This is a genomic window from Caballeronia sp. INML3B, from assembly GCF_023631305.1.
Taxonomy (GTDB): domain Bacteria; phylum Pseudomonadota; class Gammaproteobacteria; order Burkholderiales; family Burkholderiaceae; genus Caballeronia; species Caballeronia turbans.
Genome location: NZ_JALQDI010000081.1, coordinates 114935 through 172605, shown reverse-complemented (window position 1 = coordinate 172605; position 57671 = coordinate 114935). Strand labels below are relative to the sequence as shown.

Genomic DNA, 57671 nt, shown 5'->3' with positions numbered 1-57671 from the left:
GAGCCGGTGCTCCACGGGCACGCGACAGTTTTCGAGCGCGATCTGCGCCGTGTGGGCGGTATGCTGGCCGAGCTTCTCCTCGACGCGCGTCGTGGCGTAGCCAGGCTGCGACGGATCGACGATGAACGTCGTTGCGCCGCGCTTGCCCGCTGCCTTGTCGGTGATGGCGAATGCCACGCCGACGCCGGCCTCGCTCCCGTTCGAGATGAACTGCTTCGAGCCGTTGAGAACGTAGTGATCGCCGTCGCGCACCGCGCTCGTGCGCAGTGCCGCCGTGTCCGAGCCGGCATGCGCTTCGGAGAGCAGGAAGGCGCCGATCGACTCGCCGCTCGCCATCGCGGGCAGGAAGCGCTGCTTCTGCGCCTCGGTGCCGTGCTCCGCGATGCACATCGCCGTGAAGTTGTGGACGTGCAGGATCGTGGCGAGGCCCGCGTCGTGAGCGGCGAACTCGTGCTGCGCGAGGCAAAAGTCCAGCACGCCCGCGCCCGTGCCGCCATAGGCCTCGGGCACCAGCATGCCGAGAAATCCGAGTTCGGCGAGCGCCTCGATTTCGGCGCGCGGCCACGCGGACTCGCGATCGCGCCGGGCAGCCGTCGGCGCGATGATGTCGTGAGCGACGCGGCGCGCCGAGTCGCGAATCATGATCTGCTGCTCGCTGAGGAACAGGCTGGAAAGGTCTTTACTCATGGATCGTCGTCCTCATGTGGGGGCGGGGGCGGACCGGGCGAGCGGCGCAGAGCGCCCGTCCCAGTCGCGCAGGATGTCCTGCGTGTGTTCGCCGCGCCGCGGGATCGGGCGGGGTCCGGGCAGCGGCCCGAGCGAGAAGCGCGGCGCAGGGTTAGCCTGCAGGACGCCGTTCGCGCGCGTGTACACGCCGCGCGCCTGCATATGCGGATGCAGCGCGGCTTCTTCGGGACTCAGTACGGGCGCGAAACAGGCATCGCTGCCTTCGAGCAATGCGCACCATTCATCGCGGGTGCGTGTGGCGAAGAGATCGGCGAAGCGCTGGCGCAGATCGGGCCATGCGCTCGCGTCGTAGGCGTGGTCGAAAGCGGGGTCGTCCGCGAAACCGAGCTTGTCGCGCAGCAGGCGATAGAACTTCGGTTCGAGCGAGCCGACCGAGATCATCCCGCCGTCCGCGCAGCGATACGTGTTGTACCAATGCGGGCCGTCGAGCAGGCTCCGGCCGCGCTCGGCCGTGAACTGTCCGGACGCCTGCAGCGCATGCAGCAAGGTCATCATGTGCGCGCTGCCGTCGACGATGGCGACATCCACCACTTGCCCCTTGCCGCTCGCGCGCGCGTGCATGATGCCCGCGAGCAGCCCCACGGCGAGATAGAGCGCGCCGCCGCCGATGTCGCCCACGAGGCTCGGCGGCGTAATGGGCGGTTCGCCCGGCTGGCCCGAATACCACAGCGCGCCGGACAAGGCGATGTAGTTGAGGTCGTGCCCCGCGGCATGGGCGAGCGGGCCGGTTTGCCCCCAGCCGGTCATCCGGCCGTAAACGAGCCGCGGGTTATGTTGCAGGCACACGTCCGGCCCGAGGCCGAGGCGCTCCATCACGCCGGGCCGCATGCCTTCGATCAGCGCGTCGCATCGTTTCGCCAGTTGCAGCACGGTCCCGACGCCCTCGGGCGTTTTCAGATCGACAGCCACCGAGCGCTTGCCGCGATTCGGGATGTCGTGATTGCCGAGATCGATCCGGTCGGTGTCGGGATCGACGCGATCGACCACGACCACGTCCGCGCCCAGATCCGCGAGCAGCATGCCGCAAAACGGCCCCGGTCCGATGCCTGCGATCTCCAGCACGCGCACACCGCTGAGCGGGCCTTGCCAGTCTGGCGCCATGGTCTGCCTCATCATCGTTGGATGCGGCCAATGATAGAGAGCGCGCCGCGCGCAGACACCCCCTCGGAAGGAATGGGTGGGGTGCCGAGCGGCGCATCGCGGAGGCGCGCCGCGCCCCCTATTTGGACAGGGGCGCGGAGGGCGGCGGCTTACGTTGCGCCCGATACGCTCATTTGATGAAGCCGTGCTCGCGCGCCCACGTCATGGCGTCATAGCGCGAGGAAACGCCGAGCTTGGTGAGGATGTTGCGCACGTTCCATTTCGTGGTCCCGACGGCGATGTTCAGGGTCAGGGCGATGCGCTTGTTGGACATGGCCTGCGAGATCAGCAGCAGGATTTCCCGTTCGCGCGGCGTGAGATTGACGCCTTCTCGCGCGAGCGCCTGCGCGTCCTGTTTGCCGGCGCGCGCCGGCGGCGGCGTGTGTGCGGCGTCGCCGGGCTTCAGCAGCGTGTCGAGCAGCGCCGCGGCCTGCGGCGAGAGCGCCGCCGTGTTGCGCAGCGTTGCGAAACGCCGCGTGACCGGCTCGCCGTCGTCGATGAAGGTGCGCACGAGTCCGAGCGCCGCGCCCGTGTTCAAGGCATCGACGAGACACTGCCGGGCTGCCGGCGTCTGTTCGATGTCCTCATAGGCGGCCGCCGCCAGCAGGTTCACGCGCACGAGCAGGCGTTCGCGGCCGGCGGCGAGCGCGAAGGCCCGCGCCTGCTGGAGGGCGTTGAGCGCCTCGGATGCGTTGCAGTTCACGAGGGCGAGGCGGGCACGCGAGAGCGCCGCGATCGCCCGTGTCTCGTCGGCCGAGGCGGGGTCGGCTGTGCCTTCGCTGGCGGTGGCGAGCGCGTCGAGTTGCGTCATGACGCCCTGCGCGCGGATGTGATCGCCGTCGCCGAGGAGGATCTTCACGGCCTCGCCCAGCATGAACGCGGCGGGCCGCGGCAGGCCGAGCGCCTGCAGATGCGCGGCCTGCCGCTGAAGGAAGGCGAGGGCCGCTGCCGGGCCCTGATCGAGCCGGTCGAGCCGGGCGTGGACGAGTGATGCCTGCACCATGACGTCGGGCCACGAGGCGCGCAGCAAGCTGGTCCGGTTGGCGAGGACGTCGCGCGCCTCGGCGATGCGGTCGAGCTCGTAGTACGCATCGCCCAGCATCGCTGCGCAAAGGCCCGCGCAGACCGAGTGCCGCCCATAAGTCGTCTCGGCCTGCTCGAGCAGCGCCTCGCCGAGGCGGGCCGTTTCGCGCACCTGGCCTTGCTTCAGATACGTCGCGGGCAGCGTGGCCTCGAACATCAGCGCGATTTCGCTGCCCTGATCGTCGCTCTGCACGGCGTGCTCGTCATGCAGACGCAGGGCTTCGCGAATACGGCCCACGTGCGCGAAGGCGGTCACGAGCGCACCGACGTAGACGTATTTCAAGGTGCGGTTCGAGGGCCACGACTCTTGCGGGCGCTCGAGCAGGCGGGTGACGTGCCGGCCATCGTCGCGCTGCATCGCGATGGTCGCCTCCGCCAGCGCGAGCTGGACCTCCATGCCGGGCAGGCGGGCCGCGTCGGTGCGCCGCAACTGGTCGAGCCAGCGCTGTGCCTGCGCCGGCCGCGCGGTCAGGGCGTAGGTCAGGCAGCCAAGAAACGAAAGACGCGGATGCTCGACGAGCATGTCCTCCGGTAAATGATCGAGCAGCTGGACCATCGCGCCGACGGCGCTGAAACGCCAGTCGGGCGGCATGGCGCTTTCGACGGTCCGCACCGCGAGCCCGAGGTCGCCGGTGAGCTTCGCATGACGCACGGCGGCGACGAGCATCTGCTGGCTGGCGAACCACGCGCTCGCGCGCCGGTGCAGCGTCTGCACGATCCCGCCGCCGCGCGCGGCCAGCCTGCTGCCGAGAAACTCGCCGAGCAGCGGATGAAAGCGGTACCACGGCGTGCGATCCTCAGTTTCGACGCGCTGGATCAGCAGGAACTCCTCTTCGGCGCGCTTCAGGAGATCGGCGGCTTGCGTCCGCGCGGTGACGTGCGCGGCGAGCGCCGCGTTGAAGCGCCGCAGCGGCGCGAGCATTTCGAGGAACGCGATCATCTCGGCGGGCACCTGCGCGATCACGTCCTCGGCAAGGTAGTTCTGCAGGTCGCCCGAGCGCCGCAGGAACACCGGCAACTGGCCGCGCGTGGCCGGGCGATTGCGCAGCATGATCGCGATGAGTTGCAGGCTCGCCGGCCAGCCGCGCGTCACTTCCTGGATCAACTGGAGCTCGTGGGCCGTCAGCTTGATCGTCGGAAGATTCTGCTCGAAGAAAGCCTGGGTTTCGTCGACGCTGAACGGCAGGTCTTCGAAACCCGCCTCGGCGAGCTGGCCGTACACGCGCAGACGGCTGAGCGAGAGCGGCGGCGTGGTGCGCGAGGCGATCACGATGTGCAGATTGGCGGGGCTGTGCGTGACGAGCTTACGCATCAGCTCGTGCGCCCACGGGTCGTCGACGTGATGGTAGTCGTCGATGAACAGATAGATATCCTTCGCAACCCGCTGCGCGAGCGCGATGATCGCCGCCGCGACGGGCTCGACCGGCCACGCTTCGTCCGCGTCGGCGTCGGCGCCCTCGAAGGCCGGCATGTCTTGCGGCGCGATGCCCAAGCGCGCGAGCGCGCCGCGCAGGTCATGACAGAACACGGCCCGGTGCCGATCGTCCGCCGCGAGCGCGAGCCATGCGACTTCCGCGCCGTTCTTCATCAGTTCCTGCCGCCATTGCACGAGCAGGATCGTCTTGCCGAAGCCCGCGCTGCCGGTGACGACGGTGAGCGCGCAATGCTGCGCTTCGCGCAGCCGCTCGATGAGCCGCTTGCGCGCGATATGGCGGGGCCGACGCGCGGCGGCGAGAATTTCGCCGGCTGATTGGGCTCGTCGGACTTGGGTGTCTGGAACGTCATGGCGGCTTCCGAATCAGGGGGATGGGCGGGAAAACCCCGGGTTTGGCTCCTCGGATTGTCCGCCGTCGTGCGCGTGTGCGGCCCCCCCGCAAATAGAGGGGATTCAGCACTTTCGAATCTCTATCGTTGCAAAGCAGGTACGGCGCGCATCGCTGCGCCGGGCAGCGGCGTGCTGGCCGTACGCCTGTTTCCAGCCTTCCGCCGCGCCGTGCGCACGATTCGCAGCAGACGATTTTCGCCAGGACTGGCATGGATTGGGGAGCAATAGATGAGCGTCACGTTTGAACTGAAGGGCCCGGTGGGCTGGATCACGCTTGCGCGTCCGGAAGCCATGAACGCGCTGTCGCGCGAGATGGTGGAAGGCATCACGGCGAAGCTCGTGGAGTGGAAAGACGACCCGCAGGTTCGCGTCGTCGCCGTGACGGGAACGGGGCGCGCGTTCAGCGCCGGCGCCGACCTGAAGACGGCCGGTGCGCCCGCGCAGCCGGGCGAGAAGGACTTCCTCGACAAGATCGTCGATCTGTTCGACACGATGCGTGCGTTTCCTCGCCCGGTCATCGCCGCCGTCAACGGTCTTGCGCTCGCGGGCGGCCTCGAGGCCGTGATGACCTGCGACTTCGTGATCGCGGCGGAAAGCGCGCGCTTCGGCGACGCGCATTCGAACTTCGGCGTGTTCCCGGGCGGCGGCGGCGCAGCGGTGCTGCCGCGCAAGATCCCCGTGAACATCGCGAAATACCTGCTGTTTACGGGCGATTCCGTGTCGGCGCAGGAGATGAAGCAATACGGTCTCGTGGCCGAAGTGGTCGCCGATGCGGAGTTGCTCGACCGCGTGCAGGCGATCGGCGAGAAGCTCGCGGCGAAGAGCCCGCTCGTGCTCTCGAAGATGAAGCGCGTCGCCGACGAATCGGCGGACAAGCCGGTTGCGGACGCGCTGCGCCACGAAGTGCTGGAACTGCGCAATCACCAGCGCTCCTACGACATCCAGGAAGGGCTGCGCGCGTTCGTCGAAAAGCGCAAGCCGGAATTCAAGGGTTATTGACGCCGGCGCGCTCGCGCGGGTTCATTCGATTTTTGGGGAAACCATGGAAAACATCTATATCGTCGGCGTGAGCATGACGCCGTTTGGCCGCCACATGGACAAGAGCGTCAAGCAACTCACCGCGTGGGCGGTCGAGGACGCGCTCAAGGACGCCGGCTGCGAGCGCAAGTGGGTCCAGGCTGCGTTCTTCGGCAACACGGCGCAAGGTCACTTCGACGGCCAGCACATGATTCGCGGCCAGGTGGCGCTCTTGCCGATCGGCCTCGGCGGGATTCCGATCTACAACGTCGAGGGCGCGTGCGCGTCGTCGAGCGCGGCGTTCAATCTCGCGGTGATGCAGTTGCGCGCGGGCGCGGCCGACGTCGTGCTGGCCGTGGGCGCGGAAAAGATGTATTCGGACGACAAGGCCAAGATGTTCTCGTGCTTCGAATCGGCATGGGATATCGAAACGCTCGATGAAAACAAGAGCTGCCTCGCCGACATGGGCAAGGACATCGTGCCGCCGCCCGGCTCGCAGTCCGACAAGCCGTACAGCCCGTTCATGGACGTCTATAGCCCGCTTCGACTGCGAACCGCACGAAGGAATTGCGTGGCTGAAGATCGAGGATATAGAACTTGTTCACGCACGGCGGCACGATCAGCAGCGGCCGCCGCGCGACCTTCGCGGTGAGCGGCGCGTACTGGATCAGTTGCATCAACTCGCATTCGAAGACGACGGTGCCCGCCGAGGTCGCCACGTTGCGGCCCACTCCGAAGGCGCTTTCGTCGGTGATGGCGATCTGGCCGCGTTGCGCATCGGTGAGCCAGTTTGCAAGCCCGGTCCGCAGGCTTTCGCCGCCCGTTTCGAGTGCGAGGCGCAAGGCCTCGGGATTGGTCAGCGCGAAGTTGGCGGGGCTCGCGGCATCGATGAATTGACGCGTCGCGAAACGCAGTTGATGGCGCGTTTTCGTATCGGCGGCGATTGCTTCTGTCATGGCCGCGAGCAGGTCGGCGTTCAGCCGGTACGACTGCATGAGCGCGGCGTACCACGGATGCGCTCGCCACTCCGGCGCGGCGAAGCGGCTATCGTGCAACGCGGTGCCGCCGCTCGCTGTCGCGGGCGTGGCCGCGTTTTGCACGGCGCCCGTCAGCGTTTGCCACACCGTCCACTGTCCGTCCCAGTACTGCTGCGCGAGCGCGGCAAGAGAGCTTGTCGAAGTGGGGCCGTCATGTCTCGTGACGGTATTGGGATTGTCCGCGCGGTTTCCGTTCACGTTGTCTCTCTCAGGCGATGGAGTGATCTTTACTTGTTCAGGAGCCGCCTGTCCGGTCTCGATCTCCGGAGCGATGCGCTCAGGCGGGCTCAGGCGGCAGGGGCGAGCCTCGAAGGGTAGGAGCGGCGCGCAGGGACGTCCCCCTCATCTTCGAGGGGGCGCGCAAGGCTCGCGAAACGGCCGAAATGAAGAAAGCGAGCCGTCGGCGGACCCCCAAAAAAGGAAGGGGCATGCGCCTGAAAGTCGCTCATATGATGAAGCGTAACCAGTTCGCCATGACGGCGTAGACCAAGGAAAAGGAGCAAATATGACGCGCAAAGTAGTTGTGGCCGGCGTAGGCAGCCGCTCGTCAACTCGTGGATCAGCTTCAGCGCGTCCGCGTCGAGCTTGCCCGTGCCCAGATTCCCTTCGATGAACGCGCGCGTTTCAGCCAGGCTGAAGGGCAGCTCGGCGCTGTCGAGTTCCACGAGCTGGTTCATCATGCGCAGCCGGCTCAGACTCAACGTCGGGGCCACGCGTGAGGCGATCGCGACATGGAGATTGCCGGGCGCGTGATCGATCAGCTTCTGGATGAAGCGGTGCGCGAGCGGCGACTCCACGTAGTGGTAGTCGTCGATGAAGACGAATAGATCTTTCTGCAGGTCGAGTGTGCTTTCGACGATGGTGGCAATGACTGCCTCCATCGCGCGGGGGTTGGCATCGTCGATGCGCAAGTCGGCGTCCGCGCACAGGCCGATGCGCTGCAACGCGGCCACGAGCGCGGCGCAGAAGTCGGCGTATTGCTTCTCGTCGGCGGTGAGCGTGATCCACGCCACTTCGCCGCCGCCCTCGACGCATGCCTGGCGCCACTGAGCGAGCAGCGTGGTCTTGCCATAGCCGGCGCTGCCCGTGACAAGAGCGAGCGTCGCGTGCTGCATCCGTTGCAACTGAGTAAGCAGCTTCGTGCGAGGCACGTGCTTCGAACCGATGCGAGGCGGTGCGAAACGCGTGGCAGCCACGTGTTTGATGAAAGGCGTTGTCAAGTCGTCACCTGGTCGATGGCGTTGGCGCGCGGAGCCTTTTCGCCCCCTCAGAACGAGGGGTGAAAAAAGAACTCGCGGAAACTAACTTAACACGAACGCAACGTCAAGAAAGCGTGCGAGCCATGTGACGGCGCGCTTGCCAGGCACCAGCCGACGTTTCGCAGCACGGGCGCCGTTCAGGGTAATCCCCGAGCGTAACGGCCCCGGGGCGGCACGAAAGCAACGGTGTTGAACACCCTATCGAACCGCGGCGACGCGCAAGTGTGACCCATGACCTATCGCATCCCCACCGAAGAGCAAACGCTGGCGGTCGAGAGTTTCCGCAAGTTTCTGCTGACGGAGGTCAGGCCTGTCGCCCGGTCGTACCGGGACCGCTTCATCCCGAAGACGACGATGCGCGAACTGACCCAGCGCATCGCGGAATTTGGCCTGCCGGGTTGCACGGTGCCCGTCGAGCATGGCGGCATGGGCTGGTCATATACGACGCAGGGCATGTTGTTCGAAGAGCTCGCCGTCTGTTCGCGCGACATCGCGCTGTGCGTGATGCTGAACACGGCACTCGCGGCGGCATTGCTCGACGCGGCGCCGGCGGTGCGAGAGCGGTATTTGCCCGAGACCCTCGCGGGCCGGCTCTTCGGTGCCCTCGGCATATCGCATCCGGAAGCGGGCCCGAACGTCGATGAAGACGCTACGAGCGCCGTGCGCGACGGCGACTGCTTCATCGTGAACGGGACGAAAGCCTGGGTCGCCAACGGCCTCTATTCCGACGTGCTCGTCTGCGCCGCGCGGACCGGGCGGGGTTCGTCGCACCTGTTGATCGATCGTGAAGAGCACGGCTACGAAGCGCGCAGCCTCGACCGAAACGCGTTCGGTTCGCAGGCGACCGCGCAGATCCTGTTCGCCGACACGCGCGTTCCCGTCACGCATCTGATCGACGAAGCAGGTGACGGTGGACGTTACTCGCAAAAGCGCCGCGAACAGGCGAGCGCCCACGTCGGGGTGCTGCTGGTCGGCCTCATGCGCGCCGTGCTCGACGAATCGGTTGCTTACGCAGCGAAGCGCATCGGGCCCGCCGAGGCGATGGCCGCGCATCAGTCGATTGCCGAAAAGATTGCGGAGATGGCGATCGCGACGGATGCGGCGCGGCTCTTGTACCAACGTGTATTCGGCTTGATGGATGCGGGCATGCACAGCGACATGCAGGCGTCGATGGCCGTGATGTTCGCGGCGCAAGCCGCGGCGCAGGTATGCCGTGAGGCAGGCCGGTTACATGGCGCACACAGCGTGACGCGCGCATCGGACATCGAGCGCATGGTTCGCGAAGCCATCGTCTTGCCGATGGTCGACAGGACGTGGGAGACCCACACGCTCGCTATCGCGCAGGCATCGATGGCCTGATGTCAGAGCGCGCTTTTCTGCGATTGAAACAACGATAAATCATCGGTCGCCGTTTCCGCGCTCGATACGCGCGACGGACGAACCGGCGCCCTGCATGGCGCAGAAGAGACGTACCTGGAGGAGTTCGCATGGGCATCATCAGGCAGGGTATCGGCGGGGCGGCGCTGCTGCTGGCCGCTCAGGGTGCGTGGGCGCAATCGACGGTGACGCTATACGGTGTCGTCGACAGCTTCGTGCAATATCTCGGCAACGGTTCGACGCATTCGTTTTCCGAACGTAGCGGAGGCAATAGCGGATCGAATGTGGGCTTGAAAGGCGACGAAGATCTGGGAGGCGGCTTCAAGGCCAGATTCGTGCTGGAAAGCGGGTACAACGTCAACAACGGAACATTCTTCATCGACAGTTCGACGCTGTTCTATCGTCAGGCATGGGTCGGGCTGACGCACAACGACTATGGAACGCTGACATTCGGTCGCCAGTATCAGCCGACATTCTGGGCTATCTACTACACCGATCCATTTCGCGGGAATGAACTGCTTTCGCCCGTGGCGGCAGCTGCCGTGGCGGTCGATCGCAACACCCTCGCCACGCAGGCCGCGTCCGGTCGCACCAGCAATTCGATCGAGTATCAGTCGCCCGTCATCGGAGGATTGAAGCTCTACACGATGTATGCGTTCAGGTCGACGAACACGCTGCCCGTCGTGCAGAACGTGGGCAATCTGTTCGATATATCCATGACTTACAGCGGATACGCCCTGTTCGTCGGACTTGCCTACCAGAATCAGCATGGCGGTTCCGAGAACCTGCCAGCGTTGCCTGCCGCTTTGAACCTGCTCGGCACCGAGCGCTTCACGGGTGCCGTTGCATATCGGATCGGCATTGTGAACCTGCAGGCGAACTACACGTACAACCGCTCGAAGGACGCGCCCGCCGGCTCACTGGCCGCGCGCCTCGGTGCTGCGCATTCGTACAGCTTCGCGGAGATCGGCGCGACGATCCAGGCAACGCCGGCGGACACGATTGAAATCGCCGGGATCAGGCGCGACGCGCGCGGCGCGGATGATCACGCGGAGGGCGTGGAACTCGGTATCGATCACAGCATTTCGAAGCGAACGCAGTTTTATGCGCGCGCCGGCTACATCAAGAACCACGGCAGTTCGACGATGAGTTGGCCCGCGGTGTCAGTGACCGAGCTCGGGTCGTCGCAAAGTATGGTGGCGCTCGGAATGACGCATCGTTTCTGAGGTACCGAAGTGTGCGGCGACAGCGAAGCGAGCTTCGCGCTGCGAACAGCGCGTCACCGCCGAGCCTCGCGTAAAGCGAGCAAATCCGTCTGCTGACGTATCGGCAAGCATCAGACAGCCGCTGCCATTGCGAACGGCTGCATCAGGATTTTTCATCGTCGAGATTCTTGCTCGACGAGTTCGATCCTTCGGTATCCGGCTTTCCGGCGTCGTCGCCGTGCTTCGTCACGCCGAGATCCTCGAGCACCGCATCGATCTTCTCGCTATCGCCGTCATCCAGCTTTTGGCGGACGTCGGCATCCTCGATGGCGTCGCCAGACTTCTTCCGGCCTTCGCCGACATCGGGCGTATGTTCGTCTGTCATGATCGTTCCTTTAATCAGGCCGGCACGCCGTCGACGCGCGTGCCGGCCGGTTGTGCTCAGGCATCGCTCTCACGATACCGCGATGGCGTCCGTGTGCGCGCCGTCGGAAGCGCCATCGGTTACGGCGCGCCCCGTCTGCGTTTCAATGTCAGCGACCGAGGCACAGACCAAGCCCGCAATCTTGTAATGCACCATATGGCCGGCATCCAGTTCGACTTCGAGCGTGCTGTTCGGCAAAACGCCGTGCAAGCGCGCGGACTGCGATTCCGGATCGACGATCTTGTCGCCGACACCCGCGAAGATACGCACGGGAATGTCGATCGAAGGATAGTGGGCACGCAATCGCGCCGCCGCCGGAATCATGAACGCCGCGTCCTCCGATGTCGCGCGAATCTGGCTCGGGCGCAACAGCATCTCGCGAGGCATGGCGTCGAAGAAATCATCGGGCATGGTTGCCGGTGCGAACATCGCTTTTACCGTCTGCTTCAGCATTAAACGGCCCATGAAGGGCGAAACGGTGTATCGAAGGACGTCGCCGAGCACCGGCACGGCGGCTGGCGCCGTCATGGCCACATCGAGACGCGCGGACGGAAAGTAATAGCCGGAAATAAGCACGAGGCCGCGCACCTGCTCGGGGAAATCGACGGCAAGCGCGAGCGCGACCAGCGTACCCCATGAATGTCCGATCACGGTCGGCTTCTCGATGCCGAGATCAAGCAGCGCGCGCTGCAACAGCGCTGCCTGAGCCTGCGCCGTCCACATCCGATTGCGCGGACGATCGCTATAACCGAAACCCGGTCGATCGAAAGCAATCACGCGATGATTTCCCGCCAGCCGGTCGATCACACCGCTCGCTTCGAAGTCCTGTAGCGGCACAGTGTTGCCGTGCAGTACCACCACGCACGGGCCGTGACCCGTGTCGGTGTAGTGCAGGCGAACGCCGTCGATCTCGACGAATCGGCCGATCGGCGGGTTCGCTCGCTCGGCTTGTTTGGCCTTATGGCGATTCCATAGAGCAGCAGCCGCTGCTGCGGCAGCCGCAAGGGCAAGCACGCCTAACGCGGGCGGCAAGGCTTCGGGTTTGGCACTGAGACGGGGCATGGCTTTCTCGCTGAGAGTGAAATGGCGGATGAGTATCGGTAAGGAAAGAATCGATCAGTTCGAAGTCCGATCGATGAAAATGATGTGCTCCGTGCGGCCACCGTTGCTGGTGGGCAAGTGCATGGTTCCTTCATGACGCATCGTCCATCCGGGTCGCAAGGCGATCGACAGCCGGTTTCCGTCCGAGCGGCTGTCGATTCCACCCAGCCCGAACGCCGGCGTCGCGACGCTGTCATCGAGCGTCGCGTTCGAGCCAACGACGTTGTCATGCATCGGCGACAGATCGCGTTTCGCATCGAGATTCTTGCGATCGGTATCGACCGTATCGTCCGTGGCTTCCATGTTCGCGTTGTCAGTCGAGACGATGCGTGAGCTTGCGCGCACGACCGGATCGCCGCTCGATGCCGTGGACCGGTTATCGTCGATGGAGGGAAGCGGGGACGGGTCGTCGGAAGGCGGCGCGGGTGTCTTCCGTACGGACGCCGGATCGAGTTCGGCGGCGGCCGTTTGCGGATCGATGCGGGCGGTCTCCGTGGCCGGCGTGGTGCCGGGGCTCGTGGCCTGTTGCGTTTTCTGCTGAGCTTGAGACGGGTTCGATTCGGCGTTGTTCATTGTGCAGACTTTGACTCGCGTAAGCTGCAATAGGCGCCGTGATTGCCCAGTGTACTTAGTCGATCGTCGTCTTCTCCGTGATAAGGGTGCGGTAATGGTGGCTCGGGCGCCAGGCGCTTCGTCGCGGTATGAGGGCCGCATCGAACGCGCTAACCGGTAGCCAGGAAGCGACGAGTACGCTCCTTACGCAGCAATGGCTGTGCCGCATCGCTGAATTCGGTCGCGCGCCGCCCCCGGAAGGTGCCCCGTTTAGCGCTGCGGTTCATATGCTTCCTCGAAATCGTTCGTGGCGTCGCTAGGGCCTCCTGCTCCAGAATCGAACGTTGTGTTTTTCACCTGGAGCTTTCCATGAGCGGCGAGGCCCTGCGCCAGTTGCATCTGAACATCAACGCACTTCATTCGGGATTCGTGCCATCGGCCTGGCGTTTGCCGTCGTCGGATCCGAACGTCTTTCTCGACGTGAATCACTATGTGCGCCTGGCGCAAATCGCCGAACGCGCGTGTCTGGATGCAATTTTTCTTGCCGATAACGCCGCGATCTCCGATCAACTCGACATGCGTCCCATCACGGCCCTCGAACCGACGTTGCTGCTCACGAGCGTCGCGGCGGCGACCACGCATATCGGGCTGATCGCGACTGCATCGACGAGTTACAACGAGCCCTATAACATCGCGCGCCGGTTTGCGACGCTCGATCTGATCAGTGGGGGACGCGCGGGCTGGAACATCGTCACGACGGCGGACTTGCCGTCTGCGCGCAACTTCGGTCTCGATGCGGTGCCCGATCACGCGACACGCTATGCACGCGCGGACGAGTTCGCGACGCTCGTCAAGACGTTATGGAATAGCTGGGAGGATGATGCGTTCGTCGCGCAGAAGGCGAGTGGCCGTTTCGTCGATCTCGACAAGGTGCATCCGGCGGACCATCGCGGGCGATTCTTCAATGTCCGGGGCGCGCTGAATGTGCCGCGTTCCGCACAGGGTCACCCGGTGCTGGTGCAAGCGGGCGCATCGGGCGATGGGCGCGAACTTGCCGCGCGTCATGCGGAAGCGGTGTTTTCAGCATCTCAATCATTCGATGAATCGCGTGCCTATCGCGAAGACCTGAACGCACGCGCCGCGCGTTACGGACGCGGCCCGAACGCGGTGAAAGTGCTCGCGGGACTGACGACGATCATCGGATCGACGCAAAGCGAGGCGCTCCGCCGCCGCGATGAACTCGTCGATCTGATTCCGCTGCAATACAGCCTGAACCGGATTGCGGGGACGCTCGGCATTCCAGTCGATTCGCTTTCTCTCGACGCGCGCTTGCCCGACGATCTGCCGCCGCCGAACGGCGGCAACGGCAATCACACCTTCTTCAACGCGACGCTCGCGCAGGCGCGCACGCATGGCTACACGGTGCGCGAGCTGATTCGTGCGCTGGCGGGCGGCGGCGGGCATCGCGTGATCGTAGGCACGCCTGAGCAGGTCGCCGATGACATCGAGCACTGGTTCAAAAACGGCGCCGCCGATGGCTTCAATCTGATGCCGGACGTTCTGCCCGATGGTCTCGAAGCCTTTACGGAGGGTGTCGTGCCGATTCTTCAGCAGCGAGGCATTTTCCGTCGCGCATATGAGGGCAAGACGTTGCGCAGTCATCTGGGGCTTGGAGTGCCGGACGGGCGTTACGCGAGGCAGGCGGCTGTTGCGTAGGAGCGTTGTTGGTCGAGGACTATTCGGGCCGCTACGGACCAGAACTTCGATCGCCCGATGACATGGCGTAATAAAGAGAGTTCGTGCGGCGGGAAGGGTATATAGTGATTAGACCGCCCTCACTACGTGGACCGGTCTTTCAGAGGTAGTCATGCGATCAGATATCAAGAAAGCTATCCCGCCTGCGGCAGATGAGACTGCTTACAACCGGGATCGTCGGGCACGGCTGCTTCTTCTCAGGACTGAGGACGCTAACCGGGCGGATCAAAGGCGCATCAGCTATTCGCTCATCGATTCCACCGCCAGCAAGTGGCGATTTCCGCCCACGCCGTAAAGACTCATCATGGCCCTCCATTTTCCGAATCCGAGCCGAAGCTACGATGCCGCGCGGCATTGCGTGTTCTTCTGGGGCCATGACGAATCGCGCGAAATCACGTTCGAGGTCGGCAGCGCAACGCTCAAGAGTTTTCAACCCGCGCTGGGTTCCGACGAGCGGGCGTATCTCGTCGCATTCGACGAGTTTCGCGAAGCGCTGCTTGAAATCGCGAAAAAGAAATATGTGCGTGGCCCGCAGAATCGATATTCGATTTGACGACGGCTACGGTCCGGGTCGCTTCTGCTCGCGTAACGAGACCCGCGACTTTCGACGAAAAGCAATCGACGCTCACAGCGAGACGTCTTCGATCAAATTCCAACGCACCGCACGAATCCTGCGATCGACGAAATAGCCGCCACCTTCCGTGTAGCGCAGATAGAGTCGCCCACACGATGAACATGCCCACACGCCGCAGCGGTTATACGGAAAATAGCGTGGCGCAATGGGCGCATCGGCCGACCAGTAATTGATCTTGCCGGGCAGATATTCGGCAAACGTGGGCTCCGGATCGTGCTCCGAAACCAGCGTGCCGATCTCGCGGAACTGCGCTTCGTCGAGGGAAAGCGGCTGCGATTGCCAGCCGTCGAGCGGCGTTTTCGTGCACGTGCAAGCGCCGGGAGCCTCGGCATCCGCGTGCCGTGCGAGCGCGATCAGTGCGGCGGTGTCGAGATAGTCGGGCATGGGCGATGTAGTCGAAGGCGGACGCGCCATCATGCGCGCATCCGCAACGGTTCAGCAAGCCGTCAACCGTTCATCATGCGATCGCGCTGAGGCGCGACCCAGGAACGATCGAAACGGCCTTCCGCGATGGACTTCAGCGCCGCCGCTTCCTTTGCCGCCTGCTTGCGCGCACCCTCGATCACCGCTTCGACATCCGCCGGCGCGATGGCGAGCACGCCGTCTTCATCGCCGACGACGATATCGCCCGGATGCACCACCATTGCGCCGACCGTCACCGGCACGTTGATCTCTCCCGGTCCATGCTTGTACGGCCCGCGATGCGTCACGCCGCGCGCGTACACCGGGAAATCGCGCTGACTCAACTCACCGACATCGCGGATCGCGCCGTCGATCACGAGGCCCTGCACGCCGATGCTTTCGGCGAAGCTCGCCATGATGTCGCCCATCAGCGCCTGCGTGAGCTCTCCTGCGCCGTCGATGACGAGCACGTCGCCCGGACGGCAATAGTCGAACGCGCGATGAATCGCGAGATTGTCGCCGCCGCGCGTGCGCACGGTGACCGCGGTTCCCGCCATCGGCTTCGGCCGATGAAACGGCCGCAAACCAGTCGTGCCGCTCACGCGGGCCATGTTGTCGCTCAGAAGCGATACCGCGAGTTCGCGCAAGGCGGCGAGCGTCGCGGCGCTCGCCTGGGGCGCGGATTCGTATTCGCGCCATCCGGCCGGATTCATGTCGTCGCTCCTTCAGTCGAGTGTTGTCGTGCGAGTTGCGCGGACAGGCGCCCGTAGACGGCGCGCGCGTTGTCCTCGTAGATAAGTTGGCGATCCGCGTCGCTGAGCCATTCGATCGCGTCGATATAGCGGCGCGTGTCGTCGAAGTAATGGCCGGTTTCGGGATCGACGCCCTGCACCGCGCCGATCGTCTCCGATGCGAACAGGATGTTCTTCGCCGGGATCACCTTCGCGAGCAGTTCGGCGCCCGGCTGGTGATACACGCAGGTATCGAAGAAAACATTCTTCAGCAGATACTCGGTGAGCAGCGGCCGCTTCATGTCCTGCGCGAGTCCGCGATAACGTCCCCAGTGATAAGGCACCGCGCCGCCGCCGTGCGGGATGATGAACTTGAGCGTCGGGAAATCGGCGAACAGATCCGCCTGCAGCAACTGCATGAACGCGGAGGTGTCGCCATTGATGTAATGCGCGCCGGTCGCATGGAAGTTGGGATTGCACGACGACGAAACGTGGATCATCGCGGGCACGTCGAGCTCGACCATCGCTTCGTAGAGCGGATACCACGAGCGGTCGGTGAGCGGCAGCCCGGACCAGTGGCCGCCCGACGGATCCGGATTCAGATTGCAGCCGATGAAACCGAGTTCTTCGACGCAGCGCCGCAACTCGGCGATGCAGTTCTCCGGCGCCACGCCCGGCGCCTGCGGCAACTGGCAGACGCCGACGAAGTTGCGCGGAAAAAGCGCGCACACGCGATGCACGAGGTCGTTGCATTCGGCCGACCAGACTGCGTTGGCGTCGGCGGTGGCGAGGTGATGGCCCATGCCGGCGGCGCGCGGCGAGAAGATCGTGAGATCGGTGCCGCGCTCGCGCTGAATGCGCAACTGCCCGCCCTCGATGCTCTCGCGGATCTCATCGTCGGAAATGGCGGGGCGCGGCGGCGGCGCGGCGCCGTCCTTCAGCGCGGCGATCTGCTGCATGCGCCACGCTTCGTGCTGGGGCGGCGAGGTCGTGTAATGGCCGTGACAATCGATGATCATGCGTGACTTCCGTATCGTTGAGGGCGGGATTCAGGTGCGCGCGGCGGGGTCCGCTGACGGCAGCGCGTCGGCTTCGTCGTCGGCGGGCTTGACGCGCATCACGAGCGCGATGACCGTCGCGATGACGAGAAACGCCGCAATCGTCAGCAGGGCGAGCTTGAAGTTTCCCGTTGCGCTGCGCACGAGGCCGATGCTCCACGGCCCGACGAGCCCGCCGAACTGCGCGATGGTATTGATGAGCGCGATCGTCGCCGCGCCCGCCGCGCCGGTCCTGAACGACGAAGCGAGGCTCCAGAACAGCGGATTGCCCGCGTAGATGAAGAGACCCGTCACGCACAGCAGCGCGTAAGCGATGACGGGATTCGGCGCATACGCGCTGCCCGCGATCGCGACGGCGCTCATGCCATAGACAAACGCGAGATGCTTCTTGCGGTCGCCGGTGCGGTCCGAGCTGCGGCTGATGATGAACGTGCCCAGCACGCCCAGGAGCGGCGGCGCCGCCGAAAGGAAGCCCACTTCGATATTGCTCAGATGACCGAGACTCTTGACGATCTGCGGCAGCCACAGAAAGAGGCCGTAGATGCCGACCAGCGCGCAGCCGAACAGACACGCGAGACTCCACACGCGGATGTCGCCCGCCACGCGCAGCAGCGGAAAATGCGTGTTGCCGCCTAAGGCTTCGCGCTCGGCCGCGAGCGTCGTTTCGAGCCATTGCTTTTCGTCATCGGCGAGCCAGTCGGCGTCGGCCGGGCGCTCCGTCATGATGCGCAGCGTGAGCAGGCCGAGGAGCATCGCCGGGATGCCTTCGAGGATGAACATCCATTGCCATCCCTGCAAGCCCAGCATGCCGTTCGCGTAGGTCATCAGCGCGGTCGAGATCGGGCCGCCGAGCACCGCGGAAAACGACCCCGCGATGATGTAGCCGCCCACGGCGCGCGCCCGGTAGCGCACCGGAAACCACTTCGTCAGATAGACCGCGACGCCCGGCAGGAAGCCCGCTTCCATCACGCCGAGCAGAAAGCGCAGCACGTAGAAGCTCTTGTCGTCGAAGACGAACGCCGTGGCGGCCGCGACCGCGCCCCACGTGAGCAGGATGCGGGCGATCCAGCGGCGCGCACCCACGCGATGCAGCAGCAGGTTGCTCGGCACTTCGAGCACCATGTAGCCGACGAAAAAGATGCTGCCCGCGAAGCCGAACACGGCGGGCGAGAAGCCGAGCGCGCGATTCATGTCGAGCGCCGCGAAGCCGATGTTGATGCGGTCGAGATAGTTGAAGAACATCATCGCGAAGAGCAGGGGCATGAGCCGCCCGTACACCTTTCGCATGGTTGCCGCTTCGTTGAATGGGGTCATGCCGTCTCCGCGTTTCTTTCGAGAATGCGAGGGCTCTGCGGCCCTGCTTTACAAACGGCCTTCGCCGTCTGTGTGCGCAGGCCGGGCGCGCAGGGGCGTCCCGGTCCAGAGCACTAGAGCCGATGATAAGAAGCGTGGCTGCCCGCGTCCAAGACGCGTTCCTTATTCTTCTATAAGGCGTTGCTTATAGTGCGGCGTCTTTGAGAGGTGCCGGAAGGCAGCGGAGAAAGGCGCGCAGATGAGCGGAGTCGTCGTCGGTGCGGAAGGTTGCGGCGAGCGTGGACCATAGCGTCGCGCCCGGGCCCGCGAGCGGACGAAACACGACGTCCGTGCGACCGTGCCGCGCAACCGACTCCCCGACGAAGGTCACGCCGAGGCCCGCCGCGACGAGCGCGATCGCGGTCTGGATCTCGTACGCCTGATGCGCGACGAACGGCGTCACGCCTGCATCGCGATATAACGACTGCACGGTGCGCTTGAACTGCGCATTCTGATGCTTGGGATACAGGATCAGCGGGGTATCTTCGAGTTCGGCGATGCGCACTTTCTTTTTCCTCGCCAGCGGATGATCCGGCGAGAGCACGGCCACGATATGTTCCCGCAGCAGCGGATAAGACGTGCAGCCGGGGATGTCGAGCGGCTGGCGCCCGATCCCGATGTGAATGCGCAGATCACGCAGCGCATCGGTCTGTTCCTCGGTCAACATCTCGAACAGCTTGAGTTCGACTTCCGGATACGAGTGATGGAACGCCTTCAGCGCGGGCGGCAGGATGCTGTACATCGCGGATCGCGTGAAGCCGATCGACAGCCACCCGCGCCGCCCGATGCCGATTTCCTGCGCACCGAGACTCGCCTGTTCCCAGGAGCCCAGAATCTGACGCGCTTCCGTGCAGAGGTAATGACCCGCTTCGGTGAGCCGCAGCGGCCGCCTGGCGCGATCGACGAGTTGAGTGCCGAGCCGCTCTTCCAGCAGCCGGATTTGCTGGCTCAGTGCCGGTTGCGCAATATGCAGGCGCTCGGCCGCGCGGCTGAAGTTCAGTTCCTCGGCAAGAATGACGAAGCACTGCAAGGATCTGAAATTCATGTCGACGTTCCTGGGAATCGGTGGGCAACGCGGGTCATATCTTGCGAGAGCGGGGAGGGCTCTCCCCTTGCGGTTCGGGGACTCATGATGTCATACGTGAGATGGCCCCGGCCGATGCCGCTTCTGGCGGCTTTCGTTAGAATGAGCTTTCGATTCGTTCATTCGTCCATTACCGGAGGCGAACGTGCCAGGACTACTCCCCGATGTCGACCGCGAGGGCCTCCTCGAATATTCCGTCGTCTACACCGACCGATCCATCAATCATATGTCGCGACTCTTTCAGGGAGTCATGCACGATATTTCCGCCGCCCTGAAACGTGTCTACAACGCGAAGTCGGTCGTTATCGTCCCAGGCAGCGGGACTTTCGGCATGGAAGCCGTTGCACGGCAGTTCGCGACGAACAAAAAATGTCTGGTCATCCGCAATGGCTGGTTCAGTTTCCGCTGGTCGCAGATTTTCGACATGGGCAGCATCCCGTCTGAATCGGTGGTGTTGAAGGCACGTCCAGTCGAACAAGGAAGACAGGCCGCCTATGTACCGCCGCCGATCGAAGAAGTGATCGCTGCGATCGAAGAAAACAAGCCGGATCTGGTGTTTGCGCCGCATGTCGAAACCGCATCCGGGATGATGTTGCCCGATGCCTACCTGCGCGCCGTCTCTGACGCTGTTCATGCCGTCGGTGGCATGTTCGTACTGGATTGCATCGCCTCCGGTGCGATCTGGGTGGATATGCAGGCGAGCGGCGTCGATGTCCTGATCAGCGCACCGCAAAAGGGATGGAGCGCGCCACCGTGCTGCGGTCTGGTCATGCTGAGCCCGCTCGCCCGCGAAAGAATCGACTCGACAACCAGCACCAGTTTCGCCTGCGATCTTCGCAAATGGCTGCAGATCATGGAAGCCTACGAGAGTGGCGGATTCGCGTACCACGCCACGATGCCCACGGACAGTCTCGCGACGCTGCGCGATGTCATGAAGGAAACCGAGGCATACGGCTTCGACAAGGTGAGAGCGGAGCAGCTCGAACTCGGCGAGCGCATACGCGCACGCCTGACTGGCGCCGGTTTCAAAAGCGTGGCGGCCGAAGGCTTCCAGGCTCCGGGCGTCGTGGTTTGCTACACGGACGACGACGGCATACGATCGGGGAAGAAATTCGCCGACGCCGGCTTGCAGATCGCGCCCGGCGTCCCGCTTCAATGCGACGAGCCAGAAGATTTCAGGACCTTCCGCATCGGGTTATTCGGCCTCGATAAGCTGCATGACGTCGAGGGCACGGTCGCCAGGTTCGCCAACGCGTTGGACACCATTCTTTAGGATGTTCTTCCAGAGCGCGTGCGCAGCGCACGCCTCACTGCCTGCCAGAGTCCGAACTTTCCGTGCGAAGCGAACGTCATGAAGCTCTTGCTCACCGGACCGGCAGGACTGTTTCGCGAAGGCGTCGCGTCGCTCTTGCGCCTCTACGCCGCGGATGTCGAGGTGTGCGTGCGCGACGGTCTCGCTGGCTCGATCTCCGATGACCCGAAGCCCGACTGCATCGTAATGGACGGCGACGCGCTGCGCCAGTCAGCCGCCGAGCACGAAGCACTGCGCGAACAGGCGCGCGCGATACCGCTGGTCGTGCTGCTTGGCGCCGCGCAAAAGGCCGACATTGACGGCCTGATCGCCGACGGCGTTGCTGGCTGCGTCGAAAAATCCGCGTCGGCCGACATGTTGTTCGGCGCGTTGCGGGTCGCGCTCGCGGGCGGCGTGTACTTTCCGCGCGCATTCCTCGCCGGGAACCCGGTCGCCCCCGTGCCATCCTCCATTCGTGCCACGCCCGCGCATCGCGGCGAAGCATCTCCGAACGCCGATGCCCACGCGCGCCTCACGCCGCGACAGATCGAAGTGCTCGCGCTGCTCGCGCGCGGCCGCTCGAACAAGATGATCGCGCGCGAGCTCGACTGCGCCGAGGCCACGGTCAAGACGCATCTCACGACGATCTTCAAGGCGCTCAACGTCGCGAGCCGCGGCGAGGCGAGCGCGGCCGCCGCGCGCATGGAGCGCGTGCGCGAGACGCAGGTCGCGCGCGCGATCGACGGCCAGGTATCGCTCGGCAGGCTGCTCGCCAACATGGAGAGCCAGCGGTATCGCGCGGGCGAGGTCCTGTTCCGCAAGGGCGATGCGAGCGGCGAACTCTTCTACGTCGAAAAGGGCACGGTGACACTGAGCGAGATCGGGATCGAACTGGGCGCGGGCAGCGTGCTCGGCGAAATCGGGCTGTTCTCGCCGGGGCATCGACGTACGTCGACCGCCGTGTGCAAGACCGAATGCGAGATGCGCACGGTCTGCGCCGCCGATGCGATCCGGCTCTACTATCAGGAGCCGGAATTCGCGCTGCATCTGCTCCGGCTCATCGTGGGGCGGCTGCAGGCCGACAAGCTGCGCGAAGGTTGATGGCACGGCAGCCGAAGCGCCGGCGAGCATCGCTCCTCGCGCGTTCATTCATGCGCCTCCAGCGCGAGCAGGCTCAGCACAATGAGGATCACGTCGCGGTTCTCGAGCGCGATTTCGATGCCCAGCGTGTTCTCGATCCAGCGTCCGATCCTGGTCAGGGCGAAGCATCCGGGCGTCGCGTCTTTTTTCATGGTGACGCCGAGCTTGCACGCGCGATAGTGATACGACGGCACCTCGTTCTCATGCGCCACGCCCTTGAGTCCGCCCTTGCGGTCGTGCGACGCGCCGAGGCTGCCCGCGAGGATGATGCGATCGGACGGATCGAGCGACGCGATGAACGCGCGGGCGAGTTCCCGCACGCGCCGCTCGCCGAGGCCGTGTTCGGCGAGCGCCGTCTCCACGGGATCGTCGGGGGCGTGGGGACGCGCATCCACTTCGGCCTGCACGCCGTCCACTTCGATGGACAGATTGCGCTGCACGCTTGCGCTGCGCAGGCAGTCGATCAGAAAGCGCCTGAAATACGCGCACAGCGCATACGCGGTGGACGGCGCGCTTTCCGCCGATGCGTGCGACACGCGCTGATCGAAGTCGAGCCGTAGCACGCGCGAGTAAAAAAACTGCGCGATCAACTCTTCCTTGTCTTCGGGCAGGCCGCGCAACTCGGCCGGATAGTACGCCCGCAGCGCATGCAGCACGATGCCGTAGATCTGCGCCATCTCCATTTCGCTGAGCGCGGCGCGACGGTGCCAGAGGTCGGCGAGCCTCTGCGTGTCGTGGGCATGGGCGCCCGCATCGCACGTCATCAACGCGATCATGACGGTGCTCCCGAGGCGGTTCTGAAATGGCTGGATGCAGACGGCGCGCCGGCCGCCGCCGATTCGGGATGCAGGATCATGGTCCCCTCCAGACGGCTTCGAAACGCCGCCGCCAAGGTGCGGCGGCGGTGCGGCCCGGGGACTTCGGCGAACAGCGCCGGTGCCTCGGGCCTGCGCTTCAAAAGTAGTCAGAGGCGGGGCACGGCAAAATCGGCCGGACGGCCTACATCGAAAGTCGTAGAGGGCTTCGTGGTCGTGGGCGAAGGCGCGTGCGCCGCACCGGCGCGCGCCCGGTCGAGCGGAATCGGCGCAGAAGGAGCGCGGCGCGATCAGTGCGTTCGCCGCCCGGTTCGAGCCCGAAGTAGTCGTAGCCCGCGTGAACCGGAATCTGCGGCGGCACGACCGGCAGCGGCCGAAGCACGCTGCCCGGCAGCGCGAGCGTGACGAGCCCCTGCACCCGGTCGGCGGCCCCCAGTTTCACCTGCGCCGGAAAGCGCACGCGCAACGCTTCGGACGACATCTGCGCGCGCGCAAGCGTCGTCATCAGTCATCCGAAGCATTCGGCCAGTGATTCGTCGAGTACGATCTGGCGGTGCTCGTCGAGCGCGACGGGCCGCTCCGCGCCACGTTTGCGCACGCGCGCGATCGGCTTATACGAACGGCATGCTTCCTGAATCGAGACCCTTATCGCGCAGGATGTAGTTAAGCGTCCCCAGTTTGGACAAGGAAGGTTTGTTTTCTCTGAACACGGGCCCGCGCGATATCACCCTGTTGATCTCCATTTCGGACGATCAGCGGAGTTGGGAAGTCGAGAATCATTCGGCCAGGTTACTTAATTCAAAGACTCTGGCCGACCGGTTTCTGGATAGATTCAAACCCAAGTGAACGGGTTTCTCGGGTCTTTTCCCGGCTCCGCACGATCGGCCGTTTTCATGGTTCGACGCGCCTTCGCGCGGTACGGAGGCCCATCTTGACTTTCACCCCCCCACAACCTACGTTAAAGCAAGCATAAAACCCCCACCGGATTTTTTTCACCGAACACCGGCGCTGCATATTATCGCGAGAGGAGTTTAGATATCCGTATTACTCCGGGTGGCGCTTTTAAAAAAAGCGTCCGTGCAGGTTGAAAGCGAAGCTCGATGGCGGATTCCGCCGGATTATCAAAGTCCATCGGGCCTGCGCAGACAAGTGAATAACAGATGCAGATTCAACCTGGCCTTGCCCCGCTTGGCGCCGCCCCTGCTCCAGTGATGGACAAGATCGTCGTGGCCATCCACGGCATCGGGCCCGCCCTGCGAAGCGAATCCATCCGCGCGGCCGTCCATCGCTTCGGCGCGCTCGACAAGCCGCCGTTGCCGGTGCTGTCGCTCGGCTACTTCAATCTCGGCAGCGTCGGGGAAGTGTGCGTGAGCCGCCTCGACGTGCCCAGCAAGGACCCGCTCGCGCGCATCGGCTTCGCCGAAGTGTATTGGGCCGACGTGCCGCGCGATCTCGTGAAGCAGGACGATACGCTCGAGGAAAGCAAGGCCTGGGGCCGGACCGTCCTCAGCCGCGTGCGCGCGCTCTACACGCGCGTCGAACAGGAAGCGAAGCGTTCGGGCTGGAAGGCCCAACTCACCCCGAAGGATTTCTCGCAGGTCGCGGGCATCATCGAAGAGGAGATCGAGACCTTCGCCGTGCTGGAAAAGCTGCTGTATCTCCCGTCGCAACTCGGCCTGCTCGATTTCAAGCTGCCCGAGCTGCTGCGCGACTACTACAGCGACGTTCAGCTCATCGCCGAATTCCAGTACTACCGCCAGGTGATCCTCTTTCGCTTTCACAAGGCGATGCAGACGATCATCGAATGGTTCCACGCCGCGTATCCCGGCATCAGCCGCGATCCCGAGATTCATATCGTCGCGCATAGCGAGGGCAGCATCATCGCGTTTCTGGCGCTGCTTCAGGCGCTCTCGTCCAGCGGCGTGAAAAGCCCCGGCCCGCAAGCGACGACGGTCCCCACGGAATGGATCACCTGCGTGCGCGGCTTCATGACGTTCGGCTCGCCAATCGACAAGCACATCCTGCTGTGGCCGAAGCTCTGGGACCCGATGGATCTCGCCTCCGACAATTTCAGGCAGCAGCGCCCGGACGCGCAGGTCTCCATGCTCGGCTCGCAACGCAATCATCCACTCGTGCTGCCGAAGCCGATCAAGTGGCGAAACTACTACGATTACGGCGATCCGGTCGGCTTCGAACTGGACACGGCACGCGAGTATCTGAAAGAGCACCGGTGCGGCGCATTCCAGTTCACGAAGTACGACGACTTCGGATTCAGCCGCTATTGGGTGCCGGGCGCCGCGCACGTCGGCTATTGGAGCGACGACGCCGTGTTCGCGCATTTCATCGATGACGTCGTGCTGCCCGAGGCGCGTCCCGCGTCGGCGCGCAAGGCACCGCCGCCGCCGACGAGGCGCATCGTCGGCATCGTCAGCACGGCCATTCCGTATGTGGTCGCCTACCTGACGCACGTGCTCGCCGTCTTCCTGCTCTTCAAGGCGACGCTCGCGTCATTCGAGTTCGTGGACGCCGCCGCCTATCGGGGCATCGTGCGCTCCGTGCTGTGCCTGAGCCTGCTTCTGGCGGGCGTCACCGTGTCGGGCCGGCTGCCGCGTCTCGTCAAATGGACGCACCCGCGATGGTGGGCGCTCGCGCTGGTCGCGTTCCTGTGCGGCGCGTGGCCGTGCCTGTATTACCTGGACCCGAAGGTGTCGAACTTTCTCGTCGAACCGGTCTCGGGGTTCTGGATCGGCCGCGAGTTCGCGCTTCTCGCGGGCAGTCTGCATGCGCCCGAAGGCAACCTCCTGCTCGTGGCGATCGCGGCGCTGGTCAGCCTGTCGGGCTGGATCGCGCCGCGCAGGCCGGTGCTCGGCGGCTGGATGCTGGTCGGCAGCGCAACGGTCCTGCTCGCCGCCGGCATCGTCTGGCGTTTCATGGAGGCGCCCCCGCAAAAGCCGATCTGGCCGCTGGTGCTCGCGGGCTTCTTCTTTGTGTATGTATGGCGGCTCGGCGTGCTGGTGTTCGATCTGGCTTTCATCTGGCATCGCTACATTCGCCATGCAGTGGCGCTCAAGGCGATGCACGCGTGGCGCGGCAGGCACGACGCCGCGCCACGCCGCTGGCGCATGTTCCGATCTCGCACGTGAACAGCAGGCGGCGGCCGCTTTCGCACCACGCCCGCGCGGGCGAACAGTACGACGTCCTTTTCGGTCGATGTGGCTTTAGGAGGAGTGCAAAGTGAATGGAATTCGAACGGCCGGCGCGGCCGCCACGGCCCTGTGCCTTGCCACCGCGAGTCATGCGCAGTCGGCGGGAAGCTTCTTCGCCACGGCGGGCTGGTTCCACCTCGCGCCGCAGGACAGCAGCGACCCGCTCAAGATCACGTCGGTCGGCGGCAATCCGGTCAACATCACCGTGCCCAATACCGGCGCGGGCGTGTCGAGCGCCGATACCGCCGGCTTCACCGTCGGCTACTTCATTACCGACCACATCGCGGCGGAATTCGAGTTCGGCGTGCCGCCGGAGTTCGACGTGAACGGCACCGGCGCGCTGTCGAGATACGGCAAGCTCGGCACCGTCCGCGAGTGGAGCCCGGCGCTCCTTTTCAAGTACTTTTTTCTCGCGCCGCAATCGAAATTCAGGCCGTATGTCGGCATCGGCGTGACGCGCACGTCCTTCAGCAACGCGAAGATCACGAACGGCGATTTCGAGGCCCGCGCGCTCGGTGGCCCGACGACGGCGGAAGCAAGCACGGTCTGGTCGCCGGTATTCAACGTCGGCGCCACGTATGCGTTTTCGGAGCACTGGTTCGCCGGCTTTTCGGTTTCATTCATCCCGCAAAGCACGACGGGCACGTTCACCACGCAGTCGCAGACGCCTGTCGGCACGCTGACGCGCAAGGCCGAGGCGAAGATCACGCTCAATCCGATCATCACGTATCTGCGCGTCGGATACCGGTTTTGAGCGGGCCTCACGCGGACCTTGGCAGATTGTCTTGTTCGCAGCTTTGTAATAATCTGAAACAGACGATGAGAAGAATCGGCGCACGCTGATCCCGGTTTTCAGAAGGGTTCACGAGTCTCGTTCACCAGAATGGAGGCCTCCTTGCGCGCTGATCGAATCATGCCTGCGTCGTACGATGACGTGCGTCTGAAGGCGCGCGGCGGCAAGCGCGTCGCGCCCGAAGGGGAGTCTCCGTGAGATGCGCCTGGTGCGGCGGCGCCGTGACCGCGGTCGGCTGCAATTGCACCGCCGCGTCGCGCCGCACGGCGCGCGCGCATTGCGCGTGCTGTGGCGCGGCGCGCCCGCGCCAGGCCCGCTTCTGTCCGCAGTGCGGCGCGAGCTATGGCGCCGGCACGGTGTCGGACGCCTGCGTCGAGCGTCGCCAGATCACCTTCGTCTTCTGTGACCTGATCGGGTCCACGGCGCTGTCGGATGAACTCGATCCCGAGGACTACCGACAAGTGCTGCTGGCGTATCGCGGCGCCGTCAACCGTAGCATGGCGCAGTTCGGCGGGCGCGTGGAGCGCTACCGGGGCGACGGCACGCTCGTCTATTTCGGCTATCCGGAAGCGCACGAGGACGATGCCGAACGCGCCGTGCACGCCGCGCTCAAAACGGTCGAAGCGGTCTGCGCGATCAGTTTCGCGGGCCTGCCTCAGCTCGGCGTGCGCCTCGGCGTATCGACCGGGCTCGTGGTCGTCGCGGAAGCGGAGGAGTCGGAGGGGCCGGCGGCGATGGGCGACGCGCCCAACATCGCGTCGCGGTTGCAGGGCCAGGCCCAGGCGAATTCCGTGATCGTCGACGACGCCACCCGGCGCCTGGCGGGCGATCTCTTCGATTTCCGCGATCTCGGCCCGCTCGCGATAAAGGGTCTCGCCGCACCGATGCGCGCCTGGCGCGTGGCCGGCGCGATTGCCGTCGCGAGCCGCTTCGAGGCGCGCGGCAACCCGAAGCTCTCGCCGATGCTCGGCCGCGACGACGAGCACCGCACACTGTTGCGGCTCTGGCGGCAGGCGCGCGCGGGGCACGGGCAAATCGCAGTCGTCACGGGCGATGCGGGCATCGGCAAGTCGCGTCTCGCCGCGGCGTTGCTCGACGAAGCCCGCGCCGAGCCGTCGGGCATCTATCGTTATTTTTGCTCGCCTTACCGGCAGGGCTCGCCGCTGCGTCCATGCATCCAGCAGATCGAACACGCCGCCGGTTTCGCCGCGTCCGATTCCGTCGATGACAAGCTCGCGAAGTTCGACGCGGTGCTCACGGACCTGCCCGTGGAGGATCGCGCATTGATCGCGGACCTGCTGAATCTGCCGGGGCGCGAGGTCGCCGGCACCAGGTCGCTCAGCCCGAGCGCGAAGCGCCGCCGGACCATGCAGGCGCTCGTGGCATGGCTCCGGCGCTCGGCGACGAATCTGCCGGCGCTCATCGTGTTCGAGGACGTGCAGTGGATCGACGATACCTCGCGCGAACTCGTGCTGATGGTCGCGGACATGGTGCCGCGCATGCCGGTCATGTTGCTCGTGCTGATGCGCCCCGGCAGCTTCACCGACTTCGACAGCGTTCCGGGTGTCACGCGCCTCTTTCTCGGTCCCTTGCCTGCGTTGCTCAGCGCCGCGCTGGTGCGTCACGTCGCGGCCGACCAGGCGCTGCCCGCCGAAACGGTCAGGAACATCGTGCTGCGCACCGACGGCATTCCGCTGTTCCTGGAAGAACTGACCCGCGCGACCGTCGAAGGCGCGGCCCGGCCGGATGCCGCCGTCGGCAGTCTCGAAGGCAAGCCCCTGCCGATGCTGCTGCGCGCGTCGCTGCAATCGCGGCTCAACCGGCTGGGCGCCGCGCGCGAAGTGCTCGAAGCGGCAGCCGTGATCGGACGCGACTTCCCGGTGCATCTGCTCGAACTCGTCGTCAAGCCCGGCAAGGATCTCGGCCCGGCGCTCGACCGGCTGGTGGACTTCGGCATCGTGCTGCGACGCGCGGCGTCCGAGCCCGCATACACGTTCAAGCACGCGCTGATCCGCGACGCGGCCTACGAGATCATCGGCCGCGATACGCGCCGCGCGCTGCATGAGCGCATCGCCGGCGCGCTGGAAGCGCATTTCGCGGATGCGGTCGCCAACCAGCCCGAAATCCTCGCGTGGCATTACACGGAGGCGCGTATCGTCGAGAAGGCGGTCGTCCAGTGGCTCGCAGCGGGCCGCAGTGCGCTGCGCCGCTCGGCGATGGTGGAAGCGCTGGAGCATCTGAATCGCGGCATCCTGCTCGTCTCGACGATGGAGCGCTCGCCGTGGCGATTGCAGAACGAACTCGCGCTGACCATCTGCATCGGCATGGCGCAGATCGCCACGCAGGGCTATGCCGTCGCCGGCACCGGAGAGACGTTTGCCCGCGCGCGCGCCCTGTGCGAGATGCTCGGCGATCCGCCGCCGCTGCTCGCCGTGCTGCACGGCCTGTGGACTCATGCGCTCATGCGCGCCGACTTCGCGTCGGCGCGGGCTCAGGCCGCGGAAATTCTCGCGCGCGGCGAGGCGCGGCAGGATCCGCTGTGGCGCCTCATGGGCTATCGGTTCAGCGGCGTGACCTGTCATCCGATGGGCCATTTCGGCGACGCCATTCGCCAGCTCGAAACCGGCATCGCGCTCTACGACCCGGCGCAGCAGGCGCTTTATGCGTCGATGACGGTCGACGATCCGCGCGTCGTGATGCTGACGTACATGTCGTGGTCGCAGATGTGCGCGGGCAGGCTCGCCGAGGCGATCCGCACCAGCGGCGAGGCGGTCGCGCAGGGGCGGCGCATCGGGCATGTCTATACGCTCGCGCACGCGCTGGTGGGCGCATCGTTCGTCGCGCTGACCGTGATCTCGCCGCAGGCCGGCCTGCAGCGGCTGGACGAGCTCGCTACCGCGATCGCGGACAGCGGCATCGCGTATTACCACGCGGTCGAGGCGATCTTCCGGGGCTACTGTCTCGCCGCGATCGGCGCGCGCGACGATGCGCTCGCGGCGTTGACGCGGGGCATGGACGCCTATCGCGCGACCGAGACCGTGCTGTATCTGTCGGGCTTCCTGCGAATGTCGGCGCAGGCGCATGGCTGGGTCGGCGAAACCGACATGGCGTTGCGTCTGCTCGACGAGGCCTTCGCGATCACGGGGGCGACCGGCCAGCGCTGGGACGAAGCGGAGCTTCATCGCGTGCATGGCGTGCTGCTGCGCGCGCGTGGCGACGAAGCCGCCGCGCTCGAGGCGTTCCGGCGCGCCTGCGCGGTGGCGGTGGGGCAAGGCGCGAAGCTGTGGGAGCTGCGCGCCCGTTGCGAGCTGATGGAGGGCGCGTGCGCACCGGACGCCACGACCGACGCGGCAGATCAGTTGAGGCTGCTCGCCGCCTCGTTCGACGACGCTCATGACCTTCCCGACCTGCGCCGCGCCCGCGCGATTCTGGAGACCCGTGTCGGAGGTGCGTGCCACATCGCCAATCTGTGATCGATGACGGGAGCGGGCGGCGCATGATGGCGCTCGCGTTTGGACGTCGTTTGCAACAAGAAGGAAGGCAACATGCCCCACGTCGATTTCGAGTCCGGCGAAAGGAGCCCGAGGCTCTCGTCGCGGCGCCCCGCGCCGGTGCGTTACGTTCCGCCGCTGCAGTATCTGTTGGGCGTGCTGCGCTACCTCTGGCCGATCCCGGGTTTGTTCCGCTATGCGGCCGTCCTGTTGCGCGAGGACGTGGAAGAAGTGCTCTCGCGCCCGGACATCTTCAAGGTGCCGTTCGCCGGGGAGATGACGCGGCTCGCGGACGGATCGTGGCCCGGCACGCCGTTCATCCTCGGCACGGACGACAAGAGCGCTCACGACGAGCAGCTCGTCCGGCTGATGCATGTATTCAGACTCGACGATGTGGAGACCGTCGGCGAGATCGCGCGGCGGCACGCGAGCAGGACCGTCGGCGCGGCGACGGGCGGCGAGCTCGACGCGATCGAGAAGCTCATCACGGACGTTCCGCTCGACATTTGCGTCGAATACCTCGGCGTGCCGGTCGGGGACCGCCGGTCTTTCACCGAAGCGCTCGTCTGTCTGAGCGGACACCTGTTCGGGCCGCCGCCGATCGTTCAGAAACCGCATGTGGACGCGATGGCGGACATCGTGCGCGAGGTGGTCGACGATGCGATCCGCGCCGCGCGGCGCGTTCCCCCGAAACCGACGACGGTGATGGGCCGGCTCATGCGCGAGGAGAGCCGCGACACCGAGGTGCGCGCGTTTCTGCTCGGGTTGATCGTCGGTTTCGTGCCGACGACCACCATCGCGGGCGGTCATATCCTCGAGATGATGTTGCGCACGGGCGGGATGCTCAGAATGACGCGCGCGGCGGCTCTGTCGGGCGACGAAACCTTGCTCGGACAATGTCTCTTCGAGGCGTTGCGCTACAAGCCGATCAATTACGGTCCGTTTCGCGTGTGCGAGAAGGACTACGTCGTCGCCGCGAATTCCTGGCGCAGGAAGCGCATCCGCGAGGGCACGTTCGTGCTCGCCTGCACGATGTCGGCCATGTTCGATCGCAGCCGGGTCAAGCAACCCTACGTGTTCACGCCGGGGCGCCCTGCCGCGGACCGGCTGCAATTCGGGCTGGGCCTTCACTGGTGCGTCGGGGCGTTCATCGCGCAGGCGCAGCTCGTCCAGACATTCAAGCCGCTCGTGATGCAGCCCGGTCTCGAACGCGCGCAAGGATGCGCCGGCCGCCTCCAGCGGTGGCCGAAGTCGATCTTTCCTCGGCACCTCGTCGTCCGGATTCCGGGGAAATCGTCATGAGCTCGCCCGCTTTCATCAACATTGTCGTTCCGTTCGATCCGCTCAACGTCGACAACGTCAACGCGGCCATCCGGTCGCTGACGGAGGAAACGCGGGGCAACTATCCGAAGCGCGACATCCGCAAACTGTTGAGGAAGGTGCGAGGCCTGCACTTCATGAGCCTCGGCGTGATCGACACGCTGTGTCCTTCCGAATCCGACGTGGCCCCGAGTCTCAAACCCTCGCGGCCGACGAACAAGGCGGCGCATCTGGTGATTGAAATCACGTCGGACTACGGATCGCGGGTCGTGCTCGCGGAGCTCGCCGAGCATTTTTGCGCGCCGTTGAGAACCGTCCTCGACGCGGCCGAGCCTTCTCTCTCGCGCGCCGACATGCTCGATCTTCTGCTTTCGTACGAAGTCAGGATCAGCGCGAAATGGCGGTTCAGCGCGCTCGGCCAGGTGTTCAGCGGTTCGCCGGGCCTGACCGCCGATCGCATCGCGCGCGAGCGCGATCTCGCGAAGAAGCTGCGCGAGGTCATCGGGCAGGAGCAGAACAAGCCGGGCTGGTATTCGCTCTCACCGCTGGAGCAGCTCGCGCTCGTGCGCCGCACGGTCTGGCTCTCCAGGGGGCGCCCCTGGAAGTGGGCGTTCGTGCCTGAAGTGGCTTTGCCGACGGAAGCCGAGGAAGAGGTCGGATCACTGCCAAGAAATCCTAAGGCGGTCAAGGCGATCTTGCGGAGCTTCCACAACATGGTCTGGCCGCTTTGGGTGCCGCTCGTGATCATTGGAATGGGCGCGAACGTCTATTTCTCGCGCCAGTTGCCGACTTTCGTGGCCGTCATGTGCACCGCGACCACGCTGTTCCTCGTGCTTCTGACGCTCGCGCTCGTGCTCGGTCTCTCGCTGTGGCGGCTCAACATGCTCGGCGCGACCGATTTCGTCGATGAGCGCATCGTGTCGGCGAGGCAGGGCGGACTGCTGCTCGCGAAGGAGAATTTCGGGCAGCAGAATCATATGTTGACGGTGTCGCGTCTCAAACCCGGCATCCTGCGCTGCCTGACGTTGCGCCTCGCGTTCATCGGCGTGGGCGCCGCCGGCTACGTGAACAGGCTCGGCTTCCTCGGCAAGAACGGGGTCATCCATTCCGCGCGCTGGATGCGGCTTCCGTGCACCGATCAGCTCGTCTTCTGGTCGAACTACGACGGCACATGGGAGTCGTATGTCGCCGACTTCATCGCCGATGCGCCCGAGGGCGTCACGGGCATCTGGAGCAACTGCATCGGCTTTCCGAGAACGCGGGGCATCATCAGCGCCGGCGCGACCGACGGCGACCGCACGGTGCGCTGGGCGCGCCGGCAGCAGATTCCCACGCCGTTCTGGTACGCGGCCTACCGCAACCTGAGCGCATCGCGCATCCGCACCAATTCGCAGATTCACGAGGGCTTCGCGACTGCGGGAACGAATCAGGACAGTATCGACTGGTTCGCGCTGTTCGGCTCCACGCCGCGGCCGGCGCCCTCGCTGCAGGTCGCGCAGATATCGACGCTCGCGTTCGGCGGCCTGTCGAGAATGCGCTGTGCGAGCGCCTTCGTGGTGTCGCTCTCGAAGAACGAGGCGAACTGCAAGGCATTCGTCGCGGCACTGCGCGATCTCGCCGTCTACGGCACGGCTCACAAGCAGATGAACACCGCGCTCGCGATCGGCTTCTCGGCGCGCGCGTTGAAGCTGCTCGGCTTGCCGCGCGAGGCCATCGAAACGTTTCCGCTCGCGTTCAAGCAGGGAATGAGCACGCCGGACCGCGCGCGGGAACTTGGCGACATCCACGGCAACGAGCCGACGAAATGGGCGTGGGGCGGCCCGCGCACGAATCCGGATGTGCTCGTGCTCGCGTATGGCTTGGACCCGTCAGATCTGATGACGCTGGAGACCACCGTGCGCCTGGCAATCTCGGCGAATGGCCACACCTGCGCCTACCATCAACCGCTGACGCAATTGCGCGACCGCTCCGGTCAAAAGGCGTGCGGGATCGGCGGCAGCGAGCCATTCGGCTTCATGGATGGCATCTCGCAGCCCGTCATGCGCGGCGCGCCGCAGCGCAACCGCGCGCACGACGAGAACGATCTCGTGGAACCCGGCGAGCTGATCCTCGGCTATCCGGATAACCTCGGCGTGATTCCGCCCGGACCCACCATTCCAGCGTCTTGTGATCCGCATCATCTGCTTCCGGATGCGGGCGTCGATCCGGCGCGCGTGCGTCCCGACTTCGCACGCTATGCGTCGTCGGGGCGACGCGATCTCGGCCTGAACGGGACATTTCTGGTCGTGCGGCAATACGAACAGGACCTGCGCGCTTTCAACACCTGGTACGAGAGCACGGGCATCCGCATCCATCCCGGTTCGCCCGTGCCTTCACCGGGCACGCCGGACTTCCCGATTTCCGCGGCCATTCCGACGTTCTCCCACGTCAAAACGCGTGACGACCTCAAGACCGTGCTCTTCGGGAAGTTTTTCGGCCGCTGGAAAGACGGCTCGTCGCTCGTGCGGCACGGCACGCCGCCGGCCCGCCTGGGCGGCCCTCACGGCAGAACGCCCGACAACGATTTCATGTGCGGCGAGGAAGACCCGGCCGGGCACGGCTGTCCGTTTGGCGCCCACATTCGCCGGGCCAATCCGCGCGACACGCGCTTTCCCGGATCGAAGGAGGAGATCGCCTCGGTGAACCGGCATCGCATGTTGCGCGTGAGCCGGGTTTTCGGCGATCTCGACAAGAACAAGTGCTGGCAACTGGACGAGAACAAGCGGCTCGGCGTGTTCTTCATGTGCGTGAACGGCGATATCGAGCGGCAATTCGAGTTCGTTCAGAAGACGTGGCTGCTCAATTCGAGCCTGCAGGCGATGGAATACGAAGTCGATCCGATCGTCGGGCGCGGACCGGGCCGCAGCTTCAGCATTCCGACGTCGGACGGACCGGTGCGCCTGCCCGATTTGCCGGATCTGACGAAGCTGACCGGCGGCGGGTACTTCTTCATTCCGAGCAAGGCGCTGCTCGATTTTCTGTCGAAGCCGTAGGCCTGTCCTTTTTCGCGCGACGTGTTCGATGTCCCATCGAGGCGATTCAACAGCCAGCCGCGCAGTCCTTTCGGATGGGCGACCTGATCGCGCGTCGCGTCTGGATGCCTGCGCCCGCCGCCATCGGTGGCAAGCGCGACGAGCGCGACGAGGGCGGCGAGGCGGTCACTGGCCAAAGAAAATATCCTTTCCCTGGCTGCCCGTGCCCGCCGAACCGCCGGACTGTCGCGTGCCGGCGATCGAAGGGCCGTATCCGCTACCCGACGCATTTGCGCCGTCATGCACCGCCACGCGCGCTTCGGCGCTCTGAATGCTGCTCGGGTAGCTCGCGTCTTCCGACGCCGGCGAATAGCCGGCGTGCGTCAGTTCGACGAGTTCGGAACGCACCTGCGCGCGCGTCAGCGGCTCGCCTGTCTGCGCCTGCGCCGTCGTTGCAACGAGCGCCGTGGAAAACAGCGTTGCCGCAATAAAGAGCATCTTCATCATTCATCTCCGTTGGATTCGTGCATCGCAGACACGACGGTCCGATGCACCTGCACGTATGACGCACGCGTCGTCGCGCCTGTCCTTGCTTCGTCATCGAACGACGAAGTCGTGATCTACTGACCGCGATAGATGTCGCAGTCAAGCCCCGGCGTGCATGCCCTGTCGGCGCCTGCCGCCCTCGCATCACGCGATGACGGATTGCCCGACATGCTGGCGGGCCGTGCACCGCCATAAGCCGTGTCGTTGGGCGCCGCCGACGGCTCGCCTCTCGCGTCCAGTTGCATCGACGCGTCCTGCGCCGGCGGCCTGTCCTGAGCCTGTGCCGCGCCGATCGCGAACACACTCGCAGCCGAAAGTGCCAGAAATAACGTTGATTTCATCGCCATCACCTCTTCGAGCAAATTTGCGAACGCAAGCCTGCGACGCGCTTGCGACCAGTTTCATGACTGGGGCCTCGGTCGCCGACGCGCACGCGCCGCCGGGGTTCTCGTTCGACTATGCGGATCGAGTTTGCGGGACTACCTCGCGAGCTGGCGCGAGATGCCCAGGTAAGGTTTTGCTTGGAGATTCAGGAGGGAAGACGAACTCGAGTTCGACAATTTGAATAGCCGAACGTCGAGTGTTTGACTGTTTGATGGTTCCGGCATCGGGGCCGATGCCGGAACGTGTGACGATCCGCATGCACATCGTCGAGGCGCGCCTGCGGATGCTCGCTTCGTCAATACTGACGGCGGGAACGTTTCGTTCTGGTCGCTGCGAGCGAGCTCTCGCTATTTCGACAGCAACCCGAACACGGCGACGCCGCTCTTCGTCCCCACATACACCTTGCCGTTCGCGATCATCGGCGTGACGAACTTGTTGCCCGGGCCGAACTGGTCTCGCCCGCCGGCATCGACGCTGCTGTAAAGCTCGTTGGCCAGATTGTTCGCGTCGTAAGCGCGCAGCACGCCGATCGAGCCGTTCTGCGCCGCCCACAGAATGCCGTTCGCCGTGCCGTTCGCGGAAATGCCCGGCGTCGCACCGGGGAAGCCGAATGTGTTCGGCGTCTGACTGGCAGGCGTGCCCGACAGCGCGGCGTTCGAAACCCTGAACGCCTTGATGGTGTCGCCGACCGCGCCGAAATACACCGTGTTGTTGAAGTACGCGGGCGCCCCGAACATCGGTCCGCGTATCTGGCCGACGAGCTCCTGATAGATGTGATCCGCGTTCGAATCGAACTTGCCCATCGAAAAGCGATTCACGACGTAGATCGTCGAGTTCTTGCCGGCGCCGACCGCGAGATGCCAGACCTTGCCGTTTGCATCGGCAAAATTCGGCAACACCATTGCGCCGCCCGAGCCGAGGTCTTCGTCCTGATTCGACTCCTGCACCGTGTTCGACGGCTGAAAGTAATCCTGCACCCTGAGCGGCCCCAGGTTGAGCCTCAGGAAACCATTGCCGTAGTTGTCGTGGATCGGCATCTCGTGCTCGTTTTGCGTCGGGTCGAAGGTGCCGTTGGCGTCGAGCAGATAGATCGCCTCGCCGTCCGACGCGAGGCCCGCGCCGCTCATCCAGATGGAACCCATCTGGCCGTTCGGCGTGACATTCAGCACGCTCGCCTGCTGCAGCGTGTTCGCGTCGTAGCCCATCACCCAGCCGGTGTACGGCATGTAATCGCAATGCGAGGTCCACGCGGTATAGACGACGCCGTTCAGCAGAAGCAGCGCCGCGCGCTCGGCGTACTGGCCCGGATCGAACGTGAGCGTGCCGTTCTGACTGCCCGCGCCAGTGCCCGGATAGGTCGCGCGGATCTCCGTCGGACCGTTGAAGAGCTCGGCGCCCGTCGTGATGTCGAGCGCGTGAATGCGCTGGTGATAGCCGCCCGAGCCATCCTTCGACATGCCGACTACATATATCGCACCGTTCGGTCCGCGCGAGCGGTCGATGACCGGCGTCGCCGTGACGCCGATGGTCGGCGTGATCTGCGTGCACTTGTGGTCGTCGCTCGGCGACTCGCCGTTGCCGAGGGTCGAGACCTTCCAGAGCACGGCGCCGCTGTCCGCATCGAAGGCGTAGACGCTGGCATTCTCCGTCGCGACGTAGACCACGTTGTGCGTGCCGCCCGCGATCGGCACGCCGGCGAGAAAGAGCGGCTCGGCGTCGACGACGCCATCGACGGAATAGACGGCGAGCTTGCCAAAGGTACTCGAACGAACGTTCGCGGGCGTGAGGATCGTTTCCGCCAGTTGCTGGCCGGTGCGGGCAATGTCGTTGTGCCAGGTGACGACGTCCATCGGGTTCGCGGCGGCCGCGCCCGCTGCATTCGACACGCTCGATGGCGTCCTGGCCGCGGCGGCCGATGTCGAATCGCCGCCGGAGTCACCGCCGCTGCACGCGCCGATGATTGCCGTGATCAGCACGGCGCCGAGTGCGGCGGCATAAGCGGAAAAACGCGCATTCATTTGCTTTCTCCTTCTCCGAAAGCCGGCACGGGCACCGCGCTGTCGCGCCACGGCGGTGCTGCAACAGAGCAATTTCAGTCAGAGCAATTGCAGTGCCCCGGTCTTGCGGCGGACGCTGCGACCCGTCGAGCGCTTTTTACACCGGAAGCACACGACGACCTTTTCGCCACCGAACGTTCGGGCGCAACGTGAGACGCCTGGTCTTCACTGATCAGAAAGCTATCGTGCAGCGGCACGACAACGCGTTTGTAATCTTGACGGGCTTTATGGCGAACGATGAAATGCGTCGGCGACTATTGAAGGACTCCGGTGCATAGCGTGCCACGCGGGAGCTTCCGGACAGACTTGCTTCATCGCAGGCGCTTGTCGAATTCACGAAACAGGTTGTTGCCGGGCCGGGCAGAGCAGCATTCGACGGTGACGACCGTTTGAAAGCTATCGCAGATCGCAGAGCGAATCAATGCGGCCGCGAAAAATTATTTTCGACACGACGATGCAAGTTCGAGGCGGCCGTTCTCCATGCTTGCGGCGTTTGTTGATCAAAAAGATTACGATTCGGTCAGGTCCGCCATATTGGCGAGCGGGTTCGAAAAATTCTTCCGGGAAGTTTTGAAAGATTCATTACGTCCCTGACGTGCATCGCCAGTTGCCATTTCAGAAACTCGAAAGTCCATTATTGCCCTTCGCCGGTCCTGCAAAGAGCAATGCCAGTAAGCCATCCTTATATAGAAAAAAATCGGTCTGCTCGACGAGTTGTTCCGGCTCTAAAAAACGAATGTGTCCAAGTGCACATATTTATCTATTCATTTCATGAGACGAAGTTTTGTCGCAGATTTGGGCTGCTAATCTTCGATCGAAGATCATCGCAATACGAAAGGGCCGGGCGGCGGCGACATGTCTTCGCGGGCACGTCCTACTGGAAGTTCGCAGTGCGGTTCACACCCTGAGCGCTCGAAACGAGGGTCATCATAGTGCCGATGTGTACGATGCAGGTCAGCCGCGACAAGCTGCCGGACTGCGCGAAATCCGGGATGCGTGCGCCTTCGCTGACCCGCCGTTCCATGCTTTGCGACATGGCCGCGCTCGCTCTTGGTGCGGTAAGTCCCATCGCATTCGCGCAACATGGCGGCCTCGGACTCGTCACGCCGCCGCTTCGTCTCGACGATGCCTGGCTCGTCGACCAGACCGGCAAGAAGCGCCTGCTGAATGACATGCTGCACCAGGGTGTAACCGCACTGCAGACGATCTACACCGGTTGCGGCACCGTATGCCCGCTGCAAGGCGCGCTTTTCAGCACGGTGCAGGAACGGATCCCGGGAATCCGCGCCCGTCATCCCGTGCAGTTGTTGTCGATTGGAATCGATCCGCTTTCCGATTCACCCTCCGCATTGCGCGCCTGGCTCGAGCGTTTTCAGGCCGGTCCCGCGTGGAATGCAGCGACGCCAGCACTTTCAGATGTAGACCGGGTGCGCGTGGCGCTGTCGGGCAGCAAGACGCCCCTCGGCGACATCGCGGACCATTCCACGCAGGTCTATTGCTTCGATGCCAACGCGATGCTGCGCTGGCGAAGCGCCGACCTTCCTCGCGTCAACGACATCTGCGATGTGCTCGGCGCGCTTGCACGTACATAACCAGCCTCATGTACGGGGAGCAACCATGCCAGAAATTCATTCGACGGGACACGCGCCCAGCCTGCTCGTCCGATGCATGCGCTTTTTGCTGCTGATCGCGTTATCGCTCGCGTTGTCCGGCGTATCGCTCAGTGTGCGCGCGCAAACCGCGGCTCCCGTCACCGTGAGCGGCACCAACCTGTGCGCGGACGTCAGCGGCCAGTCGACGACACCGGGCGCACCGGTGATCGCCTGGACTTGCTGGGGCGGCGCAAACGAGCAATGGCTCCCGTCTGCGACCGGCGCCCGGTACACCCTCGTCAACCAGAACAGCGGCCTGTGCATGGACGTGTCGGGCCAAAGCCTGAGTCCGGGCGGCCCCATCATCCAGTGGACCTGCAATGGTGGCTTGAATCAGGCCTTCACGTTGATGCCGCAAGGCGCGGGCTACGCAATCGTCGCGGGGCATAGCGGCTTATGCGTGAGCGCGGCGAGCACGACTTCCCAGGGTGCCCAGTTGAGGCAGCAGGCGTGCAATGGAGGTGCGACACAGACGTGGATGGTGAGCGGCTTGCCGCCGCAGAAAACCGCATTGCCTTCGAAGTGGACGGCGCCCATCACGCTGCCGCTCGTTCCGCTGCAGGCCGCAAATCTGCCCAATGGAAACGTGCTGGTCTGGTCGGCTGACAGCGCGCTCGACTTCACCCCGGGGGCGAACCCGCCGCGCAGGACGTATACGGCAATCTTCAATCCGTCGACGGGCAGGAGCCAGCAAGTGATCGTGACCAATACCGGACATGACATGTTCTGCCCGGGCATCGTCAACCTTCCTGATGGCCGGATTTTCGTGACCGGCGGATCGACCGCGAAACTGACCAGCATTTATTCGCCTTCGACTAATTCGTGGACCGCGAGCGATCAGATGAACATCGCGCGCGGCTATCAGGGCAGCGTGACATTGAGCAACGGCGACGTGTTCCTCGTGGGCGGCTCGTGGAGCGGCGGGCTCGGAGGCAAGAGCGGTGAAACCTGGACCGCGGGTTCGGGCTGGCGGATCAACGGCGCCATCACGGACGACTACATCCTCACGAACGACGCCGGCGGTCTGTTTCGCGCCGACAATCACGCATGGATGTTCGCGGTCGGTGATGGACGCGTGTTTCACGCGGGACCGAGCCGGGCCATGCACTGGTTCGATACGGCCGGCAACGGCAGCGTGACCGCGGCCGGCAACCGCGGGAGCGACAACGATGCCATGAACGGCAACGCGGTCATGTACGACGTCGGCAAGATTCTCACCGTCGGTGGCGCGCCGAGCTACGATCAATCGCCGGCCACCGCCAATGCAACGCTCATCGACATCAGCAGTGGAAACGCCGTAGTGCGGACCATTGCGCCGATGAGCTACCGGCGCGCGTTCAACAACAGCGTCGTGCTGCCGAACGGACAGGTCGTCGTGGTCGGCGGGCAGACGTTTGCTGCGCCTTTCTCGGACGACAACGCGGTGCTCACCCCGGAGCTGTGGGACCCCGCGACCAATTCGTTTTCCCCGCTCGCCCCGCAGGCCGTGCCGCGCACTTATCACAGCATGGCGCTGCTCCTGAACGACGGACGCGTGCTGAGCGGCGGCGGCGGACTGTGCGGATCATGCGCGACCAATCACACCGACGTGGAGATATTGACGCCGCCGTATCTGCTGAATTCGGACGGGTCTGCCGCGTCCCGGCCGAGCCTCTCGTCCGTTCCGTCGGACGCGCAGCTCGGCACGACGATCGTGGTGACGGCCAGCAGGGCAGTGCGCTCATTCGTACTGATGCGCTCCTCGTCTTCCACGCATTCGCTCAACAACGAGCAGCGACGCGTGCCGCTGACATTCAGCGTGGGTACCGCGGGCGAATTTCATTTGAACATTCCTTCCGATCCGGGCGTCGTCGTCCCCGGCTATTACATGCTGTTCGCGCTGAACTCGAACGGGGTGCCGAGCGTCTCGCGCGTATTGCGCGTGCATTGAATGGTGCGGCGATACCACTCTGCAACACAGGCCATCGCGATCGGCCTTGCGCTCCTCGCGCTGACACCGCTTGCCCGCGGCGAGGCCGCGTGCGATCGGGCCGACCTAGGGTGTGCAATTTTCAGCGGGCAGCATCCGATGTCCGCGCATTTGCGCGACGACGATCGTCCGCTACCTTCCTGGACGACCCGATGCGTCAATTGCCACACAGGCACGTCGAAGGCTTCGGCCTTCGCGCCGCCGCTGACACACGACGCCCTGCTCGGCGCGACAAGTCGCCGGGGCGGGCCGATCAGTCACTATGACGCGACGTCCTTCTGCCGGGCGGTCAAAGACGGCATCGACCCGGCGGGCGTCCTGCTTGGCAAGTCGATGCCTCACTATCGGATGACCGATGCGCAGTGCATGGCGCTCTGGCGCTTCGTCGTGCGTCGATGATCGTAGTCTGGCCTTCGGCCGCCTGTTGACGGCTTCTCTCAAGAACGCCGTGTTAGAAGGTCACGGTCTTGCCGCCATCGGCGGTGAGAATCTGCCCCGTCACGAATGCAGCGCCCTCGCTCGCCACATTGAGCACCGCGCTGATCGGTGCGATCGTCGGCGGCTGATTCGATTCAAATGTCATTGCGCCAAGGCTGCTCGTCCCGCTTCTGCTTGCATAGCTCGATGAACCTCTGTACCGGCGCGGTCGCCGTGGCCCCGCGACGCGTGGCGATGCCGTATGGCGCGCCGCGTCGTTCTATGCGAATCGGCAGCACCGCCATCATGCCGTGCACCTGGAAGTATTGCGCGACCTTCAACGGCATCAATGCGACGGTGCCCTCGCTCGCTCGCAGCAACGACAACGTGGCAAATGTCGAAGACGTCTCGATGGCGTAACGCGGGAAGGGAACCTCGGCGTCGTCGAAGAGCTGTTCGAGCAGGGAGCGCATCGGCAGCGCGGCTTGCGGCACGATCCACGGGTTGTCGGCGAGCTCCGCGAGCGACAGACGCTGCACGCTCGCGAGCGGATCGGCGCCGTCCACCACCAGACACACTTCCTCGACCTCGAGCGGAATGAAATCGTAGGCTTCCGGGTGGACGCTGATGCTCGGCCGTCCGATGACGAGATCGAGCAGACGCTGATCGAGCATCGATAACAGGCGGGCGCTATTGTCCTCCCAGACCTCGACGGACACGTCCGGCTGCACTTCCCGCAAAGAGCGAAGTATGGGCGCGAGCCACTCGGGCATCGAGCCCATCACGGCGCCGATGGCGAGCATGCCCCCGCCGCCGCGCATGATGGCTGCAAGCTCGTCGCGCAGCGCGCCGATCTCGGAACGCACGGCGCGCGCATGACGGATGACGCAGCGTCCGAGTTCGTTCGGCACGATGCCTCGCGGCGATCGCGCGAACAGCTCCGCGCCGAACATCGCCTCGATTTCGCGCAGCGACTTGGTCGTCGCGGGCTGCGAGAGCGACACCTGCTGGGCCGCCTTTCGCAGCGAGCCGTGGTCGTCCAGCGCGATCAGAAGCGCGACGTGATTGCCGCGCAGCCGCCTCAATATCGCATCGATACTGGTTATCACCGATATAACTCCAACGTCTCACCTGATCGGAAGGTTTCATTATCTGGCCGCATCGATGCCTCTTTAAACTGGTTTCGTCGATGTTCGTCGCAGCCCGGCGCTCGACGGCGCGGCTCGATCATGCCGGAATACACGCGGCGTGAGCAAGCGAACCGGAAATCACGCATCACAGGAGAGAGGCAAATTGAAAAGAATCGGACTCGATGTCGGCGGCACCTTCACCGATGTCGTGATGGTGGACGATGAGACAGGGCGCATCTGGTCGACCAAGGTGCCGACGACGCCGAAGGATCGCGTCATCGGCACCATCGAAGGCTTCCGCAAGATTCTCGAACTGTCGGGCACCGACAGCGCCGACGTTTCGTTTCTCGGGCACGGCACGACGATGGCGACCAACATGGTCGTCGAGGGCACCGGCGCGAAGACGGCGCTCGTCACCACGCGCGGCTTTCGCGACATCCTCGAACTGAGGCGCGTGTCGCGCCACGATCGCGCCGATCTCTACGATCTGCTGTTCGACAATCCGCGTCCGCTCGTCGAGCGCCGCTGGCGGCTCGAAGTGAACGAGCGCCTGCGCCATGACGGCAGCGTCGAAACGCCGCTCGATCATGCGCAACTCGAAGCGCTCGCCGATCAGATCCGCGCGTCGGATGTCGAAGCCGTCGCCGTGTGCTTTCTGCATGCGCACGTCAATCCGCGGCACGAACGCGAAGCCGTCGATGCGCTGCGCCGCCTGTTGCCGGATCATTTCGTCTGCGCATCGCACGAGGTGAACCCCGAATCGATGGAATACGAGCGCGCGAGCTCGACGGTCATCAACGCGATGCTCGGCCCGGTCTGCGGACGCTACATCGGGCGGCTCATCAGTGCGCTGGCGCAACACGGCTTCGCGGGCGAGTTCCTCTTCATGCAGTCGAACGGCGGTCTCGCGGGTCCGGCGATGGTCGCGGACAAGCCCATCGTGCTGCTCGAATCGGGTCCGGCGGGCGGCGTCTCCGCGGCGATCCGCAACTGCGAGAAGAGCGAGCTGAAGAACGCGATCCTCGGCGACATGGGCGGCACGACCTTCGACGTCTCGCTGATCCGCGACTTCCGCCCCGAACTGCGCAACAAGAGCCTGCTGCATACCTACACCGTGCGTTCGCCCAGCATCGACATCGACTCGGTCGGCGCGGGCGGCGGCTCGATCGTGTGGATCGACGCGGGCGGCGGCGTGCGCATCGGACCGGAGAGCGCGGGCGCGGACCCCGGTCCCGCGTGCTACGGACGCGGCGGCACGCGTCCGACCGTCACGGACTGCAATCTGGTGCTCGGCTATATCGATCCCGACAGTTTTCTCGGCGGCGAATTCAAGCTCGATGCGCAGGCGGCATGGCGCGTCGTCGACGAAGTCATCGCGAGGCCGCTCGGCGTCTCCGTGCCCGAAGCCGCGCAGGTCGTGCGCTCGGTCGCCAATGCGCTGATGGCTCAGGCCATCCGCATCATGACGGTCGAGCGCGGCTACGATCCGCGCGAGTTCTCCTACATCTGCTACGGCGGCGCGGGGCCCGTGCACGCGGTCGATCTGGCGCACGAAATGGGCATCCGCCGCGTGGTCATCCCGCCGCTGCCGGGTCTCTTCAGCGCGTTCGGCATGACGGTCGCGGATCAGCAATACGACTATCAGCGTCCGCTCGAAAGCGATCTCGCGATGCTCGACGGCGCGGCCCTGCACGCCGCGCTCGAAGACCTGACCGCGCAAGGCATGGACGAGTTGCGGCGTCACGGTGTGCAAGCGCGGAACGTGAAGGTCGTGCGCCTCGCCGATTGCCGCTACGCGGGCCAGCCCGACGTCATCACCGTCGAAGTGCAGGGCGAGGCGCAGGGCATCCGCGCAGCGCTCGCGCAGGCCTTCGAGGACGCGCATCTGCGGCAATGGAACTTCGTCAGCAAGGACAAGCCGGTGGTGATCGCCAATGTGCGCCTGCAACTCGTGGCGACGACCGGCTGGCGCGGCTGCGTCGCGAGCGCGGATGGCGGCGAACTGCCGAAGCCGGTGCGCACCCGGGAGGTTTATTTCGACGACCGCGCGCGCACCCTGCCGGTATTCGCGCGCACGCAGATCCCGGTCGGCGCGACCATCCAGGGGCCGGCGGTCATCGAAGAGCACAGCAGTTGCGCCGTGCTGAAGGCGTCGCATGTCGCGCGCGTCGATCCCGATCTCAACCTCGTCATCGAACTGGCAGCCTGAATTCATGGACATCGTTACTTACGAAATCATTCGCAGCAGTCTCTTCGCGGTCGCGCGTGAAATGAAGATCGCGATGATGCGCACCGCCGGCAGCCCGCTCATGCACGCGAGCGGCGATTCGTCGGCCGCCATTTTCGACGCGGACATGCAACTCGTCGCGCAAGGCAACGACATTCCGACGATGCTCGGCTCGGCCGTCATCTCGACGCGCGTGTCGGTGGAAGCGGTCGGGCGCGACAATCTGCGCCCCGGCGACGTCATCGTCAGCAACGACGCCTACGTGGGCGGCGGCAATCATCAGCCCGACGTGCAATTCACGCGGCCCGTGTTCGCGGACGGCAGGATCGTCGCCTTCGTGATGACGCGCGGCCACTGGACGGACATCGGCGGACAGTCGCCGGGCAGCTATACGGTCACGACGTGGGACGTGTTCGCCGAAGGCATCCGCATTCCGCCGGTGTTTCTCTATCGCAACGACGAGCCGGTGCAGGACATGCTCAACCTGCTCACGAGAAACAGCCGTAACGCGCACGAACTGCTGCTCGACATCCAGGCGCAATACGCGGGCACCTTCGTGGGCGACCGGCGCATCGGCGAACTGGTGGCGAAGTACGGCGCCGATGCGTTGCGCGACGTGATGAGCCAGAGCCTCGATCACTCGGAGAAGCTGATTCGCGCCGAGATCGCGCGCATTCCCGATGGCGTCTACGAAGCGGAAGAGTATCTCGATCCGATCGAAGCGCCGGGCTGGAAGCAGGAGCGTCCGCTGCTCAAGGTGAAAATCACCAAGACGGGCGACCAGATCACTTTCGACTACACCGGCACCGGACCGCAGGCACGCGGCGGCATCAACTGTCCGCTATCGGTGACGTGCAACAGCACCTGGTTCACCGTGAAGGCGCTGACCGATCCGGGCATCCCGATCAACCAGGGCTGCTATCGGCCGGTGACGATCATCGCGCCCGAAGGCAGCGTGCTGAACTGCCGCTATCCGGCGTCGGTGGTGTCGGGCAACACGGAGACCTCGCCGCGCGTGATCGACCTGCTGCTCAAGGCGCTCGCGCCCGCGGTGCCGGAGCGCATCACCGGACAAAGCAACTGCGCGTCGTGCGCGGGCATTTTCAGCGGACGCGATACCGATGCGGCGCGCGTTGCCCGCACCGGCCAGGAATTCGTCACCATGCACGATGTCCACGCGGGCGGCATGGGCGCGCGCGCGGGCAAGGACGGCGTGAGCGGCGTGCGCGTCTACGTGGGCAACGCGGGCAGCCAGTCGGTCGAGATGATCGAAGCGACGTCGCCGCTGATGGTCGAGGAGTGGTCGCTCGTCACCGACAGCGGCGGCGCGGGCCGCCGGCGCGGCGGGCTGACATCGCGGCGCGTGTATCGCGTCGAATATGACGAAGCCACCTTCACCGTCTCCGGCGAACGCGGACGTTCGGCGCCCGAAGGCCACTTCGGCGGCCAGCCGGGCACGCGCTTCCAGTGCGTCGTCGAGCGCGCCGACGGCAGCGAACACAAGGTTGCGGCGAAGGGCGGGCAGACGGTCGTGTATCGCGGCGATCGCGTGACGGTGCAGCCCGCGGGCAGCGGCGGTTATGGCGATCCGCGCGAACGCGAGCAGGCGCGCATCGATGCCGATGTCGCCGATGGCTACATCAGCGCGGATGCGGCGGCGCGACTATACGGGCAACGCGATGCGGCGCCGGAGCAAGCGGCCGACGCGCCGTTCGAAGTGGCGGCGCAATGAGCACGCATGAAACGATGAGCCAGCCCCTGCCGCTCGCGGGCGTGTGCGTGATCGAGATCGGCCACAGTCTCGCCGCGCCATACGCCGGCATGATCCTCGGTTCGCTGGGCGCCGAGGTCATCAAGATCGAAAGCGCGGAACACGGCGATTACGCGCGCGACTGGGGCCCGCCCTTCGTCGATGGCGCGGCCGCGCTGTTTCATGCGGTGAATCACGGCAAGCAGAGCATCGCGATGTCGCTGTCGAATCCCGATGAAGCCCAGGCGTTACGCGAGCTGATCGCGCGCCGCGCCGATGTCGTGCTGCAGAACCTGAAGGCGGGCGGCACGGAGAAATACGGTCTCGGTGGCGAACAGATGCTGCGCATGAAGCCGTCGCTGGTGTACTGCAATCTCGGCGCGTTCGGCACGGCGGGACCGCTGCGCGACAAGCCCGGCTACGATCCGCTCGTGCAGGCGCTGTCCGGTCTGATGAGCTTCCTCGGCCAGCCGGGCGAGCCGCTGTCGCGCATTCCGGTGTCGGTGAACGACATGGGCACGGGGCTATGGGCCGCGATAGGCGTGCTCGCCGCGCTCTTCAGACGTCAGGCGACGGGCGCGGGCGAAGTCGTGTCGGTGTCGCTGTACGAGACGGCGATCAGCTGGGCGGGCATCCAGATCGCCGACTATCTCGCCTCGGGCGTGCTGCCGGGGCGCTGGGGATCGGGGACGGCCGCGATCGTGCCGCATCAGGCCTTCGAATGCGCGGACGGCACCATCATGGTCGCCGCGGGCAACGACCGCCTGTTTCATCGCCTGTGCGGCGTGCTTGCCATCCCCGCGCTCGCCGAAGACCCGCGCTTCGTCACCAACGGCGCGCGCGTGAGCAACCGGGTCGAGCTGATCGACTTGCTGCATGCGCAGTTCCGCAAGCAGGGCATCGCGCACTGGCTCGATGCGCTCGACCGGGCCGGCATTCCGTGCGGCCCGATCCAGACCATCGATCAGGTCGTGGAGCACGAGCAGACCAGGGCGCTCGACCTGCTGCTCACCACCGACGATGGCGCGGCGACGGTCGTCGGCGTGCCGATCTCGTTCGGCGGCGCGCGGCCCGCGCACACGGGCGTGACGCCCAAGCTCGGCGAACATAATCATCTGCTGGCGAAAACGCCACTGGAGACATCTTGAAACTTGCATCGCAACTGGTCGGCGCGCTCGACACGCTGACGCTCGAAGAAATCGACGAACAGATCCTCGTCGTCAAGCTCGATCGCCCGGAAGTCTCGAACGCGATCAGCACCACGATGGGCGAGGAAATCATCCGGGTATTCGGCGCGCTGGAAGCGAACCCGGCGCTGTATCGCTGCGTGATCCTCACGGGCGCGGGCGAGCGTGCGTTCTGCGGCGGCGCGGACCTCAAGCAACGCGAAGGCATGACCGACGAGCAGTTCGGCGTGCAGCACTACCTGTTCGAGCGCATGAACCGCGCGATCACCTATTGCCCGGTGCCGATCATCTGCGCGGCGAACGGCTCGGCGGTCGCGGGCGGACTGGAACTGCTGCTCGCCTGCGACTTCGCGTATGCAAGCGCAAGCGCGGTATTCGGCTTCACGGAGGTCAAACGCGGCATCATGCCGGGCGGCGGCGGCACGCAACAACTGCCGCGCACCATCGGCATGCGGCGCGCGAAGGAACTGATTCTGCGCGGCGCGAAATTCACGGCGCACGAAGCGCTCGCGTGGGGCGTCGTCAACCGGCTGTGCGAGCCGGGGCGCGTGCTCGCCGATGCCATCGACGCGGCGCGCGACATCTGCACGAGCGCGCCGCTGTCGGTCGCGCAGGCGAAAAAGGCAATCGACCTCGGCATGCAGGGCGACCTGCGCACCGGGCTGTATCTGGAAATCGAAGCGTACAACCGGCTGATTCCGACCGAGGATCGTCTCGAAGGCATCAGCGCCTACAACGAGAAACGCTCGCCCCGATTCCAGGGCCGCTAACCTCGACTGCACGGCCGACCCAAAAACCCGGACTCACCGGAGGAGACAGACATGACACCCGACATCGGCAGCTTCGACGGGCCAACGGCCGAAGCGACGTACGGCAAGATCACGCGCAGGCTTATACCTTTTCTGTTCCTGTGCTATGTGTTCGCGTTCCTCGATCGCATCAACATCGGTATCGCGCAGCTCGACATGAAGCATGACGTAGGCTTCAGCGATCTCACCTACAGCATCGGCGCGGGCATCTTCTTTCTCGGCTACGTGCTGATGGAAGTGCCGAGCAATCTGCTGCTCGCGCGCATCGGCGTGAAGCGCACCTTTTCGCGCATCATGATCCTGTGGGGCTTGATCGCGGCGGGCACGGCGTTCGTCACGCTGCCTTCGCATCTCTACACCGTGCGCTTCTTTCTCGGGCTTGCGGAGGCGGGGCTGTATCCCGGCGTGATTTTCTATCTCACGCGCTGGTATCCGGTCGAGCGTCGCGCCAAGGTGATCGCCATCTTCACCTGCGCGACCGGCATCGCGGGCCTGTTCGGCGGGCCCTTGTCGGGCGCGCTCATGACGTACTTCAACGGCTACTTCGGGCTGCACGGCTGGCAGTGGATGTTCATCGTGCAAGGCCTGCCCGCGAGCGTGCTCGGGGTGGTCGCGTTCTTCTTTCTCGATGACGGCCCGCAGCAGGCCAAATGGCTCACCGAGAACGAGAAGGCCGTCGTGCTCGCCGACATTCGCAAGAGCTCGAGCGTGTCGACGAAGCATGCGGAGCACACTTTCGCCCGCGCGCTGAGGGATTTCCGCGTCTACGTGATGGGCTTCGTGTGGTTCACGCAGATCGCGGGCGTGTTCGCGATCGGCTTCTGGCTGCCGACGCTCATCAAGAGCGCGGGGGTGTCGGGCGCGTTGCAGATCGGCTGCTATTCCGCGATCCCGTATTTCGTGAGCTGGGTCGCGCTCATCATGCTCAACCGTCATTCGGATCGCACGATGGAACGGCGCTGGCATTGCGCCGTTGCGATGGTGTTCGGCGCGGCCGGCCTCGTCGTCGCGGCATTCACGACGGGCAATCTGGCGCTGTCGCTGGTGGCGCTCTCGGTCGCGACGGCGGGCATCCTCGCGCCCAACCCGCTGATCTGGGCGATCTCGACGGATTACATCCGCGGCAGCGGCGCGGCGGGCGGTGTCGCGGTGATCAATTGCGTGGGTCTGCTCGGCGGTTTCGTCAGCCCGATGATCATCGGCTCGATCAAGACGATGACCAACAGCATGGTCGGCGGTCTCGGCGCGATCGCGCTGCTGATGGTGCTCGGCGCAATTGCGGCAGTGGTGCTCGCGCCGGCGACATCGGCCGCAGCGGCTGGCGTCGGCCATACGGACGAAAGCAACGATGCAGTCGCGGACGCGACGATCTGAATGGAGCAGACATGATCGAAAAAGATGTGCAGATTCGCGAAGTCGGCTTGCGCGACGGGCTGCAAATGGTGCGCACGATACTCACGAGCGAGCAGAAGCTCGAATGGTGCGCGCGAATGGTCGATGCCGGCGTGACCGATATCGAAGTGACGTCGTTCGTGCCGCCCAAAGTCGTGCCGCAATTCGCGGACGCGGTCGAGGTCGCGACGGGCGCGCTCGCCATCGAGGGGCTTCACGCCGCAGCGCTGGTGCCCAACCTGAAGGGCGCGCAACGCGCATTCGACGTGGGATTGCGCAAGGTGCATTACGTGCTGTCCGCGAGCAACGAGCACAACCTGAAGAACGTGCGGCGCAGCACGGCGGAGTCGGTCGAGGACTTCGTGCGAATCGCGGCGGCGCGCCACGAGCTGGGCGGCGATGTCGTGCTCGGCGCGGGCGTGGCGACCGCGTTCGGCTGCACCATCGCGGGCGAGGTCGATGAACGCATCGTGCTCGGGCTCGTCGAATCGCTGATGGAAGCCGGCGCGCAAGAGATCACCATCGCCGACACGGTTGGCTATGCGAATCCCGCGCGGGTGCGTGCGCTCATGAAGCGGGTTCTGGCGCTTGCGGGGCAACTGCCCGTTGCCTGCCATTTGCACGACACCCGCGGTCTGGGTCTCGCGAACGTCATGGCCGCGCTCGATGCAGGCGTGCGTGCGTTCGATGCATCGCTCGGCGGGCTCGGCGGCTGTCCGTTCGCACCGAACGCGACGGGCAACATCAATACCGAGGACACGGTGTTCATGCTCGAAGCGCAAGGCCTGCGCACGGGCATCGATATTGACCGGCTGCTGGCGATTCGCGAGACCATCGCGGGATGGCTGCCCGGCGAGCCGTTCACGGGCGCGATCGCCCGCGCGGGTTTGCCGAAGACCTTCGTGCATCGGGAGGCGATCGCTGCATGAGCCGCTTACCGGGCTAGGACGCTGCCGCGAGCCGTTCGAGCAGATCGGCAAGCAGGGCGGGCGCGAGGACCATCGCGTCGTGGCCGGTGTCGATGCTCTCCCAGCCCCAGCCCGGATGTTGCGACCGGATATGCTCGCGCACGGGCGCGAGCGTGTCGTACGACGGATTCGCGCAATGCACGTAGGTGCAAGGCAGCCCATTGCCGAGCGGATGTTCGAGCATGAGCGGCGTGGTGTAGGTCGCAAGCGGATGCGGCGTGAGCCGCCGATGCACCCAGCCGGCACGCGGATGATCGTCCGGTATGCCGGTGCCCTTCAACCCGTTGACGGGCATCGCGAGCGACTGGCCGCTTGCCCGTACCGACGCCATGCGCTCGTCTACGACACTTGCAGGCAGGATATCGAACGCGCATTGGCCGCTTTGCACGAGCAGGCTGTCGAGGAATACGAGCGTGCGCAGCGTGTGGGGAATGCGATCGGCGACGCCCGATGCAACAAGGCCGCCATAGCTGTGGCCCACCAGCACGACGTCGTTCAGTTCCTCCGCTTCGATGACATTGACGATATCGGCGATATTCACATCGAGCGACGTGACCGACGCAAGCAAATGATGGCGTTCGCCGAGGCCGGTCATGGTCGGGGCGATGACGCGATGGCCGCGCCCGATCAGTTCATCGACGACGGGTCGCCAGACCCAGCCGCCGTGCCAGGCGCCGTGAACGAGGACGAAGTTGTTGTTCTGTATGCTGCCTTTCAAGTCGGTCTCCTGATGAATTCGTGCGCGAGAGGATGAATGACACATGCCCGGTCAATCGTCGCAGAGATAAAGCCGCTACGCAACCGATAACAAAAGCTCCAAGCGCCGCTGATTACTGGTTATCACCGATATAACCCGCGCGTCTCACCTGATCTGTACTTTTCATTATCTTTGCGCATCGATTCTTTTTAGACTGGCGAAGCATGTTGGGGATGGAAGAGGAGTGCGTCGATCACGTTAGCCCACGCCGTAAAACATGGAGACAGCGAGTGAACGAGTCCGTTCTAAATTCCGAGCCGGCGTCAGCCGATGCGCTTCAGTCCGGATCGACTGCAAACGCGCATGATCGATCGCTCTACTTGCGCGTCACGCTGCGCATCGTGCCCTTGCTTTTCGTGTGTTACGTCGTCGCGTTTCTGGATCGCATCAACGTCGGCTTTGCAAAGCTGCAGATGCAGGACGCGCTCGGCTTCAGCGACAGCGTGTATGGCCTGGGCGCCGGCATTTTCTTTCTCTCATACTGCTTGCTGGAAGTGCCGAGCGCCATGCTGCTCAGGCGCATGGGCGCGAAGCGAACCATTGCGCGCATCATGATTTGCTGGGGAATCGTCGGGGCGTGCTCCGCGTTCGTGACGAACGTCACCCAGTTCTATATCGTGCGATTGCTGCTCGGTGTGTTCGAGGCGGGCTTCTTTCCCGGCGTGATCTTCTACTTGAGTTCGTGGTTTCCGGAAAGAAGGCGCGGCGTGATAATCGCGTGCTTCATGGTGGGGTTTCCGGTCGCGGGTCTCGTCGGCGGTCCTGTGTCCGGATGGGCGATGACGAGTCTTGCTCATGTCGCCAATCTCGCCGGATGGCAGTGGCTTTATATCGTCGAGGCGCTGCCGGCGGTCGTGCTCGGTCTCGTCACGTTATTCCTGCTGGACGATAACATCGACAAGGCGAAATGGCTCACTGAAGCGGAGAAGAGTGTGCTTCGCCAGGCCTTCCAAGTCGAGATGGAGCGCAAGCGCAAGGCCGGAAACAACGGTCATGCGAAGCTCGCGGAGGCGCTTTCGGACCCCAAGGTCTATATGCTCGCGTTCATCGATTTCGCGTTTGTCTGCGGAACCTATTCGGTGACCTTCTGGCTTCCGACCGTCATGAAGGACTCGGGCATTTCGAATCTCTCTCTGCTCGGATGGCTTTCCGTCATACCGTACGGCATGGGGGCGATCGGCATGGTCGCGATCAGCCGAAGCTCGGATCGAATGCTCGAGCGGCGTTGGCATGCGGCCATCGCGGGTTTCGTGGGCGCTGTCGCCTTGTTGCTCGTCTCGCATCCGACGAACTCCCCCGCCTTGACCGTTGGGCTGCTGACGATTGCCTGCGTGGGCATCTTCGCGACCAACGTCCTTATCTGGTCGCTCGCGGCGGATTACCTGAACGGATCGCCGGCGGCAGCGACGAGCATCGCTTTCGTCAACTGCATCGGCTTGCTCAGTGGCTTTTGCAGTCCGTTCGTCATCGGATGGCTCAAGACCGCGACAGGAACGCTCGTCAGCGGCCTCTACGTGATGACGGCAATACTCGTGTCGGGCATTCTCGTCATGCTGCTCGGCTTCAGACGTCATACGCAAGCGCGGCTTTGATCCGCACCTCGAAAGGAACCGGCCAGGACCTATGCATAACATTGCCATTCTCGATGATTTCCAGAACACCGCGCTTCGATTCGGAAACTGGAACAGCTTGCGCGAACACGCTGACATCACGGTCATCACGAACACGATCAGTGAAGAGAGCGAACTGGTCGAGCGTCTGCGTCCCTACGACATCCTCTGCGTGATGCGCGAGCGCACCTGGTTCACGCGTAGCGTCCTGTCGAAGCTGCCGAATCTTAAGTTGCTGGCAAGCACGGGGCCGTGGAACGCAGCCATCGATATCGAAGCGGCCCATGAACTGGGCATAACGGTGTGCGGGACCGCATCCTCGCCGACGGCCGCGGCCGAACTTGCATGGGCGCTTATTCTTGCCGCGACGCGGCACATTCCGCGTGAAGTCGCATCGTTCAGGAAGGGAGGCTGGCAGGTATCGGTCGGCGGCGACCTGCATGGCAAAACCATCGGTCTTCTGGGTCTGGGTTATACCGGTGGCGCGACCGCGCGAGTCGCCCAGGCTTTCGGGATGCGCACGATCGCATGGAGCCAGAACATGACGCAAGAGTCGGCCGCGAAGTTCGGCGCTTCATATGTCTCCAAGGAGGAACTGCTCGCCGCGAGCGACATCCTTTCGATTCACGTCCGCCTTTCGGACCGGACGCGCAATCTGATCGGCGCGAAAGAATTGGCGATGATGCAGCCGCACGCGCTGCTGGTGAACACCGCGCGCGGACCGATCGTGAACGAAAAGGCGCTGATCGATGCGCTGAGCGAGAAACAGATCGCGGCCGCCGCGCTCGATGTTTTCGATCAGGAGCCGTTGCCGCCGCAGCATCCGTTCCGATCGATGGACAATGTCATCGCGACATCCCACATTGGCTACGTCACCGATGAGTCTTATCGAATCTATTACGGCGAGTCGGTTGAAAACATTCGCGCCTGGATCGCAGGTACGCCTGTCCGTGTGCTGACGCCTGCGCAACGCGAAATCAGTTACATCACGCAAGGCGCGTAGCGACTTTCGTTCCCCATGCCGACGGCGGCGACGTATCCGAAGTCGCCGCATCCGGACGAGCGAAGGCGTTCGCGCATCAGGCATCGTCATGCTTTCAATGACGTAGCGCCTCGGTGCCTTTTCCCGTCCAGCGTTTGAGCGCGCGACGGAAATTCGCGGCATCGCTGAAGCCGAGCAGCATCGCAACGTCCTCGGTGCTCATCTTCGTCGTCTTCAGGTATTCGAGCGCGAGCGAGCGTTTGACATCATCGACGATGGCCTGGAACGACGAACCTTCTTCGTCAAGTCGCCGCCTCAAGGTTCGCGACGTGAGATGCATCGACTTCGCGACGCTCTCCATGTCGGGAAAGGAGCCGGGCGTGGCCATCAGACTTTGATACACCTCGCCCGAGACGCCGCTCGATGTCTTCGCCTGTCCAATCAATCGATCGCAAGTCTCTTGCAGCATTGCCGTCGTGAGAGGGTGAGCGAGTTGCGGTTTGCGCTCGAGTATCGCGCTGTCGTAGATCAACTCGCATTGCGCCTGCCCGAAGAGACATTCGCATCCAAGATAGTCCGGGTAGATGTCCGCGTGCGCGGGCGCGGGATACGAGAAACACGCTTTCACAGGCGGACATATACCGCCGGCGACGTCCTGAAGATGCGTCACGTGCTGCGTGTATTGCTGCTCGATGATGAATTCGCGCAGTTCACGGGACGGGCTCGACGTAAACGCATCGGGGAACGTCCAGACCATGCGGTCCGGATACTCCGTCCATTCGATCGCGACGGTCGGCGTCGCCAGCCGGTGATACTTCACGCCCAGTTTGAAGTAGTCGCGCAACGACAAACACGACATGAGCGCGTAGCCATACATGCCGTAGGCGGACAGGTGCAATTTGCGTCCGACCTTGAAAGGCGTAGCTGGATCGCAGCCCAGCGACACGGCGTTCCTGCAGACGGTCGCATACTGTCCGACGGACGTGAGGACGGACGCGTCCTGCAATTCGCCAACCGTGACACCCGAGCCGCTCAGGCTGTCTTCGGGTGCGATGCCCTGCTCCGCGAGCACCTCGACCAGCGCGGCAATCTTGTAGGGCGCGAACATGCGTTCGTTGAGCGGCGGGCGGATAGTGGCCATGTTTCTCTTGTCCTCTGAGGACTCGCGAGTGTCCGAAAAAGACCTTTTCTCGAAGATGCTACCTCAATAAGATTTGAGTCACAAGGCGCCACTGACGTGCGAGAAGGCGCTGAATGCAAACGGAGACGAGGACTTTCCCGATGAGCGATACAGGCCGCAAGGTCATCATTTCGTGCGCAGTCACCGGCGCCACTCACGTCCCGACAATGTCGGAGCATCTGCCGATCACGCCCGCGCAAATCCGCGACCAGGCGATCGACGCCGCTCGAGCCGGAGCGGCGATCATTCATCTCCACGCGCGCGACCCCAAAGACGGGCGTCCCACGCCCAGCCCCGACGTCTTTCGCGAATTCGTCCCCGCCATCGCAGAGGCAACGGACGCGGTCATCAACATCACGACAGGCGGCAGCACGCGCATGACCCTGGAGGAGCGGCTCGCTTATCCGCTGCAAGCGGCGCCCGAGATGTGTTCACTCAACATGGGGTCGATGAACTTCTCGATCCATCCGCTTGCAAGCAAGGTATCGTCCTGGCGCTATGAGTGGGAAAAGGGCTATGTCGAGGGCATGGAAGACATGATCTTCCGCAACACCTTCAAAGACATCAAGCGCATCCTTCTCGAGCTCGGAGGTCGAGGCACGCGCTTCGAGTTCGAATGCTACGACCTCGGGCATCTCTACAATCTCGCGCATTTCGTCGATCAAGGCCTGATCAAGCCGCCGTTTTTCATTCAGTCGGTGTTCGGCATCCTGGGCGGCATCGGCGCGGATCCGGAGAACATGACCGTGATGCGCGCAACGGCCGACCGCCTGTTCGGACGCGAGAACTATCACTTCTCCGTGCTGGGCGCAGGCCGTCATCAGATGCCGCTGGTCACGATGAGCGCGATTCTCGGCGGCAACGTCCGCGTCGGGCTGGAAGACAGCGTGTACATCGCGAAGGGCGTGAAGGCCGAGTCGAACGCGCAGCAAGTGCGCAAGATCCGTCGAATCCTCGAAGAACTGTCGTTTGAAATAGCGACGCCGGACGATGCGCGCGCCATGCTGGGATTGAAGGGGCGCGACAAGGTTACACCGTAAGACTTTCGATATTCGTAGACAGGGCGCAGACCCATCCCGGAGACACAATGAACATCATCGACAACCTCGATAAGCTGCATCACACCGCGACCCGGAAAGCGATGCGGCGACTCATTCCACTCATGTGCGCGATCTACTTCATGTCGTTTCTGGATCGCACGAACGTCGCGTTGGCGAAAGCGCAACTGGCAGTCGATGTCGGCATCAGTGCCGCCGCGTATGGATTGGGTTCGGGCATCTTCTTCATCGGCTATGCCTTGCTCGAAGTGCCCAGCAATCTTGCTGCGCACAGAATCGGGCCGCGGCGATGGATCGCGAGAATCGCGGTGACGTGGGGCATTCTCTCCACCGCGATGATGTTCGTGCAAGGCGAGTGGTCGTTCTACGTACTGCGTGTGTTGCTGGGCATCGCTGAAGCGGGGCTTTTCCCTGCGCTCATGTACATGGTCACGCTGTGGTTCGCACCGAACGACAAGCCTGTCGTAGTGGGCTGGATCTATATCGCGCCGGCGCTTGCGTTGATGCTCGGCAGTCCGCTCGGCGGAGCCCTGATGCAAATGAATGGGCTCGGCGGCCTTCATGGCTGGCAGTGGATGTTCATGATCGAGGGCATTCCCAGCGTTCTGGTCGGCATTCTGCTTTTCTTCAAGATGCCGGAGCGTCCGCGCGACGCCCGCTGGCTGTCCGCCGAGGAAGCGCAGGCGCTGGAATCACGCGCAGCCGCTGACGCGCAAGGGCATCCGGAGCTCACGTCTTCCGACTG

48 protein-coding genes and 1 pseudogene (2 of these 49 running past the window's edge) are annotated in these 57671 nt (G+C 64.5%); 27 read left to right on the top strand and 22 right to left on the bottom strand.

Annotated elements, in window-relative coordinates; genetic code table 11:
• From NCS58_RS33050 to NCS58_RS33040, 3 genes are all read right to left on the bottom strand, one after another.
• Positions 1 to 687: the 5' portion of an acyl-CoA dehydrogenase family protein gene (locus tag NCS58_RS33050; RefSeq protein ID WP_284502513.1), read on the bottom strand. It extends 462 nt beyond the left edge of the window; the window shows 687 of its 1149 coding nt (coding positions 1-687); the start codon lies at positions 685 to 687; its stop codon lies beyond the left edge, outside the window.
• A gap of 12 nt (positions 688 to 699) precedes the next feature.
• On the bottom strand, positions 700 to 1848 hold the full coding sequence (locus tag NCS58_RS33045) for a CaiB/BaiF CoA-transferase family protein (protein ID WP_250477976.1): 1149 nt from the start codon (positions 1846 to 1848) through the stop codon (positions 700 to 702).
• 169 nt (positions 1849 to 2017) lie between these two features.
• A complete protein-coding gene (locus NCS58_RS33040; RefSeq protein WP_250539017.1) occupies positions 2018 to 4021 on the bottom strand; it encodes a LuxR C-terminal-related transcriptional regulator in 2004 nt (667 codons plus the stop codon).
• A 63-nt stretch (positions 4022 to 4084) separates the two neighbouring features.
• Here NCS58_RS33040 and NCS58_RS33035 point away from each other — a divergent pair, with 63 nt between their 5' ends.
• The 3 genes and pseudogenes from NCS58_RS33035 to NCS58_RS34590 all read left to right on the top strand — a co-directional run.
• A complete protein-coding gene (locus tag NCS58_RS33035; protein ID WP_250539016.1) occupies positions 4085 to 4720 on the top strand; it encodes a hypothetical protein in 636 nt (211 codons plus the stop codon).
• Between the two features lie 303 nt (positions 4721 to 5023).
• On the top strand, positions 5024 to 5794 hold the full coding sequence (locus NCS58_RS33030) for an enoyl-CoA hydratase/isomerase family protein (RefSeq protein ID WP_250477974.1): 771 nt from the start codon (positions 5024 to 5026) through the stop codon (positions 5792 to 5794).
• 43 nt (positions 5795 to 5837) lie between these two features.
• Positions 5838 to 6203, top strand: a pseudogene (locus NCS58_RS34590) (beta-ketoacyl synthase N-terminal-like domain-containing protein); the annotation flags it as partial.
• Positions 6204 to 6333: 130 nt separating this feature from the next.
• Here the strand turns inward: NCS58_RS34590 and NCS58_RS33020 are convergent.
• Positions 6334 to 7047, bottom strand: a complete 714-nt coding sequence (locus NCS58_RS33020; RefSeq protein WP_409241443.1) for a hypothetical protein — start codon at positions 7045 to 7047, stop codon at positions 6334 to 6336.
• 89 nt (positions 7048 to 7136) lie between these two features.
• Entirely contained in the window at positions 7137 to 7964 is an 828-nt protein-coding gene (locus tag NCS58_RS33015) for an AAA family ATPase (protein ID WP_250862469.1), read from the bottom strand.
• 375 nt (positions 7965 to 8339) lie between these two features.
• On the opposite strand from NCS58_RS33015, the gene NCS58_RS33010 reads away from it, so the two are divergent.
• Positions 8340 to 9467, top strand: coding sequence for an acyl-CoA dehydrogenase family protein (locus NCS58_RS33010; RefSeq protein ID WP_250477972.1), 1128 nt, complete (start codon positions 8340 to 8342; stop codon positions 9465 to 9467).
• 128 nt (positions 9468 to 9595) lie between these two features.
• Complete coding sequence (locus NCS58_RS33005) at positions 9596 to 10711, top strand: porin (protein ID WP_250477971.1); 1116 nt, start codon at positions 9596 to 9598, stop codon at positions 10709 to 10711.
• Between the two features lie 142 nt (positions 10712 to 10853).
• On the opposite strand, the gene NCS58_RS33000 is transcribed toward NCS58_RS33005, so the two are convergent.
• The 3 genes from NCS58_RS33000 to NCS58_RS32990 all read right to left on the bottom strand — a co-directional run bounded on the left by NCS58_RS33000 (position 10854) and on the right by NCS58_RS32990 (position 12788).
• On the bottom strand, positions 10854 to 11075 hold the full coding sequence (locus NCS58_RS33000) for a hypothetical protein (RefSeq protein WP_250477970.1): 222 nt from the start codon (positions 11073 to 11075) through the stop codon (positions 10854 to 10856).
• Positions 11076 to 11144: 69 nt separating this feature from the next.
• Entirely contained in the window at positions 11145 to 12176 is a 1032-nt protein-coding gene (locus tag NCS58_RS32995; protein ID WP_250477969.1) for an alpha/beta fold hydrolase, read from the bottom strand.
• 54 nt (positions 12177 to 12230) lie between these two features.
• Positions 12231 to 12788, bottom strand: a complete 558-nt coding sequence (locus tag NCS58_RS32990; RefSeq protein ID WP_250477968.1) for a DUF3005 domain-containing protein — start codon at positions 12786 to 12788, stop codon at positions 12231 to 12233.
• A gap of 348 nt (positions 12789 to 13136) precedes the next feature.
• Between NCS58_RS32990 and NCS58_RS32985 the strand changes: the two genes are divergently transcribed.
• Both NCS58_RS32985 and NCS58_RS32980 read left to right on the top strand, forming a co-directional pair.
• Positions 13137 to 14483, top strand: coding sequence for an LLM class flavin-dependent oxidoreductase (locus tag NCS58_RS32985; protein WP_250477967.1), 1347 nt, complete (start codon positions 13137 to 13139; stop codon positions 14481 to 14483).
• A 343-nt stretch (positions 14484 to 14826) separates the two neighbouring features.
• Positions 14827 to 15075: a DUF1488 domain-containing protein gene (locus NCS58_RS32980; protein ID WP_250477966.1), complete on the top strand. Its 249-nt coding sequence runs from the start codon at positions 14827 to 14829 to the stop codon at positions 15073 to 15075.
• A 72-nt stretch (positions 15076 to 15147) separates the two neighbouring features.
• Here NCS58_RS32980 and NCS58_RS32975 read toward each other — a convergent pair whose 3' ends face one another.
• From NCS58_RS32975 to NCS58_RS32955, 5 genes are all read right to left on the bottom strand, one after another.
• Positions 15148 to 15540: a hypothetical protein gene (locus NCS58_RS32975; protein ID WP_250478011.1), complete on the bottom strand. Its 393-nt coding sequence runs from the start codon at positions 15538 to 15540 to the stop codon at positions 15148 to 15150.
• Between the two features lie 62 nt (positions 15541 to 15602).
• Positions 15603 to 16271: an RraA family protein gene (locus NCS58_RS32970; protein WP_061118686.1), complete on the bottom strand. Its 669-nt coding sequence runs from the start codon at positions 16269 to 16271 to the stop codon at positions 15603 to 15605.
• Positions 16268 to 17308, bottom strand: a complete 1041-nt coding sequence (locus NCS58_RS32965; RefSeq protein WP_061118685.1) for an amidohydrolase family protein — start codon at positions 17306 to 17308, stop codon at positions 16268 to 16270. The genes NCS58_RS32970 and NCS58_RS32965 overlap by 4 nt, the downstream gene beginning before the upstream one ends.
• 30 nt (positions 17309 to 17338) lie before the next feature.
• Entirely contained in the window at positions 17339 to 18661 is a 1323-nt protein-coding gene (locus tag NCS58_RS32960) for an MFS transporter (RefSeq protein ID WP_061118684.1), read from the bottom strand.
• A 184-nt stretch (positions 18662 to 18845) separates the two neighbouring features.
• Entirely contained in the window at positions 18846 to 19745 is a 900-nt protein-coding gene (locus tag NCS58_RS32955) for a LysR family transcriptional regulator (RefSeq protein ID WP_250477965.1), read from the bottom strand.
• A 184-nt stretch (positions 19746 to 19929) separates the two neighbouring features.
• Here NCS58_RS32955 and NCS58_RS32950 point away from each other — a divergent pair, with 184 nt between their 5' ends.
• Together NCS58_RS32950 and NCS58_RS32945 are read left to right on the top strand one after the other, a co-directional pair.
• Positions 19930 to 21057 (top strand): aminotransferase class V-fold PLP-dependent enzyme, encoded by a 1128-nt coding sequence (locus NCS58_RS32950; RefSeq protein WP_061118682.1) that lies wholly within the window; start codon positions 19930 to 19932, stop codon positions 21055 to 21057.
• 78 nt (positions 21058 to 21135) lie between these two features.
• Complete coding sequence (locus NCS58_RS32945) at positions 21136 to 22176, top strand: LuxR C-terminal-related transcriptional regulator (RefSeq protein ID WP_250477964.1); 1041 nt, start codon at positions 21136 to 21138, stop codon at positions 22174 to 22176.
• Between the two features lie 44 nt (positions 22177 to 22220).
• Here NCS58_RS32945 and NCS58_RS32940 read toward each other — a convergent pair whose 3' ends face one another.
• Positions 22221 to 22991 (bottom strand): hypothetical protein, encoded by a 771-nt coding sequence (locus NCS58_RS32940; RefSeq protein ID WP_250477963.1) that lies wholly within the window; start codon positions 22989 to 22991, stop codon positions 22221 to 22223.
• Between the two features lie 223 nt (positions 22992 to 23214).
• Positions 23215 to 23535 carry a type VI secretion system baseplate subunit TssK gene (gene tssK, locus NCS58_RS32935; protein WP_250477962.1) on the bottom strand — a complete coding sequence of 107 codons (321 nt, stop codon included), beginning with the start codon at positions 23533 to 23535 and terminating at the stop codon, positions 23215 to 23217.
• A gap of 655 nt (positions 23536 to 24190) precedes the next feature.
• On the opposite strand from tssK, the gene NCS58_RS32930 reads away from it, so the two are divergent.
• From NCS58_RS32930 to NCS58_RS32910, 5 genes are all read left to right on the top strand, one after another.
• Positions 24191 to 26173, top strand: coding sequence for an MFS transporter (locus tag NCS58_RS32930; protein ID WP_250477961.1), 1983 nt, complete (start codon positions 24191 to 24193; stop codon positions 26171 to 26173).
• 100 nt (positions 26174 to 26273) lie between these two features.
• Positions 26274 to 26990: an OmpW/AlkL family protein gene (locus NCS58_RS32925; protein ID WP_409219323.1), complete on the top strand. Its 717-nt coding sequence runs from the start codon at positions 26274 to 26276 to the stop codon at positions 26988 to 26990.
• Between the two features lie 233 nt (positions 26991 to 27223).
• Positions 27224 to 30502: an AAA family ATPase gene (locus tag NCS58_RS32920; RefSeq protein ID WP_250477959.1), complete on the top strand. Its 3279-nt coding sequence runs from the start codon at positions 27224 to 27226 to the stop codon at positions 30500 to 30502.
• A gap of 72 nt (positions 30503 to 30574) precedes the next feature.
• The gene (locus NCS58_RS32915; RefSeq protein ID WP_143756348.1) at positions 30575 to 31822 is read left to right on the top strand and encodes a cytochrome P450; all 1248 of its coding nucleotides are present in this window, start codon (positions 30575 to 30577) and stop codon (positions 31820 to 31822) included.
• Positions 31819 to 34872, top strand: coding sequence for a hypothetical protein (locus NCS58_RS32910; protein ID WP_250477958.1), 3054 nt, complete (start codon positions 31819 to 31821; stop codon positions 34870 to 34872). Before NCS58_RS32915 ends, NCS58_RS32910 begins: the two co-directional genes overlap by 4 nt.
• Positions 34873 to 35037: 165 nt before the next feature.
• Here the strand turns inward: NCS58_RS32910 and NCS58_RS32905 are convergent, their stop codons facing one another.
• The 3 genes from NCS58_RS32905 to NCS58_RS32895 all read right to left on the bottom strand — a co-directional run bounded on the left by NCS58_RS32905 (position 35038) and on the right by NCS58_RS32895 (position 37799).
• Complete coding sequence (locus NCS58_RS32905; RefSeq protein WP_311765934.1) at positions 35038 to 35358, bottom strand: DUF4148 domain-containing protein; 321 nt, start codon at positions 35356 to 35358, stop codon at positions 35038 to 35040.
• A 113-nt stretch (positions 35359 to 35471) separates the two neighbouring features.
• Entirely contained in the window at positions 35472 to 35738 is a 267-nt protein-coding gene (locus tag NCS58_RS32900) for a hypothetical protein (RefSeq protein ID WP_250477957.1), read from the bottom strand.
• A gap of 390 nt (positions 35739 to 36128) precedes the next feature.
• Complete coding sequence (locus NCS58_RS32895) at positions 36129 to 37799, bottom strand: pyrrolo-quinoline quinone (protein WP_250477956.1); 1671 nt, start codon at positions 37797 to 37799, stop codon at positions 36129 to 36131.
• Positions 37800 to 38776: 977 nt separating this feature from the next.
• Here NCS58_RS32895 and NCS58_RS32890 point away from each other — a divergent pair.
• From NCS58_RS32890 to NCS58_RS32880, 3 genes are read left to right on the top strand one after another with little or no spacing between them, the layout of a single operon-like run.
• Positions 38777 to 39430, top strand: coding sequence for an SCO family protein (locus NCS58_RS32890; protein WP_250478010.1), 654 nt, complete (start codon positions 38777 to 38779; stop codon positions 39428 to 39430).
• A gap of 25 nt (positions 39431 to 39455) precedes the next feature.
• Positions 39456 to 41420 carry an RICIN domain-containing protein gene (locus tag NCS58_RS32885; protein WP_061118673.1) on the top strand — a complete coding sequence of 655 codons (1965 nt, stop codon included), beginning with the start codon at positions 39456 to 39458 and terminating at the stop codon, positions 41418 to 41420.
• The gene (locus NCS58_RS32880) at positions 41421 to 41858 is read left to right on the top strand and encodes a hypothetical protein (RefSeq protein ID WP_061118672.1); all 438 of its coding nucleotides are present in this window, start codon (positions 41421 to 41423) and stop codon (positions 41856 to 41858) included.
• A gap of 52 nt (positions 41859 to 41910) precedes the next feature.
• Here the strand turns inward: NCS58_RS32880 and NCS58_RS34290 are convergent, their stop codons facing one another.
• Both NCS58_RS34290 and NCS58_RS32875 read right to left on the bottom strand, forming a co-directional pair.
• Positions 41911 to 42042 carry a hypothetical protein gene (locus NCS58_RS34290; protein WP_284502510.1) on the bottom strand — a complete coding sequence of 44 codons (132 nt, stop codon included), beginning with the start codon at positions 42040 to 42042 and terminating at the stop codon, positions 41911 to 41913.
• Positions 42032 to 42985: a LysR family transcriptional regulator gene (locus NCS58_RS32875; RefSeq protein WP_061118671.1), complete on the bottom strand. Its 954-nt coding sequence runs from the start codon at positions 42983 to 42985 to the stop codon at positions 42032 to 42034. Before NCS58_RS32875 ends, NCS58_RS34290 begins: the two co-directional genes overlap by 11 nt.
• A 184-nt stretch (positions 42986 to 43169) precedes the next feature.
• On the opposite strand from NCS58_RS32875, the gene NCS58_RS32870 reads away from it, so the two are divergent.
• The 6 genes from NCS58_RS32870 to NCS58_RS32845 are packed head-to-tail and all read left to right on the top strand — an operon-like array spanning position 43170 to position 51300.
• The gene (locus tag NCS58_RS32870; RefSeq protein WP_250539014.1) at positions 43170 to 45215 is read left to right on the top strand and encodes a hydantoinase/oxoprolinase family protein; all 2046 of its coding nucleotides are present in this window, start codon (positions 43170 to 43172) and stop codon (positions 45213 to 45215) included.
• 4 nt (positions 45216 to 45219) lie between these two features.
• Positions 45220 to 46965: a hydantoinase B/oxoprolinase family protein gene (locus tag NCS58_RS32865; protein ID WP_061118669.1), complete on the top strand. Its 1746-nt coding sequence runs from the start codon at positions 45220 to 45222 to the stop codon at positions 46963 to 46965.
• Entirely contained in the window at positions 46962 to 48131 is a 1170-nt protein-coding gene (locus NCS58_RS32860; protein ID WP_250539013.1) for a CaiB/BaiF CoA-transferase family protein, read from the top strand. The genes NCS58_RS32865 and NCS58_RS32860 overlap by 4 nt, the downstream gene beginning before the upstream one ends.
• Positions 48128 to 48940: an enoyl-CoA hydratase/isomerase family protein gene (locus NCS58_RS32855; RefSeq protein ID WP_061118668.1), complete on the top strand. Its 813-nt coding sequence runs from the start codon at positions 48128 to 48130 to the stop codon at positions 48938 to 48940. Before NCS58_RS32860 ends, NCS58_RS32855 begins: the two co-directional genes overlap by 4 nt.
• A 51-nt stretch (positions 48941 to 48991) precedes the next feature.
• Positions 48992 to 50353: an MFS transporter gene (locus tag NCS58_RS32850; protein WP_250477954.1), complete on the top strand. Its 1362-nt coding sequence runs from the start codon at positions 48992 to 48994 to the stop codon at positions 50351 to 50353.
• A gap of 11 nt (positions 50354 to 50364) precedes the next feature.
• Positions 50365 to 51300, top strand: coding sequence for a hydroxymethylglutaryl-CoA lyase (locus NCS58_RS32845; protein ID WP_250539012.1), 936 nt, complete (start codon positions 50365 to 50367; stop codon positions 51298 to 51300).
• 13 nt (positions 51301 to 51313) lie between these two features.
• On the opposite strand, the gene NCS58_RS32840 is transcribed toward NCS58_RS32845, so the two are convergent.
• Positions 51314 to 52057: an alpha/beta hydrolase family protein gene (locus NCS58_RS32840; RefSeq protein WP_250477952.1), complete on the bottom strand. Its 744-nt coding sequence runs from the start codon at positions 52055 to 52057 to the stop codon at positions 51314 to 51316.
• A 269-nt stretch (positions 52058 to 52326) separates the two neighbouring features.
• On the opposite strand from NCS58_RS32840, the gene NCS58_RS32835 reads away from it, so the two are divergent.
• Both NCS58_RS32835 and NCS58_RS32830 read left to right on the top strand, forming a co-directional pair.
• Positions 52327 to 53688 (top strand): MFS transporter, encoded by a 1362-nt coding sequence (locus NCS58_RS32835; RefSeq protein WP_061118665.1) that lies wholly within the window; start codon positions 52327 to 52329, stop codon positions 53686 to 53688.
• A gap of 31 nt (positions 53689 to 53719) precedes the next feature.
• Positions 53720 to 54709, top strand: a complete 990-nt coding sequence (locus tag NCS58_RS32830) for a D-2-hydroxyacid dehydrogenase family protein (RefSeq protein ID WP_061118664.1) — start codon at positions 53720 to 53722, stop codon at positions 54707 to 54709.
• Between the two features lie 94 nt (positions 54710 to 54803).
• Here the strand turns inward: NCS58_RS32830 and NCS58_RS32825 are convergent, their stop codons facing one another.
• Positions 54804 to 55829 carry an AraC family transcriptional regulator gene (locus tag NCS58_RS32825; protein ID WP_250477951.1) on the bottom strand — a complete coding sequence of 342 codons (1026 nt, stop codon included), beginning with the start codon at positions 55827 to 55829 and terminating at the stop codon, positions 54804 to 54806.
• 140 nt (positions 55830 to 55969) lie between these two features.
• On the opposite strand from NCS58_RS32825, the gene NCS58_RS32820 reads away from it, so the two are divergent.
• Positions 55970 to 56908 (top strand): 3-keto-5-aminohexanoate cleavage protein, encoded by a 939-nt coding sequence (locus NCS58_RS32820; RefSeq protein ID WP_250477950.1) that lies wholly within the window; start codon positions 55970 to 55972, stop codon positions 56906 to 56908.
• Positions 56909 to 56955: 47 nt separating this feature from the next.
• Positions 56956 to 57671, top strand: partial view of an MFS transporter gene (locus NCS58_RS32815; protein ID WP_250477949.1) — the 5' portion only. It continues 628 nt past the right edge of the window; only the first 716 of its 1344 coding nucleotides appear in the window; its start codon is at positions 56956 to 56958; the stop codon falls past the right edge of the window.

Bases quoted from the DNA above. Each gene is read 5' to 3' on its own strand.
- NCS58_RS32995 (WP_250477969.1), bottom strand. From the start codon at position 12,176: ATGCCCCGTCTCAGTGCCAAACCCGAAGCCTTGCCGCCCGCGTTAGGC.
- NCS58_RS32880 (WP_061118672.1), top strand. From the start codon at position 41,421: ATGGTGCGGCGATACCACTCTGCAACACAGGCCATCGCGATCGGCCTT.
- NCS58_RS32990 (WP_250477968.1), bottom strand. From the start codon at position 12,788: ATGAACAACGCCGAATCGAACCCGTCTCAAGCTCAGCAGAAAACGCAA.
- NCS58_RS33010 (WP_250477972.1), top strand. From the start codon at position 8,340: ATGACCTATCGCATCCCCACCGAAGAGCAAACGCTGGCGGTCGAGAGT.
- NCS58_RS32850 (WP_250477954.1), top strand. From the start codon at position 48,992: ATGACACCCGACATCGGCAGCTTCGACGGGCCAACGGCCGAAGCGACG.
- NCS58_RS32845 (WP_250539012.1), top strand. From the start codon at position 50,365: ATGATCGAAAAAGATGTGCAGATTCGCGAAGTCGGCTTGCGCGACGGG.
- NCS58_RS34290 (WP_284502510.1), bottom strand. From the start codon at position 42,042: ATGACATTTGAATCGAATCAGCCGCCGACGATCGCACCGATCAGCGCG.
- NCS58_RS32975 (WP_250478011.1), bottom strand. From the start codon at position 15,540: ATGCCCGACTATCTCGACACCGCCGCACTGATCGCGCTCGCACGGCAC.
- NCS58_RS32940 (WP_250477963.1), bottom strand. From the start codon at position 22,991: ATGATCGCGTTGATGACGTGCGATGCGGGCGCCCATGCCCACGACACG.
- NCS58_RS32865 (WP_061118669.1), top strand. From the start codon at position 45,220: ATGGACATCGTTACTTACGAAATCATTCGCAGCAGTCTCTTCGCGGTC.
- NCS58_RS33030 (WP_250477974.1), top strand. From the start codon at position 5,024: ATGAGCGTCACGTTTGAACTGAAGGGCCCGGTGGGCTGGATCACGCTT.
- NCS58_RS33005 (WP_250477971.1), top strand. From the start codon at position 9,596: ATGGGCATCATCAGGCAGGGTATCGGCGGGGCGGCGCTGCTGCTGGCC.
- NCS58_RS32910 (WP_250477958.1), top strand. From the start codon at position 31,819: ATGAGCTCGCCCGCTTTCATCAACATTGTCGTTCCGTTCGATCCGCTC.
- NCS58_RS32860 (WP_250539013.1), top strand. From the start codon at position 46,962: ATGAGCACGCATGAAACGATGAGCCAGCCCCTGCCGCTCGCGGGCGTG.
- NCS58_RS32945 (WP_250477964.1), top strand. From the start codon at position 21,136: ATGAAGCTCTTGCTCACCGGACCGGCAGGACTGTTTCGCGAAGGCGTC.
- tssK (WP_250477962.1), bottom strand. From the start codon at position 23,535: ATGACGACGCTTGCGCGCGCGCAGATGTCGTCCGAAGCGTTGCGCGTG.
- NCS58_RS32890 (WP_250478010.1), top strand. From the start codon at position 38,777: ATGTGTACGATGCAGGTCAGCCGCGACAAGCTGCCGGACTGCGCGAAA.
- NCS58_RS32895 (WP_250477956.1), bottom strand. From the start codon at position 37,799: ATGAATGCGCGTTTTTCCGCTTATGCCGCCGCACTCGGCGCCGTGCTG.
- NCS58_RS32825 (WP_250477951.1), bottom strand. From the start codon at position 55,829: ATGGCCACTATCCGCCCGCCGCTCAACGAACGCATGTTCGCGCCCTAC.
- NCS58_RS33040 (WP_250539017.1), bottom strand. From the start codon at position 4,021: ATGCTGCGCAATCGCCCGGCCACGCGCGGCCAGTTGCCGGTGTTCCTG.
- NCS58_RS32965 (WP_061118685.1), bottom strand. From the start codon at position 17,308: ATGATCATCGATTGTCACGGCCATTACACGACCTCGCCGCCCCAGCAC.
- NCS58_RS33015 (WP_250862469.1), bottom strand. From the start codon at position 7,964: ATGCAGCACGCGACGCTCGCTCTTGTCACGGGCAGCGCCGGCTATGGC.
- NCS58_RS32885 (WP_061118673.1), top strand. From the start codon at position 39,456: ATGCCAGAAATTCATTCGACGGGACACGCGCCCAGCCTGCTCGTCCGA.
- NCS58_RS32900 (WP_250477957.1), bottom strand. From the start codon at position 35,738: ATGAAATCAACGTTATTTCTGGCACTTTCGGCTGCGAGTGTGTTCGCG.
- NCS58_RS32915 (WP_143756348.1), top strand. From the start codon at position 30,575: ATGCCCCACGTCGATTTCGAGTCCGGCGAAAGGAGCCCGAGGCTCTCG.
- NCS58_RS32905 (WP_311765934.1), bottom strand. From the start codon at position 35,358: ATGATGAAGATGCTCTTTATTGCGGCAACGCTGTTTTCCACGGCGCTC.
- NCS58_RS32830 (WP_061118664.1), top strand. From the start codon at position 53,720: ATGCATAACATTGCCATTCTCGATGATTTCCAGAACACCGCGCTTCGA.
- NCS58_RS33045 (WP_250477976.1), bottom strand. From the start codon at position 1,848: ATGGCGCCAGACTGGCAAGGCCCGCTCAGCGGTGTGCGCGTGCTGGAG.
- NCS58_RS32985 (WP_250477967.1), top strand. From the start codon at position 13,137: ATGAGCGGCGAGGCCCTGCGCCAGTTGCATCTGAACATCAACGCACTT.
- NCS58_RS32960 (WP_061118684.1), bottom strand. From the start codon at position 18,661: ATGACCCCATTCAACGAAGCGGCAACCATGCGAAAGGTGTACGGGCGG.
- NCS58_RS32820 (WP_250477950.1), top strand. From the start codon at position 55,970: ATGAGCGATACAGGCCGCAAGGTCATCATTTCGTGCGCAGTCACCGGC.
- NCS58_RS32980 (WP_250477966.1), top strand. From the start codon at position 14,827: ATGGCCCTCCATTTTCCGAATCCGAGCCGAAGCTACGATGCCGCGCGG.
- NCS58_RS32930 (WP_250477961.1), top strand. From the start codon at position 24,191: ATGCAGATTCAACCTGGCCTTGCCCCGCTTGGCGCCGCCCCTGCTCCA.
- NCS58_RS32955 (WP_250477965.1), bottom strand. From the start codon at position 19,745: ATGAATTTCAGATCCTTGCAGTGCTTCGTCATTCTTGCCGAGGAACTG.
- NCS58_RS33000 (WP_250477970.1), bottom strand. From the start codon at position 11,075: ATGACAGACGAACATACGCCCGATGTCGGCGAAGGCCGGAAGAAGTCT.
- NCS58_RS32970 (WP_061118686.1), bottom strand. From the start codon at position 16,271: ATGAATCCGGCCGGATGGCGCGAATACGAATCCGCGCCCCAGGCGAGC.